We start from the raw sequence: 51,006 nt of genomic DNA on the forward strand, positions 1-51,006 counted from the left end.
GGCCTTGGGCTGGCGGGCAGTGACCGCATCCGCACCTTGAACCAGGACATTGCCGACGTCCTGTTCACCGATGCCTCCGATGCTCCGCAGCGCCTGGGTGCCGAAACCTCCGCCATTTACGACAATCTCAAGTGGGCACTCGAAGTGAAGCGGTCGCTCGACAACGGGCTCGACGCCACCCTGCGTGATTTGCAAGCCCATCGCCGCGAAATCAAGTCATTGCCGGATACCGGCGTGCCAGGAGAGCTGCGCCGCGAACTCGCCGAAGACCTGGGAACCCTGTCTGAGCGCTCGGGTAAGGAGGACTTCTATAAGCACACGGCCGACTTCAATTCGCAGCTTACACATCTGAAGGGCCGCGTGCGCGATGCGGTCATCACGCTCTCGGATCAGCAAAAACTGCGCTTGAAGGAAGGTGTCGAGGATCTGCAGCGCATCCCCGAGTGGGAAGAGCTCACCCAGGAGGAGCGCGGGAACGCGGTGAATCAGCTTGACGGGCTCGCTCTGGCGACCACTCAGGATCTGGCCGGACTCAAGAAACTACTGGCCCGCGACTACGACATCAACAGCACCCTCGACGATTTGAAGCGCTCAATCCAACGTCAGGGCCAGGAACGCCTGCGTCAGCGCATAGAAGAAGAACGTGCCGAAACTGGTGAACAAGGCCCAGCCAAACTTACCAAGTCGATTACCGTGCCAGTAAAGATAACCTCGGCGGCAGACATTGATGCACTGATCCAGCAACTCAATGAAATCAAAGTGCAGCTTGGCTTCTACGCCGAGATTGAGGTGTCTTTGCTTGTCAGTGAACAATCAAGAGCAGGTGGGGACTAAATGATGGAAATCACACAAGAACCCAGGCAGCACATCGAGCACATTGCAGAAGAAACCCTGCCCCAGCTCGACAGCATCGCTACTGCAGCAAAGAACAAACTACACGACAAGTGGGCGTTGGGCGCCGACACCCTGGCAAGCATCAATACGATGACCTCCAGCTCAGCTGTGCAGCAGCTAGATCAAATCAGTCAGGCAAATCGCGAAAGCTACCAGGTCTTAACTGTCGAGCCAGCAATCGCCCGCATCGTGGTGATGGATGAGGAAGGCGAAGAACATACCTATTACATCTGTCGAACCACACCAATTTCTGGCTTTCAGAATCTGGCCAGTTACCGCGCCCCGGTTGGTCGTCTGGCCTCTTTGGCGATTGGGGCTGAATTCACCCTGCCCAATGGCACCGTTGTCGAGGTCTTGGAGCGTGCCCAACTCCGGCCCACCGCACTGGCAGACGGCTGGGATTCGCGCGATACCGTGGTGGAAGCCGAGCATTTTGGCCCACTCACCATCGAGTCGCTGCGAGCGCTACTGACTGAGGTTGCCGGAGAAGAAGTCACCGAAGACCTTTTGGGTCAACTGCTGGCCGAAGAAACCGTCAAGGCCAACATCATCGACGGCGTGCGCCGCAGCGTGATCACCAAGATGGGGCTGCGCGATCAGCCCGTTCTGGACCAATACCAGGATGAGATTTTTCGACTTCCCCTCGACAAGCGCTTGCTGATTCTTGGCCCGCCCGGCACTGGTAAGACGACAACCTTGATCCGCCGCCTTGGCCAGAAGCTCGACACCGCTTTCTTGGAAGAAGGCGAACAACGTTTGGTTGAGATGGTGGCCACTGCCCAGGGCGTCGCGCACGCCAACAGCTGGCTGATGTTCACGCCCACTGAATTGCTCAAGCAGTACCTCAAGGAGGCCTTTGCTCGTGAAGGCGTTCCCGCATCCGATCTGCGCATCAGAACCTGGCAGGACTATCGGCGCGAGCTGGCCAGGAACGCTTTCGGTGTCCTCAGAACCGCATCGGGTGGTGGCACTTTTGTCCTGAAAGACAGCCTGCCAAGCCTGAGCGCAGGGGCGCTGGATCGCCCGATTCAGTGGTTCGACGATTTCAACACATGGCAGCGCAACGCCTACGTGCAAGAGCTGCATGAAGCGGCCAACATGCTCCGCGAAGCCAAGGTGCCAGAAGTCCAGAGCTTGGGCGAGCGGCTGCACCACATCCTTACGCAAGCGGGCGATGGCGCGTTGGCGTCCACCTTCGGATCGCTGGCAGCTGAGCTCCCCAAGGTCCAGGCGCTCGTCGCCAGCCTGAAGGAAGCCTCTGACGGCAAGATCAAGGCAGCGCTCAACCTCCAGCTGAATCGCAATCGAGCGTTCCTGGATGAGTTGGCGCGCTTCATCGACGGCCTGCAGCAAGCCCAGATCGCCGACGCCGACGAACAAGACGAGCTTGATGCCGATGAGGAAGAAGACACCACGGCACCGCGCACCGGTCGTGCCGCCGCGCTCAACGCCTACATGCAAGCCGTGCGTGCCCAGGCTCGGGCTGCAGCCTCAAAGCGCGCGGTCAGCAAGTCATCGCGCAACGGCAAAATCATCGAGTGGCTGGCCGATCGCGGCCTGACGGAAGCCGACCGCGCCGATGTGGGTGCAAGTCTGCTGGTGCAGACCAACGCGCGCCGCTTCGTGAACCCGGTCAAGCGCTATCTCGACGGCATTCCGAAGCGCTACCGCGCGTTCCGGCGCGATCGCCAGCAAGCCGAGAACTGGTATCGCAACGAAGGCTTCGAAGCCCGCGATATCCATCCGCTCGAACTGGATATTGTGCTGCTCGCCATCCTGCGGGCTGCAGGCGACCTGATCAGCCGGCCCAATGTTCTGCGCGATATCGACAGCCCTGCTTGGTCTGCACTCCAGCCGATCCTGGGCCATTGCCGCAACCAGGTCTTGGTGGATGAGGCGACCGACTTTTCGCCTATCCAACTGGCCTGCATGGCCGCCCTGGCGCATCCACGGCTGCGCTCGTTCTTTGCCTGCGGCGACTTCAACCAGCGCCTGACCACCTGGGGTGCGCGATCCGCCGAAGAAATGAAGTGGGTCTTTGCCGACTTCGACATCAAGGAGATCACCGTCTCCTACCGGCAAAGCAAGCAACTGAACGATCTCGCTCGCGCCATGATTCATGCCGTCGGCGGCACCGAGCAGAACGTCAGCTTGCCCGCGCATGTGGACAGTGGCGGCGTAGCGCCCGCGCTCCTGGAGCACGCCACAGACACAGCAATCGTTGTCAGTTGGCTGGCAGACCGCATCCGAGAGATTGAGCGTTTCGTCGGCCAGCTGCCGTCCACCGCCATCTTTGTGAATGCCGAGGACGACGTGGCACCAGTGGCTGAGGCGCTGAACGAAGCCCTGTCCGAACACAACATCCAGGTCATTGCCTGCCGCGAGGGTCAGGCGGTGGGTCAGGAAAGCAACGTGCGCGTCTTCGACATCCAGCACATCAAGGGCCTGGAGTTCGAAGCGGTGTTCTTCGTGGGCATTGACCAGCTCGCCGCACTGCATCCAGCGCTCTTCGACAAATACCTGTACGTGGGCACCACGCGTGCGGCCACTTACCTGGGCGTGACCTGCAACGGCGCCTTGCCACCCGCCATCGAGAGCCTGCGCGCTCACTTTGGCCAGGATTGGCAAGCGCCCGGTTCGCTACAAGCGGTCACAGAACAATAGGAATCGATTGATGGCCTTCGACCAAACAACAAGAAACCGCCTACAGCGCTTCGTCAACGACGCGCGGCGTGTGCTGGAAGAGGAATTCACCCGCCAGCTGCAGAACGACTACGGCATGGACCCGAATGCGGGATCTGTCGCCGAGCTTGCCAGTCTGCGCCATATCAACGACGCCCAGCGCGAAACCGCCCGCATCCTGCGCGACACGCTGGCGCACTACACCGCCAGTGGCGACATGAACGCCATGCAGGGGCTGGATCGCATCGTGCGCGAACAGGCCTTCACCGTGCTTAACCGCCTGGCGGCGCTGCGTATGGCGGAAGCGCGTGGCCTGTTGGTCGAATCAGTCGGCAACGGCTTTCAGGCTAAGGGCTTTCAGCTCTACGTGCGCCTGGCTGGCACCGGCCTGGGCGAAACCGGCGATGCCTACCGCGTGTATTTGTTCAGCGTGTTCGATGAACTTGCGCAAGACCTGCCGGGCCTGTTCGACCGCTACTCACCGCAGGGCCGCCTGTTCCCGCGCGAGGCCGCGCTGCTGCAAGTGCTGAACCTGATCAACGATGCCGACATCGCCCCGCTGTGGAGCGAGGATGAAACCATCGGCTGGATCTACCAGTACTTCAACTCCAAGGAAGAGCGCAAGGCGATGCGCGATGCCAGTCAGGCACCGCGCAACAGCCGAGAACTGGCGGTACGCAACCAGTTCTTCACGCCGCGCTATGTGGTCGAGTTTCTGGTGGACAACACGCTCGGGCGTCTCTGGTTCAACGCCACGGGCGGGGCCACCGGCCTGCGCGATCGCTGCCAATACTTGCTGGTGAAACCGGACGAAACGCCACAAGTCTCCACCAAGCTGCGCGACCCGCGCACACTGAAGCTGCTGGACCCGGCCTGCGGCTCCATGCACTTCGGCCTGTATGCCTTCGACCTGTTCGCCGAGATCTACCGCGAAGCCTGGACCTGGGAGAAAGAACACGGCCCCGGCTCGTTGGATGTCTCGACCCAGCCCCAGGCTGCATTCAAGCCACTGAGCCAGACCTACGAGGACGAGGCGGCATTTCTGCGCGACGTGCCGCGTCTGATCATCGAACACAACATCTATGGCGTGGACATCGACCCGCGCGCCGCGCAGATCGCTTCGTTGGCGCTGTGGCTGCGGGCGCAGCGTGCCTGGCACGATGCAGGCGTCAAGGCAAAAGACCGCCCTTTGATTGGGCGCGGCCATGTGGTCGCCGCCATTGCGCCACCGGCAGAGCGTGAGTTGCGGCAGCAGTTTGCGGCTAACCTCGATAAGCGCGATGCAGAGCTGTTCGAGAAGACCCTGCAACTGCTGAAGGGCCTGCCGGAGTTGGGCGTGCTGCTCCAGGTTGAGCGCGAGTTGCCTCACTTGATTCGCCAGGTCTATGTGGGCAAAGGCACCGGCCTGTTTGCTGCGCAGGAGCAGGAGAACTGGCAGCAGGCAGAGGCACGGCTGCGTGATGCGCTCACCGAATTCGCCCAGGCCGCCAAGTCAACGTATCAGGGACGCCTTTTTGCACAAGATGCCCTGCAAGGTCTCCGGCTCATTGACTTGTGCCGCGAAGTGTTTGATGTGGTGGTAATGAATCCGCCGTTTGGCGCACTGGCTGCCAACACAAAGAACCAGCTCGCCAAAGCCTACCCGCGCAGCAAGAACGACCTGCTGGCCATCATGGTCGAGCGTGGCCTGGAACTGCTGCGCTCTGGAGGGCGCATTGGCGCCATTACATCGCGCACTTGCTTCTTCCTCTCTAGTTTTCAGAAGTGGCGGGAGGGTGTGGTGCTGGGCGTTGCCCGCCCCGAAGTGATGGCCGACCTTGGGCTTGGAGTAATGGACGATGCAATGGTCGAGGCTGCTGCCTATGTATTGGAGAAACAGGCATGACAATCTTTCTACGCCTGCTAGCGGACAAAGATAAAGCCACTAATTTGCTGGTCAGTTGCAGCGCCTTGCGTACAGGACAGAGTGATGCGCGGTCATTTCAGGTGGCGCCGGAATCGTTCCGGGCAGTACCGGGCTCGCCATTCGCTTATTGGGTGAGCGGAGAGGTACGTGAAAAGTTCAGCCAATTTGACAGATTTGAGTGTGATGGCCGGTTCGTAAAACACGGGCTTACGACTGGAAACGACGATCGTTTCCTGCGGGCATGGTGGGAATCTATGAACCCTGATGGGTGGTTGCCGTTTGCAAAAGGCGGCAGTCATTCACCTTACTATGCGGACCAACAGCTCCTCCTGAATTGGGTGGATGAAGGGGTCGAGTTGCGGGCTGGCTATCAAACAAAGGCGATCGCTGGCACACGGCTTGACGGTAATGAGTATTTCGGTCGCAAGGGGTTGACGTGGCCGCTGCGATCGCGAAGCTTTTCACCTCAAGCACTGGCGAGCGCAAGTAGCTTTTCAGCCCGTGGATACTGCGCATTCTTCCCAGAGGGAGATGAATTGACGGCGCTGGCGTTATTTAATAGTCAAGCCTTTGATTATCTCTTTAAGGTTGCTCTAGGTCGCTTTGGGTTCCCCGAGTTTATCGTCGGTATTTTGCAGTTGCTTCCCTGGCCCTCGATTGGAGATGCACAATCATCTCAGCTGGCAAGATTGTCGTGCCGCGCCTGGTCCCTCAAGCGCACATTGGACACCATCGAAGAGACCTCTCATGCGTTTGCGCTGCCTGCCGCGCTGCGCTCTCGCCTGGGCGATTACGACCCGCCCGCTATTGAAGCAGAGCTTGCTCGCATTCAGGCTGAGATCGACGCCATCGCCTTCGACCTCTACGGCTTTTCCGAAACCGACCGCACCGCCGTACAGGCCAGCCAGGGGGCGGCGAGCGCAGCGGACGAACTCCCCGACGAGGAGGCCGACGACGAAGACCGCGTAGCGCCGGTCGACCACACGGCGGGCCTGTTAAGTTGGACTGTCGGCGTGGCATTTGGCCGTTTCGACTGGCGCTTGGCCATCGGCGAGCGCGCCGCACCTGCCGAGCCGGAACCCTTCGAGCCACTGCCTGCCAAGAGCCCAGGCATGCTGCCGGGCGGGGCCGCGCCCTTCCATGTGCACGAAGGCATCCTGGTGGACGACCAAGGGCACCCGCATGACCTCGCGCGTCTGGTGGAGGAGGTATTGGCTCGCGTGGATATCGCGGTGCCGGAAGACGTGCGTCGCTGGCTGCAACGGGATTTCTTTGCTTTCCACCTGCAGCGCTACTCCAAGAGCCGCCGCAAAGCGCCCATCTACTGGCCGCTGACCACCACCTCCGGCAGCTACACGCTGTGGGTCTATTACCCCAGTCTCACCAGTCAGACGCTGTACACCGCCATCAACGACTTCGTCGAACCCAAGCTTAAACAAGTCGGCGCTGACGTGACGGCGCTGCGCAACAAAGGTTCGGCCCGCACGCGCGACGACGAAAAGCAGTTCGAGGCCCTGCAAGCCTTCGAGCTGGAGTTGATCGAGCTGCGCGACACCCTGCTCAAGCTCGCGCCCACCTACAAGCCAAACCACGACGACGGCGTGCAGATCAGTGCCGCGCGATTGTGGCAGTTGTTCCGCCACAAGCCCTGGCAGAAGGTGCTCAAAGACACCTGGGCCAAGCTGGAAAAGGGCGATTACGACTGGGCGCACCTGGCGATGAACTACTGGCCCGAGCGCGTGCGTGAGAAGTGCAAAACCGATAAGAGCCTGGCCATCGCGCACGGGCTGGAGGATTTGTACATCGAGCTCGAGGCAGCGCCGAAGAAGGCACGCAAGAAGAAGGCTGGGGGCGACGAATGATCAGTAGTGTTCAGGATTACCCAGTCAGCCACTATTTCAACCCGGATGCTGCGCAGCGGTTCTTTATCCCAAAGTATCAGCGCGAGTACGTGTGGAAACCGAGGGACTGGGAGGCGCTGTTCAATGATCTGGAGGATTCCCCAAAGGGGCATTTCCTGGGCTCGATCATCTGCGTGAACAACCAGAAGGATTCGATGGCGGGAGGACGTCTGGAGCTGATCGATGGTCAGCAGCGTTTCACCACGATCAGCCTGCTGTTCTGCGCGCTCTACGACCGGCTGAAGGCCCATCCTGACCCGGATGACGACTTCAATGTTGAGATGGTAAACCTCAAGAACCGGCTCTTTATCAAGTCGACCAATCAGTGGCGCTTTGAGCCCAGCGAACAGGCACAGAATAAGGCCGACTTCCAGAAGGTACTGAGTGACCTCTTCCCGAAGCTAGTCTCCGCGCCCAAGGGCCTGAGCTATTTCGGCAATCGCCGTATCGCCAAAGCGTATAGCTATTTCCGCGAGCGCCTGCAGCCGCTGAGTATAGAGCAAGCATTGGAGCTTCTGGATAAGCTGAAGGCGGCAATCCTGGTCAAGATCGAGGTACCCAGCCACTCGGATGCCTTCGTGCTTTTCGAGACGATCAACAACCGTGGCATTCCACTCTCCGCCATCGACATAATCAAGAACAACCTGCTAGCCGAATTGGACAAGCGTCCCGATTACGGCATCGACCGGGCGTTTGACGAGTGGAAAGACCTGATTGACCTGTTGCCCGACCCGGCTGTTCAGGAGCGCTTTCTGCGCCAGCTGTACAACATGTTCAAGTACCTCAAGCGGGTCGAGGTCAAAGGCTGCACCCGCGCCACGCGCTCGAACCTGATCACCATCTACGACACCCTGCTGCGCAAGCGTCCGGTCTGGCTGTTCGGTGCGCTTCAGGCCAAGGGAAAAACCTACTCGGCACTGCTCAACCCCGCCGTGGCACGAGGGAACTGGGGCGAAGCTGCCGCAGCAGCCTTGCAAGACCTGCAACGCCTGGGGGCCGCGCCGGCTTACGCATTCTTGCTGTGGGCCAGCCAGGTGGCGCAGAGCCAGAAATGGACTGAGGGTGATGCAGTGAGCCGTCTGGCCACTTTGCTCACCAAGTGGTTCTTTTGGCGCAACCTCACCGATATGCCACCCACCCGCGAACTCGACCCGATGTTCATGGAACTGGTCGGCCACTTGCTGACGCAGATTCGCAGTGACGAGATCACGACGCTGGAAGGCTTCATCCAGCAAACCAGTGATTGGTTGCTGGCACGAGCAGCCCCGCAGGATGTTTGCGAGTCGCGCTTCAAGGGCGATGTGTACCTTGAGAACTACGAGGCCACGCGGTTCATGCTGTGCAAGCTGGAGGAGACGCACCAAACCCGGGAAAACAAACGCGACCTATGGGCGCACGACGCCAATGATCGCCCCGTATTCACCGTCGAACACATCCTGCCGAAGACCGAGAACCTGGGACCGGGGTGGGTGACGATGCTCGAAGGGGATCAGAATGGCACTGCGGCTGCCATTCGCGAGCGCTGTGCTCACCAGCTCGGCAACCTGACCCTGAGTGGCTACAACTCCAAGCTCGGCACGATGGAATTCTTGAAAAAGCGGGATCGCAAGAACGACCAGGGCGATTTCATTGGCTACCGCAATGGCTTGTACCTGAATGCGGACTTAGCCAGCCGCGATGATTGGAACGAGGCCGCCATTACGGCGCGAACAGACAAGATGCTCAAGGAGGTGATGTCCATCCTGAGCCTGCGGGGGGACAAATGACGATTGCGGAATTCATTCGAGAAAGCGTGCTGCGGCCGCGCCTGAAGCAAGCTGGCGCCTTGGTGGTTTACGACGCCGACAAGCGTTACCGCGAGCAGTGTTTCGATCTGGCGGCCGACAAGGTCCGGGTGGTGGATGCGTCTGAGAGCAGCATCGAAAGCCGTGAGGCAGCGTTACTGGCACTGCGCGAGGTGGGGCAACCCAAAGCACCGCTGGAAGGTGTGTTGATCTATGTGCCTGCCAAGCGCCCCGAAACCGACGAGCAGAAGCAGGCTGATCCATTCGCCCTGTACGCAGAATGCGGTGCGGTGTTCCCGCAAGACGATGGCGACGAGTATCTGAGCCTGTGCCTGCGCGCCAGGCCGGATCACGCGACCGAGATTCGGCAGGTGTTTGCCACTTCTCCCTCTGGGCCGACCTTTGCAGTGATCGATGCCATTGGCGGCGGTGTGAGCTGGCCCCAGTTGCGAGCCACGTTGCGGGTGGAGTCGGGTCGCGAGATTCTGGCCGCACTGCTGGCCCCGAGTATCAGCCAATCCGAAGCGCTCAAGGGACAGGAAGGCTGGGTGCAAGAGGCGCGTGATTTCCTCCGAGCCACCTTGGGCCTGAGCGTGAAGACGCGCGGCAAGACCTGGTCTGCCCTGGCGGATGAACTGTGGCGCTATGTGCTGTTCAGCGAGTTCGTGTTTGATTTGCCGGTGGCACTGCCGGAGACCCTGAAGGGTGTGCCACACGCACCGATGGAAGCCAGACCCATCGTCGAGGATGTGTGCGACCGTCTGCGCAGCGATCCGAAGGCACGCGCGGCGTACATCGAGCGCGCCGAGGCCATTGAGGCGGAACTCAATCTGAGCGATCTATGTGGGGCGATTGAAGACCTGGGCGAGCGCGACACCTTTCCCTTCGAGGAGCGGACCTTCCTGCGCACTGCGATCAAGGGCATTGTCAGCGGCGACACCGATGCCACGCGCCGTGTGCTGACCCGCCATAAGAGCTCGGTATGGCTCGGCAAGGGCGAAAGCCAGGCCCAGTGGGAGTTGGTGCGGTCTGGCTTGAGCCTGGTTGAGGCCTGCGACGATTTTGAGCGCCAGCTGCCGGATCACGCCCGTTCGCAAGCGGAGCTGATCGACTTCTACCTGGGTAGCCTACGCGAGGCAGATCGCTTGCAACGCGAGTTTGAGCAAGCGGCGGGCGACTTCCTTGACCCGCATGGCCTGATGCATGAAGTGATCAGTCAGGCCCGCGCCCGCTATAGGCGTCTGGCGGAAAAGGTTCAGGGCGTGTTTGTGAAGCACGTCGAGACTACGGGATGGCCGCCGACTGGGCGACTGGCCAACGCCGATGCCTTTGATCGCCTTGTGGCAGATCGCCTCAAGGAAAGCGGGCGCAAGGTGGCCTACCTGATGGTGGACGCCCTGCGTTACGAGTTGGGCGTGGCCCTCGAAAAGCTGCTGGCGGAAGACGGTCCCGTCGAGCTGCAAGCGGCCTATGCGCAGTTGCCGACCATCACCCTAGTGGGCATGGCGAGCTTGCTGCCGGGCGCTCGCACGGGGCTGACCTTGTCGCTGGAGAATGATTCCCTGGTGCCTAAGCTGGCGGGCGCGCCGGTGAGCAACGTCCCGCAACGCATGGGTGTGCTGGCCAAGCGGTATGGCGATCGGTTCGCGGAATTGCCGCTGAATGACTTTGTTCGCGGTAAGCCGAAGATTGCCGAAACCGTCGACCTGCTGGTGCTGCGCTCTACGGAAATCGATAGCCAACTGGAAAGCAACCCGGAAACGACGCTGGGCCTGATCCCAGGCACGCTCAAGCTGATCCGCGTGGCACTGCATAAGCTTCGTGGCATGGGCTTCAAAGAGGCGGTGATCGTCACCGACCACGGCTTCTTCCTCAATGCGCAAGCGGAAGCTGGTGATGTGTGCGTGAAACCGCAAGGGAAATGGCCGGTGAATGCCCATGACCGCATGATGCTGGGCGACGGCACAGCAGATGGTCACAGCCTGGTGGTCAGTGCAGAGAAGGTCGGTATTCGCGGTGATTTCACCCAAGTGGCACTACCGCGCAGCATGGCTCCTTATCGCTCAGGGCACCTGTACTTCCACGGCGGCGCATCCCTGGCCGAGGCCGTTGTGCCGGTGCTGGTGGCCAGGCTGGATACCGCCGCCCATGCGGAATTGCGCAAGGTGGTGGTGGAGCTGAGCTACAAGAACGGCGCCAAACGAATCACTACGCGATTGCCGGTCATCGAAGTGATACTGGTGGCCGACGACATGTTCTCGCAAGACATGAACGTGGAGATCTTGCTGGAAGCGCAAGACAGCAAGGGCAATGTGGTGGGAGAGCCACGCCCAGGCGGCGACGTGAACCCCGCGACCAGAACCGTGACCCTGATGCCAGGCCAGCGCAAGCAGATTGCGCTGCGGATGGATGATGAGTTCAGAGGCAAGTTCGCAGTCAAAGCGCTGAACCCGACGACTCTGGCGGCCTACAGCAATCTGGCGCTTGAAACCGACTATACGGAATGAGCCCTATGGACGAACTCGACCAAAAATTAAACGCCACATTCGACGGCAAGGTACTTCGTAAGGACCTGCTGCATCGGATCAAGAAAGGCACCAACGTCCCGACGTTCGTCCTGGAGTTCCTGCTTGCCAAATATTGCGCCAGCAATGACCAGGCAGAGATGGACGCCGGCATGGAGGCCGTGCTTTCGTCGCTACAGGAGAACTATGTGCGGCCGGATGAGGCCAATGCGGCGCAGTCCAAGGTGGCCACCAAGGGCAAGCATCGGTTCATCGACAAGGTCCACGTTCGCTACGTCGAGAAGGAAAAGCGCCACTGGGCATCGCTGGAAAACTTCAACTCGCAACGCATCGCGATCGGCGAGAAGTTCTACCGCGACAACGACAGGCTGCTGGAAGGCGGCATTTGGGCCGAAGTCACCCTGGCGCACAACGACATCGATGAAGACGACTACGCGTTCTCCATCGAGGACTTGCGACCGATCCAACTGACGCGATTCGATTTTGAGCGGTATGCAGAGGGGCGCGGGGCGTTCACGCGTGACGAGTGGCTAGCGGCGGTTTTGCGCTCTGTGGGGCTAGAGCCCAGCAAGCTCTCGAAGCGCGTGCAGATGCACTTTATCGCCAGGTTGGCTGCGCTGGTGGAGCCCAACTACAACTACATCGAGCTGGGGCCACGCGGCACCGGCAAGTCTTACTTCTTCAGCGAGTTTTCGCCCTATGCCACCTTGATCTCGGGCGGCCAGGCGACCAAGGCCACGCTGTTCTACAACAACGCGCGCCGCAAGGTGGGGCTGGTCGGCTTCTGGGATACGGTCGCGTTTGATGAAGTCGGCGGCATCAAGGTGCGTGACCCTGACACCATCCAGATCATGAAGGACTTCATGGCCAACGGGCGCTTCTCGCGCGGGGCCGAAGTCATCGCCGATGCCAGCCTGAGCTTTGTTGGCAACATCGATGTGTCGGTGCAGCAGGTGGTCAATTCGAACGAGCACGACCTGTTTCAGCCCTTACCCCCGGAACTCGACCTGGCCGTGATGGACCGCTTCGCCGCGTACATACCAGGCTGGGAGATGCCCAAGAACAGCAGCGAGTTCTTGACCAGCAATTACGGGTTCATCACTGATTACTTGGCCGAGGCCTTCCACTACCAGTTCAAGCACACGAATCGGTATGAGGAAGTAAGCAAGCGCATTCGGCTCGGCAAATCCATCGAGGGGCGTGATGAGAAAGGTATCAAGAAGACCGTCTGTGCGTTCTTGAAGGTGCTGCACCCCAACGGGCCGCCGACGGATGAGGAGTTCGAGGAATACGTGGCCTATGCCACGGAGTGCCGCCGCCGCGTCAAGGAGCAGATGAACAAGCGCAAACCAGACGACGAGTTTGCGAGGATCAACCTGTCCTACTTCAAGGCCAGTGGCGAGGAAGTGGTGGTTTTCTGCCCGGAATCGAAGGATGCGCCCGCAACGCAAGAACCAGCGCGTCGTCGTCTGAACCAGACTGATGTGCAGCCTGCTGAAGCAGTCGAAGTGCAGCCTGTCCCCCACCCAGCGTCTGCTGCGGCAGTGGTATCCCCAGCTGCGCCGATACAGGCTGCTCCAGCCCCAACGGGGGTTGCTCCGTCATCGGTCGAGCTCAAGGAACAGCACTTCACTATCCTCTATGGCGATACCGGGTACAGCTATGAGTCGATCATGGGTCCCTACTTGCAAGGCGCAAAGGCCGTCGTCATTGAAGATCCGTATATTCGGCTGCAACACCAGATCCAGAACTTCGTGCGTTTCTGCGAGACCGTTTTGAAGGCTGGTACCGTGAAGAAGATCAGCCTGATCACCGGCTACGACGACAAGACGCAGTTGTCCGACATCGCTGAGAAACTCGATGAGTTGAAGCAGAGCCTGCTGGAATTGGATGTCGAACTGGAGGTGAAGCTCAACCCGAATATCCATGACCGCGAAATCCGTCTGGATAACGGCTGGGTCATCAAGATCGGGCGAGGACTGGACTTCTACCAGAAGCCTGGAGGTTGGTTCGAGGTGGGTGCCACCGACCTCAGCTTGCGAAAATGTTTAGAAACGAAGGTAGACATATTTCAGCAAGGCTGAACAACCTTCAATCCTCCCCCCTCAATTCCGGCCAAATCTGCCACCAGTCATCCGGGCGCAATTGCTTCCGGGTGACTTCCCCCCCTGTCAGTTCCTCGATCTCCACACACCGGATAATCGGTATCGGCCGCTGGCCGATGGCCCAGCTGTGGATGACCTGCGGCGGAAGGCCCAGGCGTCTGGCCAACGCAGTGACGCCTCCCGCGAACTCACAGGCGGCACGAACAGGTTGAAAATCCGGCATATGCTTCTATATCCATGTTAACAGTATGGATTATAAGATTCTTTTGATATATCAATATGAAGACTAATCCTGGCAGCCGCATGGCATTACCTGGCAGCAGGGTAAAAATGATCATTAAACCGTAACAAGGCATCCCCGCTCTTGCGATCCGACGAATGCGCGATCAGGGCCACAGCCCGTGATCTCCCTATGGACCAGCTCCGACAAGCTTGAACCCCATAGGTTCAAAACTGACACAGCAATATACAAATTATCCTGTCAAAACGGGGCCTTGCATAGGGTAATCAGCTACCCTTTTCGAGCCTATCAGGCATCTCAGCCAGCGTAAATAAAAGGGTCAAATAGGGTATTGACACGACCAAGCATTTTGCTGAAAATACCCCCAAGCTGATCACATCAGCCCGGCTCTTTAACAAAAAACAATCGATGAATACTGCGCCCTGCCCGATGACGCGGCACGCGATTGCGCAGCAACCTGCAAGGCATCGGGGTTGAAGTAAAACCGATGAAATCCGCTTCGTGCCGTCGGCCCCTCGCGTGGGGCATCAACGACAGCGTGCGGCGGGGACTTCCCCCTTTGCGGGAAGCGCCTGGTTCGCCACAATGGCGTCCAACATCGAGGATGGCGACGTAATCCAAGAACAGAATCCCTGACCTGCTGGCATGCCGGCAGGTCACTTCCGTATTCGGGCACATCATGTTGAATATGCCCGCAGAAAGAGGTAATCGCATGAACGAACCAAGCCGGTCGGAAGCCGACCTTTTCCCCCACCCTGCCCCCGCCGCCAACATCGTTGCCATCACCCGCAAGGAACTGCTCAGCAAGGTTCCGCTGTCTGATCGCACCATCTTCGATATGGAAAAGCGCGGCGAATTCCCGCAGCGCTTCTGCCTGTCCAACCGCGTCGTCGCCTGGGACCTGGCCGAGGTCAACGCTTGGCTGGAATCCCGCAAAAGCACGCGCAACCACCAGATGGACGCGGCCTTGTCGGCACCCCTGCATCGCACGGGCACCTAGCCCAGCCAGGGCCGTGCAAGATCCGGTCGGTGCGCTACGCACCCGCCGGACCCTGCGTCCAGCCATCGATCATATTGGCCCAGTCTTGCAGCATCTCGCGCCGCCCTTCGGCGTATTCGGCTTTGTTGTAGACGCTGCGCACACCGCGCTGCTCGTGGGCCAGGCATTTTTCGATCCAGTCTGAGTTATACCCGGCTTCGTTCAGCAGCGTGCTGGCCGTGCGCCGGAAATCATGGGGCGAAAACTGCGGCAGATCCTGGCCGTCGGCCTGTGCCGATGTCCAGACCAGCTTGGTCACCTGGTTCAAGGTGGCTTTGCTCATGCACACATCCGGGTCATAGCGCCCCGGCAGCACCCAGCGCGACCCGCCCGCGCAGACTTTCATGGCCATCAGGATGTCCAGCGCCTGGCTGCTCAGATACACATTATGCGGATTGCGCCGTTTCATGCGCTCCGCCGGGATGGTCCACAGGGCATCCGTAAAGTTGATCTCATCCCAGGTGGCCTCGATCAGTTCGGATTTGCGCACCATGGTCAGCAACAGCAGCTTGACCGCCAGGCGGATCACGGGCGTAGTCGCCACCCGATTCAGGTATTGATACAGCAACCGGATTTCATCCGGCCCCAGGGATCTTTCCCGCGCCTTGAACCGCGCGATGGATGACGGCGGTACGCCATCGGCCGGGTTGCTGCCTTTGTAGCCCCTGGCCGACGCCCAACGAAACACCAGCATGACGATTTCCCGCGCCAGCACGGCCGTCGCGGGCGCACCCCGCTGCAGGATGGCGTCCGCGCGGCTGCGCACGTCTTCTTCGGTGATCTCGTGCAGCAGCCGATTGGCAAAGTATGGCTTCAGGTCGCGCTCATACAGCGACCGGCGCATGTCGCGGGTGGATTCGGCCATGTCGTGCCCCCGCAACCAGTCCTGCGCCCAGGCACCGAACCGCTTTTCACCCCGCAGCTTGTCTTTGCTGCGGGCCTTTTCCTGGGCGGGCGAGATCCCGGCCGCAATCTTCTGTTTGGCCTCGCGCAGCCGGCTTCTGGCTTCGGCCAGGGTGATGCCGCCTGCTCCATAGCGCCCGAAGGTCAGGGTTTCGCTGCGGCCGTTCAGCCGGTAGTTGTAGCGAAAGGAGATCGCGCCCGTCACGCTCACCGCCACATACAGCCCGTCGCGATCCGCCACCTTGTACTGTTTATCACGCGGCTTCAAATTACGGAGCATGGTATCGGTGAGCATGTCTTTCCTTTTTGAATCAATAACTTGACTAGTGCACCACGAACGTCGGATGGTATCGAAGCTCGACATCAATACCATCTTTTGACGCTCTCATTGATCGCTAAAAAAATGATTGAAATCAAATGGATAGCACATTTCAATACCATCCGAACATCAATCATCAATGGATGGTACCGGGTGCCGCGTCATCATAACGCAGCGTCGATACCCTCAAAAATACCATCCGGAAAACATGCTTGGGCCTGCTAGCACCTGCCAGCCAAAACCAATCAAAAAAATGGAGAGCCGCTAAAACAGGGGCTCTCCATCGTTCTGATGCCAGCTATCGCATCAACACGCCAGGCGGCAAATCATTCCCACTCAATCGTAGCTGGCGGTTTGCTCGACACGTCGTAGGTGACCCGATTGATGCCGCGGACCTCGTTGATGATTCGCGAGGATACCCGCTTCAGCAGCGAATAAGGCAGTTCCGCCCAATCCGCCGTCATGAAGTCGGTCGTCTGCACGGCGCGCAGGGCCACGACATAGTCGTAGGTACGGCCGTCGCCCATCACGCCCACCGACTTCACCGGCAGGAACACGGTAAAGGCCTGGGATGTCAGGTCATACCAGGACTTGCCGGTTTCGGGATCGACGGTGTTGCGCAGCTCGGTGATGAAGATGTCGTCGGCGCGGCGCAGCAGGTCTGCGTATTCGCGCTTGACCTCGCCCAGAATGCGCACGCCCAGGCCGGGGCCGGGGAACGGATGGCGGAACACCATCTCGGGCGGCAGGCCCAGGGCCAGGCCCAGATGGCGGACTTCGTCCTTGAACAGTTCGCGCAGGGGTTCCAGCAGCTTCAGGTTCAGGGTCTCGGGCAGGCCGCCGACATTGTGGTGGGACTTGATGGCAACGGCCTTGCCGGTCTTGGAGGCCGCCGATTCGATGACGTCGGGATAGATGGTGCCCTGGGCCAGCCAGCGAGCGGACTTCAGCTTGCCGGCTTCGGCCTGGAAGACCTCCACGAACTCGCGGCCGATGATCTTGCGCTTGGCTTCGGGATCGGCCACGCCGGCCAGCTTGCCCATGAACTGCTCGCTGGCATCGACGTGGATGACGCGGATGCCCAGGTTCCGGGCCATGGTGTCCATGACCTGCTTGGCCTCGTTCAGGCGCAGCAGGCCGTGGTCGACGAAGACGCAGGTGAGCTGGTCGCCGATGGCCTTGTGGATCAGGGCGGCGGCAACGGAAGAATCGACGCCACCGGACAGGCCCAGGATGACTTCGTCCGAGCCGACCTGCTCGCGGATGCGGGCGACGGCCTCTTGCACGTAGTCGGGCATGTTCCAGTCGCGCGAGCAGCCGCAGATTTCGGTGACGAAGCGTTCCAGAAGCGCCTGGCCCTGCACGGTGTGGGTGACTTCGGGGTGGAACTGCACGGCATAGAAGCCGCGTTCCTCGTCGGCCATGCCGGCGATCTCGCACGAAGGCGTCGAGGCCATGCGCTTGAAGCCGGGCGGCAGGGCCGTGACGCGGTCGCCGTGGCTCATCCAGACCTTCAGCATGCCGTGCCCTTCGGGGGTCTCGAAGTCCTGCAGGCCGGTCAGCAGGCGGGTGTGGCCGTGCGCGCGGACTTCGGCATAGCCGAACTCGCGGTGATCGGAAAATTCGACCTGGCCGCCCAGCTGCAGGGCCATGGACTGCATGCCATAGCAGATGCCGAGCACAGGCACGCCGACCTGGAATACGGCGGCGGGAACTTTCAGCGATTCCTCTTCGTAGGCCGACGCATGGCTGCCCGACAGGATGATGCCCTTCAGACCCTGCGCCAGCTGGGCGCGGATGAAATCGTCGTCCACGTCGCCCGGATGGATTTCGCAATAGACGCCGGTGTCGCGCACGCGGCGGGCGATGAGCTGGGTGACCTGGGAACCGTAGTCCAGGATGAGGATGCGCTGGTGGTGCATGATGGATGGGCGATCGGGAGGTCTGTTCAAGGCGTTAATGTAACCCAGGGATGCCCCGGGTGTCCCGGCACCTTGGTCTCGAACGCGAGAGCCGGTTACATTACAAGCCTCAAGGAGATCGAACCTCATGGCATCCCGCCCCTTTCGTGTTCCCCTGCACCTGGCCGGCCTGTTGGCCCTGGCCGTGGCCATGGGGATCGGCCGTTTCGCATTCACGCCTGTCCTGCCGATGATGCAGGCCGATCTGGGGCTGAGCCTGGCCCAGGGCAGCTGGCTGGCCAGCGCAAACTACCTGGGCTACCTGCTGGGCGCGCTGCTGGTCACGCACCTGAGCTGGCAGCCCGCGGCCCTGCTGCGGCGCGGCCTGTGGCTGGTGGTGCTGATGACGGCCGCGATGGGGCTGGACAACCACTGGCTGGGCTGGCTGGCCTGGCGGCTGCTGGCCGGGGTGGCCAGCGCCTGGGTGCTGATCGGCACGTCTGCCCTGTGCATCGCGCGCCTGAATGCGTCCGGGCAGACGGAGCGCAGCGGCGTGGTGTTCGCAGGAGTGGGCTGCGGCATCGCATTCGCGGGATTGGCCTGCATGGGCCTGACCCTGGTGGGCACGACGGCATCGCATGCCTGGCTCTGGCTGGCGGCAGCGGCATTGGGCGGCTTGCTGGGTGCATCGACGCTCTGGCGCACGGCCGGCACCGCACCCGCCGCCGCCCTGCCCGCCGGTGCTGTCTCCCCGACCTCGGCAGGCGGCACTGCGGCACCGAAGACCATGGCGGCGGACGGCGCGACGGCACACACCGCCCCGCCCCTGCATTGGGGCCTGATCCTGTGCTACGGGGTCTACGGCTTCGGCTACATCCTGCCAGCCACGTTCCTGCCGGCCCAGGCGCGGCTGCTGGTGCCGGACCCGTGGCTGTTCAGCCTGGCCTGGCCGGTCTTCGGCCTGGCAGGCGCGGTGTCCACGGTGGTGGCCAGCCGCCTGACGCGCCGCTACACGCGGCCACAGATCTGGGCGGGCTCCCAGGTGGTGATGGCCGTGGGCGTGCTGGCGCCCGCCGTGTGGCATGCGCTGCCGGCGATTCTGCTGGCCGCCTGTTGCGTGGGCAGCACATTCATGGTGATCACGATGGTCGGGTTGCAGGAAGCCCAGGCAGCGGTCGGCCAGGCCGGTGCCAAGCGCCAGATGGCGGCCATGACGGCCTCGTTCGCCCTGGGGCAGCTGATCGGCCCGATCTTCTTCAGCCTGACGCACGCCTGGTTCGGCGCATCGCTGGAATTCGCCCTGGTGCTGGGCACGCTGGGCCTGCTGGCGGGCGCCATCCCCATCCTGCGGCTGAGCAGCCCCGCCGCCGTCGCCACGCCTGACTGAAGAGCCATGATGCGCCCGCCCGGGCGCATCCTTCAGGCAGCAAGCCGCTGCTGGACCAGCGTGACGAAGATCGCCGCGCCCTGCGCCAGCAGGGTGTCGTCGAAATCGAATTCCGGATGATGGCAGGTCAGGCCGTCATGCCCCAGGAAAAAGTACGCACCCGGGCAATGGTCCAGCAGGTAGGCGAAATCCTCGGACGCCATGAGCGGCGTGACGGGGTCCACGACCTGGCCGGCGCCCAGCACGGCGGCGGCGGCGCGCTTGACGTGCTCCACCGGCCCCGCCTGGTTGACGGTGGGCGGGGAACTGAGCAGGTGGCGGAATTCAACCTCGCAGCCATAGCTGCGCGCCGTGCCATCGCACAGATCCCGCAGGCGGCTCAGCACGAGCGACTGGGCCTCGCGCGACAAGGTGCGCACGGTGCCGCGCAGCACGGCACGATCGGCGATGACGTTGATGGCGCTGCCGGCCTGGAACTGGCAGACGCTGAGCACGGCCGTATCGAAGGGATTGACATTGCGGCTGATGACGGACTGCAGGGACTGCACCAGGGCGGCGCCCGTCACGATGGGATCGTTGGCCCGGTGCGGCATGGCGGCGTGGCTGCCTACCCCGCGGATTTCGATCTCGAACAGGTCGCAGGCCGACAGGATGGCGCCGGTGCGCACGCCGGCCTGCCCCGGGCCGATGCAATTGTTGTTGTGCAGGCCGTAGACCTCGTCGCAGGGGAAATCGCGGAACAGGCCCGCTTCCACCAGGGCCCGGGCCCCGGTCAACGGCTCTTCGGCAGGCTGGAAGATGAAGACGACGCGGCCGGCGAAATCGGGCTTGGCCGCCAGATGGCAGGCGGCGCCCAGCAGGATGGCGGTATGGCCGTCGTGGCCGCAGGCGTGCGCGATCCCGTCGTGGATCGAACGGTGGCCATGGGTGCCTGCGTCGGGCATGGGCAGCGCGTCCATGTCGGCGCGCAGGCCCAGGGTGGGCCCCGTGCCCAGGCGACCATCCAGGACGCCGATCACGCCGGTGCTGCCGCCGTAGCCTTCGTGCACGGCGATGCCCCAGGAACGCAACAGCTCGGCGACGCGTGCCGCAGTGCGGTGTTCCTGGTGCCCCAGCTCGGGATGCCGGTGGAAATCCCGGCGCCAGGCCTGCATGGCCTGGGTCAGGTCGTCGTCGATGTGCGCGGCTGCCGGCACGGCGGTCGCACCTGCGGCGGCCGGACGGGGATCGCTGGCCGCCACGGGATCAGTCCGCCCGGTAGTTGGGGGCTTCCTTGGTGATCTGCACGTCGTGGACGTGTGATTCGCGCACCCCGGCGGCGGTGATCTCGACGAATTCGGCCCGCGCGTGCAGGTCCGGAATCGTGGCGCAGCCGCAATAGCCCATGGACGCCCGGATGCCGCCCACCAGCTGGAAGATGATGGCGATGACGCTGCCCTTGTAGGGAACGCGGGCCTCGATGCCTTCGGGCACCAGCTTGTCGACGTTGTTGTTGGGATCCTGGAAGTAGCGGTCGGCGGAGCCTTCCGCCATGGCGCCCAGGCTGCCCATGCCACGGTAGGACTTGTATGAACGCCCCTGGAACAGCACGACTTCGCCGGGCGCTTCTTCGGTGCCCGCGAACATGCCGCCCATCATGCAGGTGGACGCCCCCGCGGCCAGGGCCTTGGCGACGTCGCCGGAATAGCGGATGCCGCCATCGGCGATCAGCGGCACGCCCGTGCCTTCCAGGGCCTGGGCCACGTCGGCGATCGCGGTGATCTGCGGCACGCCCACGCCGGCCACGATGCGGGTGGTGCAGATGGAGCCCGGGCCGATGCCGACCTTGACCGCATCGGCGCCGGCCTCGACCAGCGCACGCGCGGCGGCGGCAGTGGCGATGTTGCCGCCGATGACCTGTATGTTGGGATAGTGCTTCTTGACCCAGGTGACGCGCTCGACCACGCCGGCCGAATGGCCGTGGGCGGTGTCGACCACGATCACGTCCACGCCGGCGGCGGCGAGCTTTTCGACGCGCTCGTCGGTGCCTTCACCCACGCCGACGGCGGCGCCGACGCGCAGCTGGCCCTGGGCGTCCTTGCTGGCCAGGGGATGCTCGGTGTTCTTGACGATGTCCTTGACCGTGGCCAGGCCGCGCAGCTGGAACTTGTCGTTCACGATCAGCACGCGTTCCAGGCGATGGCGGTGCATCAGCGCCTGGGCTTCTTCCAGGGTGGCGCCCTCTTTCAGGGTGACCAGGCGTTCCTGCGGCGTCATGACTTCGCGCAGGGACACGTCCAGGCGGTCCTCGAAACGCAGGTCGCGGTTGGTGACGATGCCCACCAGCTTGCCGCCCTCGACGACCGGAAGGCCGGAGATGCCGTGCTGGCGTTGCAGTTCGATGGCGTCGCGCACCTTCATCGTGGGCGTGACGGTGACCGGATCGATGACGATGCCGAATTCGTGGCGCTTGACACGCGCGACTTCTCGCGCCTGCTCGTCGGCGCTGAGATTCTTGTGCACGATGCCGATCCCGCCTTCCTGGGCCATGGCGATGGCCAGGCGCGATTCGGTCACGGTATCCATGGCGGCGGACACGAGCGGGATGTTGAGCTGGATGCCCCGGGTCAGCTGCGTGGTCAGGCGCGTGTCGCGCGGCAGAACCTGGGAATAGGCCGGGACCAGAAGGACGTCGTCAAAGGTCAGGGCTTTCTTGATCAGACGCATGGATGAACTCCGCACAAAGATCGATTATACCGTCTCGCGAAAGGCGATGCCCCGCATCCCATGGCCTACCCCATCCAGACCCGGGCATTGCGGAACATCCGCATCCACGGTGTGAAGCCGCCGTGCACGGTGTCGTCCCCGCCCTGGTCGGCCGTCCCCCAGCGTTCGGGACGCCAGGACATCATGACGTTGCGGGTGACGCGTTCGGGATGCGGCATCATGATGGTGTAGCGGCCATCGGCCGTGGTGACCGCCGTCAGGCCTGCCGGGCTGCCGTTGGGGTTGGCCGGATAGCGCTCCGTGCGGGCGCCCCGGTTGTCGACGAAAGCCATGGCGCCGGCCACCCGGGCGGCATCACCCTGGCGGCTGAAATCGGCAAAGCCTTCGCCATGCGCAACGGCAATGGGTACGCGTGCCCCGGCCATGCCGGCGAAGAAGATGGACGGCGAATCCAGGACCTCGACCAGCGACAGGCGTGCCTCGTATTTTTCCGACACGTTGCGCGTGAAGCGCGGCCAGGCGTCCGCCCCCGGGATGAAGTCGGCCAGCGCCGCCATCATCTGGCAGCCGTTGCACACGCCCAGCGCGAAGCTGTCGGGCCGGGCGAAAAAGGCGCCGAACTGGTCGGCGAGCGCCGCGTTGAAACGGATGGTGCGCGCCCAGCCCTCGCCCGCGCCGAGCACGTCGCCGTAGCTGAAACCGCCCACGGCCACCAGGCCGCTCATGCCATCCAGACGGATGCGCCCGGACAGCAGGTCGGTCATGTGCACGTCCACGGCCTCGAACCCCGCGGTGTCGAAGGCCCAGGCCATTTCCACCTGGCTGTTGCAGCCCTGTTCGCGCAGAATGGCCACGCGCGGCCGCGCGCCGGTTGCGATGAAAGGGGCCGCCACATCGGCCTGGGGATCGAAATCCACCTTCGGCGACAGGCCCGGATCCTCGGCATCGAGCCAGGTATCGTATTCGGCCTGGGCGCAGGCGGGATGGTCGCGCCGCGCCATGATGCGCCGCGTCGTCTCGCTCCAGACCTGGCCCAGCTCGCCCAGCGGACGCTGGTAGATGGCAGTTCCGTCGCGGAACACCTGCAGTTCCCGGCGCGCATTGGGCATGCCCACCACGTAGGTGCAGTTGGACAGGCCCGCCTGGCGCAGGTGGCGCAACACATCGTCGCGGTGGGCGCGAGGCACCTGCAGCAGCCAGCCCGCCTCTTCGTTGAACAGGGCCGCCAGATTGCGCTCATGGTGCTGCACGGCCACCTGGTCGGCGCGGATCTTGTAATCGCCGGCATCGGCCGTGTGCGGATCGATGGTCAGCATGTCCAGGTTCAGGGATACGCCCAGGCGTCCGGCGAAGGCCATCTCGGCCGCCGCCGCCAGCAGGCCGCCGTCGGAACGGTCGTGGCATGCCAGGATCCAGCCCTTGGCCGCCAGCTCGCGCAGCGCCAGGAAGGCCGCACGCAGCAAGCCTGCATCACGCAGGTCGGGGGTTTCCGTGCCGATGGCGCCATAGGCGTGGGCAAGCACCGACCCGCCCAGGCGCTGGCGCCCTTCGCTCAGGTCGATCAGCAGCAGCACGGAGCCTTCGGCCGCGTCGCGCAGCTGCGGCGTCAGGGTGGCGCGCACGTCGGCCACCGGCGCGAAGGCCGTGACCACCAGGGACACCGGCGACACGACCTGCTGTTCGCCCGCTTCGTCGCGCCAGACCGTGCGCATGGACAGGGAATCCTTGCCCACGGGAATCGACAGCCCCAGGCTCTGGCACCAGTCGCTGACGGCGGACACGGTATCGAACAGGGCCGCATCCTGGCCGGCGGCGCCGCAGGCGGCCATCCAGTTGGCGGACAGCTTGACGTCTTCCAGACGGGCGACGCCGGCGGCGGCAAGATTCGTCAGGGCCTCGGCCACGGCCATGCGGCCGGACGCGGCGGGATCGAGGACCGCGATGGGGCTGCGTTCGCCCATGGCCATGGCTTCGCCGGCCACGCCCTCGTGGTCGCGCAGGGTGACGGCGCAATCGGCCACCGGCGTCTGCCAGGGACCGACCATCTGATCGCGGGCGGTCAGGCCGCCCACGGTGCGGTCGCCGATGGTGATCAGGAAGGATTTGTTGGCCACGGTGGGATGGCGCAGCACCCGCTCGATGGCCTCGGGCAGTTCGATGCCGCTGAGATCCAGCGGGTCGCCGGCCACGGCGGCGCGCTCGGCATTGCGCTGCATGCGCGGCGGCTTGCCCAGGATCACATCCACCGGCACGTCCACGGGCCGCAGGCCGGCAGGCGCGATCTCGCCTGCCGGGCGGTCCAGGCCCGGCAGGCCCTCGCCCAGGGTGACGCGCAGGCGGCGTTCCTCGGTGGCGACGCCGACCACGGCGTAGGGGCAGCGCTCGCGGTCGGCGATGCGTGCGAAACGGTCCAGGTCGCCCGGCAGGATGGCCAGGACATAGCGCTCCTGGGATTCGTTGCTCCAGATCTCGGCGGGCGACAGGCCGGATTCTTCCAGCGGCACGCGCTGCAGTTCGAATTCCGCGCCGCGGCCGGCGTCGTTGACCAGTTCGGGGAAGGCATTGGACAGGCCGCCCGCCCCGACGTCGTGGATGGCCAGGATGGGATTGGACTCGCCCTGCTGCCAGCAGCGGTCGATGACTTCCTGGGCGCGGCGCTGCATTTCGGGGTTGCCGCGCTGCACCGAATCGAAATCGAGCTCGGCCTGATTGCTGCCCGCTCCCATGCTGGAAGCCGCGCCGCCGCCCATGCCGATGCGCATGCCCGGCCCGCCCAGCTGCACCAGCAGCGCGCCCGGCGGCAACGGGTCTTTGTGCGTGAGCCGCGAGTCGATCTGCCCCAGGCCGCCCGCCAGCATGATGGGCTTGTGATAGCCCCAGCGCGTGCCGCCGGCCTGCTGCTCGAAGCTGCGGAAGTAGCCGAGCAGGTTCGGCCGGCCGAATTCATTGTTGAACGCGGCCCCGCCGATGGGGCCTTCGATCATGATGTCCAGCGGCGTGGCGATGCGCCCCGGCGCGCCGCCCGCATCTTCCCAGGGCTCGACGGCGTCGTCGACGCGCAGGTTCGACACGGTGAAGCCGGTCAGGCCCGCCTTGGGCTTGGAACCGCGCCCGGTCGCGCCTTCGTCGCGGATCTCGCCGCCCGCACCCGTCGCCGCGCCGGGAAAGGGCGCGATGGCGGTGGGGTGGTTGTGGGTCTCGACCTTCATCAGTGTGTGGGCCACGATGTCGTGGCGCCGATAGACGGTGTCTTCGGCTCCGCCCGCATGGAAGACCCGCGCCGGGCCGCCGGCCATGATGGCGGCATTGTCCGAATAGGCGACGATCGTGCCTTCGGGCTGCGCGGCATGCGTGGCGCGGATCATGTCGAACAGCGTATGCGCCTGGGCCTGGCCGTCGATCGTCCAGTGGGCGTTGAAGATCTTGTGGCGGCAGTGTTCGCTGTTGGCTTGCGCGAACATCATCAGTTCGACGTCGGTGGGATCCCGGCCCAGGTCGCGGTAGGCGCGCAGCAGGTAATCGATCTCGTCGTCCGACAGCGCCAGGCCCAGGTCCGCATTGCAGGATTCCAGGGCGGCGCGGCCTTCGGCCAGCACCGGCACGGCCCGGACGGGTCGGCCTTCCAGGGATGCGAACAGCGCCTGTCCGTCGAAGTCGTCCGCCACCACGGTCTCGGTCATGCGGTCGTGCAGGCAATCGGCCACGGCGGCCAGCTGGTCCGCATCCAGCGTGCGCGCGCCCAGCAGGCCACGTTCGGGCACGACGGTATAGCGCACCCCGCGTTCGATGCGGCGGACCTGCGGCAGGCCGCAATGCCGGGCGATGTCGGTCGCCTTGCTGGCCCAGGGAGAAATCGTGCCCAGGCGCGGGATCACCAGGAAACGTGCCGCATGGCGCCCGGCCGCGTCGCCGTCGGCAGCCCGGCCGTCGTCCAGCAGCGCCCGCAGGCGCGCCTGCCCTGCTTCATCCAGGTCGCCGTCGACGCCGACGAAATGGCAGGCCTGCGCCCGGATGTCGGCCACCGGCAGGTTCCGGGCCGCCAGGGTACGCAGCAGGCGTTCCCGGCGGAAGTCGGACAAGGCGGATGAACCGGGAATGATCAGTACGGTAGTCACGGCGAAGCGGCTCGGGGGCGTGGAAAACCGTCTATTTTAGCCGCCTTGGGGCGTCTCGGACGCGGGAGCCGCTCACGGGTCCGGATAGCGGATTTCCAGGATGTCGAGTTCCTCGATCCCCGAGGGCGTGCGCAGGGTCACGGTGTCGCCCTCGCGGGCCTTGATCAGGGCCCGGGCCACGGGCGAGACCCAGCTGATCTTGCCTGCCAGCGGTTCGGCCTCGTCCACGCCGACGATGGTGACGGTGAACTCCTCGCCCTTGCTGTCGCAGTAGCTGACGGTGGCGCCGAAGAACACCTGGTCGCGGTTGGGCTGCTGGGCCGGATCGACGACTTCGGCCGATTCCAGGCGGCGCGTCAGGTAGCGGATGCGCCGGTCGATTTCGCGCAGCCGCTTCTTGCCGTACAGGTAGTCGCCATTTTCCGAGCGGTCGCCGTTGGACGCAGCCCACGACACGACGGACACCACCTCGGGGCGCTCGACGTTCATCAGGTGCATCAGCTCCTCGTTCAGCGCCCGGTAGCCGGCCGTTGTCATGTAGTTCTTGGTCCCCGCGGGCAGCGCCCGGGACTCGGGCAGGTCGTCGTCCTCGTCGTGGTCCGATTCCTTGACGAAAGCCTTGTTCATGATGATGCTCCTCAGATCCAATCCCGCCAGACGGGCACCAGGTATTCCGGCAGCGGCGGCACCCGGCCCAGCTCCGCACGGGAAATGCCCGGCGCGTGGAAGTCCGAGCCGCGCGAAGCCTGGAAACCGTAGGCCTGCGCCACGCGGGCATAGCGGTCGCACTGGGCGGGCGTATGCGCGCTGGAAACGACTTCCAGGCCGCTGCCGCCCAGCGCCTTGAATGTATCGAACAACGCGTCGAATTGCTGCGGCGTATAGCGGTAGCGCCCCGGATGGGCGACCACCGCCTTGCCGCCCGCGGCGCGGATCCAGGCGACCGCCGATTCCAGGCTCGGCCAGCGCATCGGCACGAAAGCCCGCTTGCCATCGCCCAGGTAGCGGTCGAAAGCCTGCTGCAGGGATTTGCAATGCCCCTGCTCCAGGAGATGGCGGGCGAAATGGACGCGTCCGATCAGGTCGGGATTGCCCACGTACCGCAGGGCGCCTTCGTAGGCGCCGGCGATGCCGCAGTCCTGCAGGCGCTGCGCGATCTCGCCGGCCCGCGCAAAGCGGTCGCTTCGAATGCCGGCCAGGCCCGCCCGCAAATCGGGCTGTCCGGGGTCGATGTTCAGCCCCAGCACGTGGATCGTGCGTTCGCAGAACGTCACGGAAATTTCCACCCCCGGGATGAATCCCAGGCCGAGCTCGCGGGCGGCGGCGGCGGCCTCGGCCAGGCCGGAGGTCTCGTCGTGGTCGCTCAGCGACCACCAGTCCACGCCTTGCGCATGGGCGCGAGCGGCGACCTGCGCGGGCGGCAGCAGCCCGTCGGAGCAGGAAGAATGGCTGTGCAGGTCGATGTTCAAAGACATGGTTCCGATGCGCGGGGCGCGGTACGGCGCAAGCGCACCGCGCCGGATTCAGGATGAGGAATCAAGCAGGAAGCCGCGCACTGCCGCGATCTGCTCATCGGAACGCAGGGTGGGCGCGTGCCCTACCCCGTCGAATTCCACCAGGCGCGCGCGCGGATTGCGCTCCAGCATCCGCTGCGCGGTTTCCCGCGTCAGGATGTCGGACTGGGCGCCGCGCAGGATCAGGGACGGCATGGGCAGGTGATCCCAGGCCTGCCAGAGCAACGCCTCGGCGGCGGCAGCGGCGGCAGTGGTCTGCAGGGCAAAGGGCTGGGCCAGCCGCAGATCGTAGTGCTTGACCCACTGCCCGTCCCGCTCGATGAACACATGCCGGGTCAGCGCATCCCAGCCGGCGTCGTCATGCGGCCCGAAGCCGGCCGACACGGCCCGGACGTAGTCGACCGCCTGCTCGTAGCGGTCGAAGCGCAGTTCCTGGCCGACGTATGCGCCGATCCGCGCCAGGCCATCGACGTCGAGCGTGGGGCCGATATCGTTGAAGACCATGCGGCCCAGCGGCACGTCGGGTGCCGTGCCCAGGCCCGACACTTCCCTGGGGGGGCGCAAGGCAGGCGACAGCGCTGCCATTCCCGCCAGCCCCAATCCGATCAGCCCGCCCATGGACGTACCGACCCAGTCCAGCCTGGCCGGGCGCAGTCGCGCAATCAGCGTGACCAGGTCGGCGACGTACTGGGGGATCACATAACCCGCCGGATCGATCAGCCAATCCGAACGGCCCCGCCCGACGACATCCGGGCAGACGACACGGTATTCATGGCTCAGCGCCTGCGCCAGCGGGTCGAAATCCCGGCCGGTACGGGTCAGCCCGTGCACGCAGACCAGGACCCGGTCGTTGTCCGGGTCGCCCCATTCCCAGTAGGCCATGCGATGCAGGCCTGCCGGGCTGGCGCAAGCGACGAAATCCAGGCGGGGATCGTCGGCTGTTCGGGGCTGGGCGGCGAGTGAGGCGGAACGCATGGGGAGCACCTGGTCTGGGACGTACTCCTGCATTGTAAACACGAGGGCGCGGGAATCCGCCCGCCCCGCCGCGTCAGACGTGCAGCGCCTGCCCCAGCGCCCGCAGGGCGGCTTCCTGGATTGCCTCGCCCTGGGTCGGGTGAGCATGGATCGTATGGCCGACATCCTCGAGCCGCGCGCCCATTTCGATGGACTGGCCGAAAGCGGCGGCGAATTCCGATACGCCCCGCCCCACGGCCTGCCAGCCCAGGATGAGGTGGTTGTCGCGCCGCGCCACGACCCGCACGAAGCCGTCGGACGATTCCAGCGTCATCGCCCGGCCGTTGGCCGCCAGCGGGAAGGATGCATCGATGGCGTCGATGCCCGCCTGGGCCGCCTGCTGCGGCGACAGGCCCGCCGTGACGACCTCGGGATCCGTGAAGCACACGGCCGGGATCGCCGCCGGCACGAAGCGCCGCGTGTGGCCGGCGATCTGCTCGGCCACGCACTCGCCCTGGGCCATGGCGCGGTGCGCCAGCATGGGCTCGCCCGTAAGGTCGCCGATGGCCCAGACCCCGGTCATGGACGTGCGGCAGCGGTCATCCACACGCACCGCCAGGCCGTCCATGTCGAGCATCAGCGAACTGAGCCCGAAACCCCGGCTGCGGGGCTTGCGGCCGACGGCCACCAGAACCTGCTGCGCGGGCAGGACATCCTCGGTCTTGCCCGACTGGACCCGCAGGCCCTTGCCGTCCTCGGTCAGGCCCAGGACCTGGGTCTGCAGGTGCAGGCCCACGCCCAGGGATTTCAGCGCGGCGTGAACCGGCTTGACCAGATCGGCGTCGTACACGGGCAGGATGCGATCCTGGGCCTCGATCACGTCGACCTTCACGCCGAGCTTGCGATAGACTGTGCCCAGTTCCAGGCCGATGTAGCCTGCGCCGACGATGGCCAGGGACTTCGGCAGTTTCTTGGGCGACAGCGCCTCGGTGGAAGAGATCACCGGGCCGCCGAAAGGCATGAAGGGCAGCGCGGCCGGCTCGGAACCCGTGGCGAGCAGCAGGTGTTCGCAGCGGATGCGCTGCGGAGCGCCGGCCTTGCCCTTGGCCACGGGATCGACGTCCACGGTCTTGCCGTCGACGATGCGCGCCCAGCCCTGGACGACCGTGACCTTGTGCTTCTTCAGCAGCGCGCCCACGCCCATGGTGAGTTTCTTGACGATGCCGTCCTTCCAGGCAACGCTGCGCGCGAGGTCGAGCTCGGGCGACTGCGTGCGAATGCCCAGCGGCGAGTCGCCGGCATAACCCTGCAGGGCATGGAACTGCTCGGCCACGTGGATCAGTGCCTTGGACGGGATGCAGCCGATGTTCAGGCAGGTGCCGCCCAGGGCGGCGCCTTCGACCAGCACGGTGGGAATGCCCAGCTGGCCGGCGCGTATGGCTGCCACGTAGCCGCCCGGGCCGCCGCCGATGATGAGCAAGGTGGTGTTGATGGGATTGGACATGCTGCTTACTCCACGAACAAGAGCGCCGGGCACTCCAGGTAACGCCGGATGCACTGGATGAACTCGGCGGCATGCATGCCGTCGACCACGCGGTGATCGAAGGACGAGGACAGGTTCATGAGCTTGCGCGCCACGACCCGGCCTTCCTGGAACACCGGCCGCTCGACCACGCGGTTGACGCCGACGATGGCGACTTCCGGGTGGTTGATGACCGGCGTGGACACGATGCCTCCGAGCGCGCCCAGGCTGGTCAGGGTGATGGTCGAGCCGGTCAGCTCGTCGCGCGCGGCCTTGCCCTGGCGGGCGGCCTCGGCCAGGCGGGCGACTTCCGCCGCGCAGGACCAGAGATCCAGGGTCTCGGCGTGATGCAGCACCGGCACCATCAGGCCCGACGGCGTCTGCGCCGCCACGCCCAGGTGCACCGCTCCGTACTGGGTGACCACCCCCGCATCGTCGTCGTAGCGAGCGTTGATCTGGGGGAATTCGCGCAGGGCCAGCACCATGGCACGCGCCAGGAACGGCAGCAGGGTCAGCTTGCCGCGCTGGGTGCTGTGCAGTGCATTCAGGCGCGCGCGCAGCGACTCCAGCTCGGTCACGTCGATTTCCTCGACGTAGGTGAAGTGCGGGATGCGGCGCTTGGATTCCTGCATCTTCTGGGCGATCTTGCGCCGCAGGCCGATGACGGGAACCTGCGTCTCTTCGTCGTGGGGGGCGTAGAGCGTGCCGGTGGTGCGGTTCGAGGTCGCGTTGCGGTCGCGCGCCAGCCAGGCATCCAGGTCGCCATGCGTGATCCGGCCCGCGGGGCCCGTACCCGGCACGTACTGCAGGGTGATGCCCAGATCCCAGGCCCGCCGGCGCACGGCCGGCGAGGCCAGCGGACGCTGGCCCTGGGGACGGGATGGCGCGTGCGAGGCCGCGTGCGGAACCGGTGCGCTGCGCACGGCGGCAACATCCGGCACGGCGGGCGTGGGCTCGGGCGCCGACGGAGCCGGCGCACGGCCGGCGGACTCGGGGACGGCGGCGGTTTCTGGCTCGGCGGCCGGCGCAGCGGCGGCCCGGGACGTCGCCCCGACCTGGTGTTCATTGCCCTCGCCCTCGACCTCCAGGCGGATGAGTTCCGAACCCACCGCCATGACGTCGCCGACCTTGCCGCCCAGCGACACGACGCGCCCTTGCACCGGGGACGGCACCTGGACGGTGGCCTTGTCGGTCATGACGTCGGCCAGGACCTGATCCTCGACGACGGCATCGCCCGCCTGGACGTGCCATTCGACCAATTCGACTTCCGCGATGCCTTCGCCGATGTCCGGCATCTTGATGATGTGAATGCCCATTATGCCTCCCGGAACACGCGCTTGAACGCCTCCGCGACCCGCTTGGGGCCGGGGAAATAAGCCCATTCGTGCGAATGGGGATATGGCGTGTCCCACCCCGTGATGCGTTCGATCGGGGCCTCGAGATGATAGAAACAATGCTCCTGGACCAGGGCGCACAGCTCGGCGCCGAAACCGCTGGTGCGGGTGGCCTCGTGCAGCACCACGCAGCGGCCCGTCTTGCGCACGGAGGCCATGATCGTGTCCAGGTCCAGCGGCCACAGGCTGCGCAGGTCGATGATGTCCGCCTCGATGCCGGCCTCGCGCGCGGCGACCTCGGCCACGTACACCATGGTGCCGTAGGTCAGCACGGTCAGTTCCCGGCCTTCGCGGTAGACCGAGGCCGAGTCCAGCGGCACGGTGTAGTAGCCTTCGGGGACGTTCCCCAGCGGATGCTTGGACCAGGGCACGACGGGCTGATCGTGATGGCCGTCGAAGGGGCCGTTGTACAGGCGCTTGGGTTCCAGGAAGATGACCGGGTCGTCGTTCTCGATGGAACTGATCAGCAGGCCCTTGGCATCATAGGGATTGGACGGCATGACGGTGCGCAGGCCGGCCACGTGCGTGAACAGGGCCTCGGGGCTCTGGCTGTGAGTCTGGCCGCCGAAGATCCCGCCGCCGCAGGGCATGCGGATCGTCAGCGGCGCGGTGTAGCCGCCCGCCGAGCGGTAGCGCAGGCGCGCCGCCTCGGAAAATATCTGGTCGGCCGCCGGATAGAAATAGTCGGCGAACTGGATTTCGACCACCGGCCGCAGGCCGTAGGCCCCCATGCCGATGGCCGCCGCGACGATGCCGCTTTCGGAGATCGGCGTATCGAACACGCGCGAGCTGCCGTATTTGGTCTGCAGGCCTTCGGTGCAGCGGAACACGCCGCCGAAATAGCCGACGTCCTCGCCAAAGATGACGATGTTCTCGTCCCGCTCCAGCATGATGTCCATGGCCGAACGCAGGGCCTGGATCATCGTCATGGGACGGGTCTTGGTTTTTTCCTGTGCCATGCTCACACCCCCAGTTCCTGGCGCTGCCGGCGCAGGTGGGCCGGCATGTCCTTGTAGACGTCCTCGAACATGGTCGCCACGCTGCTGGTACGCCCGGTGGCCAGCGTGCCATGGGCCTCGGCCTTCTTCTGGGCGGCGACGACCTCGGCCTCGCAGGCTTTCTGCAGTTCCTGGTGTTCCGGCTCGGACCAGATGCCGCGCAGGATCATGTGCTGCTTCAGCCGCGCGATCGGATCCCCCAGCGGGAACCGCGACCAGTCGTCGGCCGGCCGGTATTTGGACGGATCATCGGAAGTGGAGTGCGGACCGGCCCGGTAGCTGACCCATTCGATCAGCGTGGCGCCGTGGTTGTTGCGCGCGCGTTCGGCCGCCCAGCGGGACACGGCGTGCACGGCCAGGAAGTCGTTGCCGTCGACCCGCAGCGAGGCCAGGTTCGAGCCGATGCCGCGCGCCGCCAGCGTGATGCCTTCGCCGCCCGCCACGGACTGGAAGGTGGAGATCGCCCACTGATTGTTGATCACGTTCAGGATCACCGGCGCCCGGTACACGTGCGCGAACAGCAGCGCCGTCTGGTAGTCGGACTCGGCCGTGGCGCCGTCGCCGATCCAGCCGCAGGCGATGCGGGTGTCGCCCTTGATGGCCGAGGCCATGGCCCAGCCCACCGCCTGGGGCATCTGCGTGCCCAGGTTGCCCGACAGGGTGAAGAAGCCCTTTTCCGGCACCGAGTACAGCACCGGCAGCTGGCGGCCCTTGAGGGGGTCCTGATCGTTGGAGAAGATCTGGCACATCATGTCGAACAGGGGATAGTCCTGCGCGATGAGCAGGCCCTGCTGGCGATAGGACGGGAAATGCATGTCGCCTTCGCGCAGCGCCAGCGACTGGCCGATGGCGATGGCTTCCTCGCCCAGGCACTGCATGTAGAACGAAGTCTTTTTCTGGCGCTGGGCGATGACCATGCGGGCGTCGAAGATGCGCGTCTTGACCATGGCGCGCATGCCGCGGCGCAGCAGTTCGTCGTCTGGCGGGTCTTCGGCCCAGGGCCCCTGGGCATTGCCCTGGTCGTCGAGCACGCGGATCAGCCCGATGGCCAGATCGCGGGTGTCGTAGGGTTCGATGTCGATGGGGGGCTTGCGCGCTGCCCCTGCGGGCTGCAGGCGCAGATAGGAAAAGTCGGTCGCCTGACCGGGACGCCCCGAGGGCTCGGGCACGTAGAACTTCAGAGGTGTCTGTGTCATGGTCGCAAAAATCTTTTGGATTTTTAACAAGCCCGCAGGAGAATCCCCGAATCCCGGATATTCTCGAAAGGACCACAGTCGTCTTGTGGACGGCTGCCGGATCATCGCCGATCCCGCGTGTTCGCGCAAGACCGCGAAAACCACTAGGAAACCCTGAAGAAGTCGAGCGAAAGCGGGTGCTGCGGACCCAGGCGATTCCTACGGGCGCCGCCCATGCCAATAACGACGGGACGACTCCAGGACACTGTACAACGACAGGCCGGCCGCGCGCGAGCGGGCATTTACCCCGCCTTGCAAATCCGTGCGCCACAGGGCCGAACCGACCTTGCGCCAGCGTTCCAGCACGGCGGCGTCCGGATGGCCGTGGCGGTTCCAGGCGCCCGACTGGACAATGACGTGGCGGGCGGCCACGGCCCCGGCGAAGGCGGCCGACGATGAGGTCCGCGACCCATGGTGCGCCGCCACGACCACGTCCGCCGGCGTCAGGCCGCGTTCGACCAGGGCGGCCTCGGCGCGGATCTCGATGTCGCCCGTCAGCAGCAGGCTGTGATGGGCGCCCCGCACCCGCAACACGCAGCTGCCGGCGTTGGCCTCGGTGCCCCGGCGGCGCGTGCGCACGTCCAGCGGCCACAGGAATTCGAATTCGACACCGTCCATGCGCCAGCGGTCGCCGAAACGGCAGGGCACGGCCGCCAGGGGCAAGGGCGTGGCTGCCGCGTCCAGCTTGCGGGTCTCTGCGCGCAGCCATGCCTCCAGATCGAAGGACGCAAACGCCTGCGCCACAGGCACCGCCGCCAGCACGCTGCGCACTCCGCCGGCGTGGTCCAGATCGGCGTGGGACACGACCAGCGCATCCAGGCGGCGCACCCCCAGCGCCTTCAGCGCCGGAACGATGGTGCGGGCGCCCTGGTCCGCATCCCGCGCATGGCGCGCGCCCGCATCGAACAGCAAGGCATGCCGGGCGGTGCGGACCAGCAGCGCACTGCCCTGCCCGACATCCAGCGCATGCAGATCCCATTCGCCTTCGCCGGGCCGCGCCGGCGGCCACAGCAGCATCGGCAGCAACGCCAGCCAGGCCCAGGCACGCCAGGCCCGAGGACCGGACATGCGCAGCCCCACGGTCCCACGGCGGCAGGCTTGCGCCGCCCCATCGCCCCCGCCCGGCCGGCATGGAGTGCTGCGTCCCGGCCAGAGCGCCACCGCCGCTCCGGCCAGTGCCAGCCCATACACCCACGCCGGCCCGGCAGGCACCGGCCAGGCCGGCAAGGCAGCCAGCCATTCCGTGGGCTGCATCATCAGCGCCAGCGCCCCGTGCACCAGCCGAACCAGGCCCGCGGCAACGGGATCCAGGCCCGGCACGAGCGACACGGCGGCCAGCAGCAGCGACATGGGCGTGACCAGCAGCTCGATGACCGGAATGGCGTAGGCATTGGCCAGCGGGGAGACGAGCGAGACTTCGTGGAAGACCCAGGCCAGCAGCGGCGCCAAGGCCCAGGTCACGGCCCACTGCAGGCGCGCGGCCAGCGCCAGGCCGCGTGCCCAGCGATCGCGCCGCCGCACCGGCATCGCGGCGTGGTCACTCGCACTTTCACTCACCCCGCTGCGTTCCTGCGCGTTCGCTCCGACGGCCAGCAGCACGGCCACCGCCAGGAACGAGAGCCAGAATCCGCCCGCCAGCACCGACCAGGGATCGGTCAGCACGACGGCCACGGCCGCCAGCGCCAGCACCCGCGAACCGCTCAGACGCAGTTGCAGGGCCTGGGAGCCCGCCACCACCGCCAGCATCATGAAGGTGCGCCGGGCGGGCACGCCCCACCCTGCCAGCAGGCAGTACAGCCAGGCGACCAGCAGCGCGGCAAGGGCGCCCGCCCGGCGCGCGGGCCAGCGTTCCGCCAGGCAGCGGCCCCGCCAGCGCAGGCGGCGCCACAAGGCCGAGGCCGCCAGCGCGCCGGCACCGGCCAGCATCGTGATGTGGGATCCGCTGATGGAAACCAGGTGGGTGATGCCGGTCCGGTTGAAGACGGTCCAGTCGGCGGCATCCACCCCATCCTGGTCGCCAATGGCCAGCGCCCGCAGCACCGCCCCGTAACGCAGGTCCCGCAAGTGGGGTTCCATGGCCTGGCGCACCGCATGGCGCGCACGGCCGGCGATGACGGACAAGCCGGCCCAATCCTCGTCGCGCAACCACTCCGGCACGCCGCGCACCGTGCCCTGCGCGCGGATGCCCGACGCAAAGGCATGGGCCTCGTAATCGAAGGCATGCAGGTTCTGCGTTGCCCGCACCGGCCGCAGCACCAGCGCCATGCGCCAGACCTGACCCGGGCGCACTTCGGGAAATGGCGGGTCGGGCGGCCGTTCCGGGGCGTATGGACCGCGCCAGCCACCAGCAGGCCAGCGCACCCGGATCCGCGCGGGCACGCCGCCGGGCCGGGCTTCCAGCACCACGGCCTCGAATTCCAGCCGATCCGGCCGCTGCCTGGGCAGGCTGTCCACACGCACCGCGACTCTCGACACCCGGTCCACATTGCCGTCGGCCAGTGTCTGGTCCAGACGCACCTGGGCACACGACACCGCGAAAACGAAACCGGCCCAGGCGGCCAGCAGGCACCACGCCAGGCCGCGCAACAGGCCGGCGATCCGCGCGGGGCGCGCGCGCCGGGCTGTCCAGATTGCCAGCCCCGGCAAGGCGGACGCCAGGGCCAGCGTGCCGCTGTCCGGCAGATCGGCCAGCCGGTGGGCGCCGAGCACGCCGCCCAGCCCCGCCGCCACCATCGCGCGCCCGAGCATGCCTTCCCCCGAAAATAGACCCAGCCGTCAGCTTAGGAGGCGGATGAACCGCCGGCGCACCGGACGCGCATTCCGGCCCGGCCGGAAAACTACGCAGCGGCCGTGTCTTCCAGGACCCGCGCCAACCGGGGCAGCACGCGACAGGCATTGGCGGTGCACTGCCCGATCTGCGCCTTGGCGTCAGTGCCGCGCAATCCGGCCAGCACCCGGGCAATGCCAGCCGTTTCCGCCGGCTCGTTGCGGGCCTTTTCCAGCCGTCCGCCGGGGCCGCGCCCCAGCCACGCAGGCGGAATGTCGGGCGCATCGGTCTCCAGCACCAGGGCGGAGGCCGGCAATTCAGCCGCCAGGCGGCGGATCTGGCGGGCGCGCTCGAAAGTCATGGCCCCGCCCATGCCCAGCGCGAAGCCCTGCTCGATGAACTGTTCCGCCTGCTGGAAACTGCCGTTGAAGGCATGCGCGATGCCCCCGACAGGCGGGCGGCGGCGCAGATGCTTGAGCAGCGTGTCCTGGGACCGGCGCACGTGCAGCAGCACCGGCAGGCCATGGCGTTGCGCCAGATCCAGCTGGCGTGCGTAGAAGTGTTCCTGGCGCTCGCGGAGTTCGGGCGTGCTGGCTTCCTCGACGAAGAAATCGAGGCCGATCTCGCCGATCGCCACCAGCCTGGGATCGCCCCTGGCCGCCGACAGCGCGGCATCCAGCGCGTCCAGGTCTTCTTCGGCGGACCGGCCCACATACAGCGGATGGATGCCCAGCGCATAGCAGGCGCCCGGAACGGCATGCGCCAGGTCCCGCACGACGTCGAAGTTGGCACGCTCCACCGCAGGGATCACGATGCCCCGGACGCCCGCCTGCCGCGCCCGTTCGATCACGGCAGGCCGGTCGGCATCGAATTCGGCCGCGTCCAGATGGCAATGTGTGTCGATCAGCATGAGGGCTCCGTTCGGTCGTCGGCCGCAGGGGGCTGCGGGCGTCCGGGACTGCGGCACGTGCCGTGCCGGCCCTGCCCGGCCAGCCGCGCGTCCGGCCTACCCGGCCTCGCCGGTGTCTTCGGCCAGCTGCCCGGCCTGCATGTGGAAGCGCCGATGCGCCAGGGCCGCCAGGGCCGGATCGTGGGTGACGATGACGAAGGCCGTGCCCAGTTCGCGGTTGATCCGGGCCAGCAGCGCGAACATGGCATCGGCCGTGTGCCGGTCCAGGTTGCCGGTGGGCTCGTCGGCCAGCACACAGGCCGGCTGGGTGACCAGCGCCCGCGCCAAAGCCACGCGCTGGCGCTCGCCGCCCGACAGCTGGCCCGGGAAGTGGGCGGAGCGCGCCGCCAGGCCGACCTGATCCAGCATCGCGGCGGCCTGCTCCCGGGCCTGCGCGCGCGGCAGGCGGCGCACGATCAGGGGCATGGCCACATTGTCCAGCGCGGTGAATTCCGGCAGCAAGTGGTGGAACTGATAGACGAAACCCAGGGCCTGGTTGCGCAGGCGGCTGCGGCGGCGCTCATCCAATCCGTTGGCGGCCTGGCCGGCGATCCACAGCCGGCCCTCGTCCGGTTCCTCCAGCAGGCCCAGCATGTGCAGCAGCGTGCTCTTGCCCGAGCCCGAAGCACCGACGACTGCGACCATTTCGTGGGCATGGACCGACAGGCTGACGTCGCGCAGGACCTCGACCCGCCCGGCCCCCTCGTCGTAGGTCTTGGCCAGGCGCTCGGCGCGCAATACGGCGTCGGGGGCGGCGGGATCAGTCATGGCGCAGCACTCGGGCGGGTTGCAGGCGGGATGCCCGCCAGCTGGGGTACAGCGTGGCCAGCAGGGACAGGACCAGGGACGTTCCACCGATCACGGCGATGTCGCCCAGCTGGGGATTGGACGGCAGCTCGCTGATGAAATAGATCTGCTGTGGCAGGAACTGGATGCCCAGCATGTGCTCGATCCAGGGCACGATGACATCGATGTTGTAGGCCACCAGCGTGCCCAGGGCCACGCCCCCCAGTGTGCCCACCGCGCCGATCAGGGCGCCCTGGATCAGGAAGATGCGCGCGATCTCGGCCGGCGTGGCCCCCAGGGTGCGCAGAATGGCGATGTCGGAACGCTTGTCCTTGACCGCCATCACCAGGGAAGACAGCAGGTTGAAGGCCGCCACCGCCACGATCAGGGTCAGGATGAGGAACATCATCCGCTTCTCGGTCTGCACGGCGGCGAACCAGGTGCGGTTGTTCTGGGTCCAGTCCGAGGCCCGCACTCCCGCCGGCATCCGGCCGAGCAAGGCATGCGCCACCTGGGGGGCGCGCTGCATGTCGGCGATGCGCAGCCGCACGCCGCTCACGCCGCTGTCGCGGAACACCCGGGCGGCGTCCTGCACATCGATGAACACCAGCGAGGCGTCGTACTCGTAATAGCCGGAGGAAAAGATGCCCGATACCGTGAACTGCCGCATGCGGGGCGTGAAACCGGCCGGGGAAATCGACCCCTGGGGCGCCAGCAGCAGAACCGTATCGCCCACCATCAGGCCCAGGGACTGGGCGATCTGGCTGCCCACCACCATGCGGAAGGAACCCGGCTTCAGGCTGTCGAGCGTTCCCGAGGCCATCTGGCCCGCCAGGTCGGATACCTCGGGTTCGATGGCCGGGTCGATGCCGCGCACCTGCACGCCGCTGAGACCTTCTCCACGCGCCAGCATGCCCTGGGCCGCGACGAACGGGGCCGCGCCCCGCACGACCGGATCCTTGCGGGCGGCATCGGCCAGGTCGCGCCAGTGCTCCAGCACCTGCTCGTGGCCCGCGCCCGGCACGTACAGCTCGATGTGCGGCAGCACCGACAGCATGCGGTCGCGCACCTGGGTCTGGAAGCCATTCATCACCGACAGGACGATGATCAGTGCCGCCACCCCCAGACCGATGCCGGCCATGGAGCTGGCCGCCACGAAGGACACGAAGCGATCGCCGCGGCGTCCGCCCCGCCCTGCCCGGGCCAGGCCCGCGTAGCGCGCCCCAATCCACCATTCGTACGCCATGCGTATCGCCATCCTCGTCCGATTGATATCCTACAATTCCGCCATGCACATCGTGATCCCCGGGGCATTGCCCGAACCCGAGGTGGCTGCCGAACTGGCGCCCCACCTGGCGCAACGCGCCCCCACACTCGCCCGCTGGCTGGGCCTCGGCACACCCAGGCACGCGGCCTGTCCGGCCTCGGAAACCTGGTGCACGCCGCTGGAACACTGGCTGCTTCACGCAAGCGGATTCACGCCGGCACAAGACGAGCATATTAGCGCAGGTCTGGGACCACTGCGCCTGCCCGCCCCGGACGACGAACCCGTCTGGCTGGCCGAACTGATCCACATGGCGCCCTCGCGCGATGGCGCAGCCCTGCTGCCGGCGGACACGCTGTCGATCGAACCAGGGCAGTCCGCCGCCCTGCTGGAAGCGGCTCGCGACCTGATCGACGACAGCGGCATCGGATTGACGCCCGAAACTCCCGACACCTGGCGGGTGCACTGGCCCGGGCCCATGCGCCTGGCCTGCGCCAGCCCGGCGCTCGTTGCCGTCAGCGCCGTCAACGACTGGTGGCCGCAGGATCCGGCGGCGCGCCCCTGGCGGCGCCTGGTCAACGGCCTGCAGATGGCCTGGCACGACCATCCGGTCAATCTGCAACGCCAGCGCGACGGGCTCGCCCCGATCAACAGCCTGTGGCTGTACGGCGGTGCGCGCCGCAGCCAGCTGGGGCGGCCGCTGCCCGACGATCTGCGCATCGAGACCGCGCTGCAGGCCCCGGCGGTCGCCCAGGACTGGGGCGGCTGGATCGAGGCATTGGCCGGCCTCGAGCAACGCTGCTTCGCGCCCCTGGCCGGCGCCGCACCCACGCTGGTGCTGACCGGACGCGAGCGCACGGTGGAACTGGATACGCGTGCGGGCTGGCTGCGGCGCCTGCGCCCGCTCGACTGGAGGCGCTGGTGGTGCAGCCGCTGATCCTCGCACGCACCGCCGATCCCGCCCGGACGCAGGCCCTGATGGCGGCAGGCGTGCACCCCCTGCTGGCCCGCCTGTGGGCCGCCCGGGGGCTGGAACAGGCCGGTCCCACCGAATGGGCCGCGCTGATCCCCCCCTCCCGGCTCAGCCACGTGGACCGCGCCGGCGCGCTGCTGGCCGATGCCATCCAGGACGGACGGCGGCTGCTGATCGTGGCCGACTACGATTGCGACGGCGCCACAGCCTGCGCCGTGGCCGTGCGTGCGCTGCGCGAGATGGGCGCGCAGGTCGGCTTCCTGGTGCCCAACCGCTTCGAGACCGGCTATGGCCTGTCTCCCGCCGTGGTCGAACTGGCCTGCCGCCACCCGGCCGGCAAGCCGGATCTGCTGGTGACGGTGGACAACGGGATCGCCAGCATCGAAGGCGTGGCAGCCGCACGTGCCGCCGGCATCGACGTCATCGTCACCGACCACCACCTGCCCGGGCCCGAGCTGCCCGACGCACTGGCCATCGTCAATCCGAACCAGTCCGGCTGCGGCTTTCCCTCCAAGCACCTGGCGGGCGTGGGGGTGATCTTCTACGTCATGCTCGCCCTGCGGGCCGCGCTGCGGGCGCGTGGCGCCCTGCCCCCCAGGGGCGGCCCGAAACTCGAGTCCTATGCCGATCTGGTGGCCCTGGGCACGGTGGCCGACGTGGTGCGCCTGGACGCCAACAACCGGCTGCTGGTCGGCCAGGGGCTGCGGCGCATCCGTCAGGGCAGGATGCAGGCCGGGCTGGCCGCCCTGTTCGAAGTTGCCGGCCGCGACCCAGCCCGGGCCGGCACGGACGACCTGGGCTTCGCCCTGGGGCCGCGCATCAACGCCGCCGGCCGCATGGCCGACATGAGCCTGGGCATCCACTGCCTGCTGGAAGACGACCCCGGCCGCGCCCTGGAACTGGCGCGCGCGCTGGACGAGATCAACCGCGAGCGCCGCGCCAGGGAAACCGTCATGCGCGACGAAGCACTGGCCCACCTCGACGCACAGGCCCAGGCCCGCGCCGCAAGCGTCTGCGTCTGGCAGCCGGGCTGGCATCCCGGGGTGATCGGCCTGGTCGCCTCGCGCCTGAAGGAAACCTACTGGCGCCCCGCCCTGGCCTTCGCGCCCGGCGACGACGGCACCCTGCGCGGCTCGGGCCGCTCGATCCCGGAAATCCACCTGCGCGATGCGCTGGACCTGGTCAGCAAGCGGCTGCCTGATGCCATCGTGCAGTTCGGCGGCCACGCCATGGCGGCCGGCCTGACGCTCAGGACGGCCGCTTTCGATGCCTTCGCGGTGCAGTTCGATGCCGCGGTGCGCACCCTGGGCGGACGCGAATCCTTCGAGCCGCGGCTGGACACCGATGGGCCGCTGGAACCGGACTACCTGACCGTGGAGACGGCCTGCCTGCTGGCCGATCAGGTCTGGGGCGCCGGATTTCCGCCGCCGCTGTTCCGGGACCGTTTCCGCGTGCTGCACCAGCGCCTGCTGAAAGACAAGCACCTGAAGCTGTTCCTGGAGCGGGACGGCCTGCGCCTGGACGCCATCTGGTTCAACCACGCCGACCCCTTGCCCGACACCATCGAGGCCGTCTACCGGCTGGACTGCAACACCTGGGGAGGCCGCAGCACCGTGCAGCTGCTGATCGAGGACGCCCGGGGCGCTGCCTGAAGGCAGCCGGGCAAGGCAGAACGCGACAACGGCTGCGTCACCCGGCCCACGGCGGCGTACGGTCCGCGGCAGCCCTGGCGCGCGCCGGCCATGCAGCCAGCAACAGCCCCGCCAGGGCCAGGCCAAAAGCCAGGGCCTGGGAAGCGCCAAAAGGCTCCCCCAGCATCCACACCCCGATGCAGGCGGACCCGACCGGCAGCATCGCGGTGAATACCCCGGCGTGCGAGGCCGGCACCCGGCGCAGGCCCGTCATCCACAGCCAGATCGTCCAGCTGGACGCCAGCCCATAGAACAGCAACAGCCCCCATACCGGCCAGGACACTGCCTCGAAATCGAAATGCCAGGCGGTCCAGGCGCCCGCCGGCAGCATCAGCGCGAACCCCCACAGGTTCATCAGGGCGCTGATGCGCCGCGACGACAGGACATCCGTCAGACGCTTGCCGATCACGGCATAGCAGGCTTCGCACAGGACCGCACAACCCAGCAGCACGTAGCCCAACCCGCGATCGCCGCCGGCGCCATCCGCCGGGATTCCCCCGGTTCCGGGCCGCGCCAGGGCCAGGAGCGCGATGCCGGATACCGCGCAGAGAATGGCGGCCAGGACCCGGGGGCGGATCGTCTCGCGCAGCACCACGCGGCTGAGCACCGCGATGGCGGCCGGAATGGCCGACATGACGACGCCGGCCGCCACCGCACCGCTGTAGCTGACACCCAGCACCATGAAGACCGTAAACAGGAAGCTGCCGATGAAGGCCTCCAGGAACACCAGCAGGCGCACGCGCAGGGTGGGTGCGGGCTCGGAGGCCGGCCGGCGCAGCCAGTGCAGCATGCCGGCGCCGCCGATGCCGAAACGCAGCCAGCCCAGCAGGAACACCGGGAACACGGCGACCAGCGGTTTGCTCAGGGCCACGCAGGCGCCGACGACGAACATGCTGGCCGCCAGGCTGCCATAGGACAGCAGCGGCACCTCGCGGTCCGATGCGCTCATGTGCGCGGCTGCCGTGACGACAGGATGATGCCTCCGATGATCAGGGCAAAGGCCAGCGCGTGAAAGAGCCGGGGGCTTTCGCCCAGCAGCGCCAGGGACAGCAGCGCCGCGATCAGCGGTGTCAGGTTGTTGAAGAAACCGGCGAGCGTCGGCCCGACGCGCTGCACCCCCGCGCCCCAGCAGCGGAAGGCGATGACCGCCGGCCCCACCGCGACGAAGGCGACGGTGAGCGCCAGGGGCCAGCCCCAGTCGATCCGCCAGTCCGTCAGCCCCCATTCGAGCGCGGCGAAGAGCCCGGACCAGGCCACGCCGTAGACCACCTGTCCCAACAGGAAGCCGGCCCAGTGTGATCGTACCGGCGCATCGGCCGGCACCCGGGTCAGTTGCCAGCTGTAGAAAGCCCAGAGGATGGTGGCCAGCACCATCAGCAGGTCGCCGGCGACGAAATGCAGCGCCAGGAGCTTGCCCCAATCGCCCTGGGACAACACCACGGCCACCCCGGCCAGCGACAGCGCCGACCCCGCGACCTGGGCCGGCCGGATCGGCGCGCCGTGGAACACCCGGCCCACGATCAGCATCCAGACAGGCATGCTGGCCGCCACCAGCGTCACGTTCACCGGCGTCGAAGTATGCAAGGCCAGGTACTGCAGCGAGTTGTAGAGCCCCACCCCCAGCAGCCCCAGCACGGCATAGCGCCGCCATTCGCGCCAGACGGCGCTGCCGGCGCACAGCACGCCGTAGCCCAGGGGCAGGAGCAGCAGCAGGGCCAGCGCCCAACGCAGGAAATTCAGGGTCAGGGGCGGCACCATCTGGGACACCGCGCGGCCGACGACGGCGTTGCCCGCCCACATCATGGGCGGAATCAGCAGCAAGGCCACCGTGCCGGTGCTCAAACGTTCATTCATCGCGGGTCGCAAAACAGAAGGTGAGCAGGAATTCTAACCGCACCGCGAAGATCACCCCGGATGGCCGCGAAAACAGTGCACCTCCGGTTCTTGACATAAGATGCTTCAAGCTTTATCATATAAGTACTTGATAATCAGCGGTTTTCAATTCTGGCGATATTTCTTGCCAGTCTATGCGGCAATTGCCCGCTGTCCCTTCGGGGGCCTCGCGCCCCTGCCCGGATTCGATCGCCCTTGCGACCCCACCCGCATGCAGCGCCATGAAAGCGATGCATGTCCGCTGATTTTTTGTCCCCCTCACCGGAGCGCACCACGATGGCCAAAGAAGAACTGCTCGAAATGCATGGATCCGTGACGGAAGTCCTGCCCGATTCCCGTTTCCGCGTGACGCTGGACAATGGACACCCCGTCATCGCCTATACCGGCGGCAAGATGCGCAAGCACCATATCCGCATCCTGGCCGGCGACCAGGTCACCCTGGAAATGTCCCCCTACGACCTCACCAAGGGCCGCATCACCTTCCGTCACCTGAACCGCAGCGCGGGAAGCGCACCCGCTCCCCGCCGCCGCTCGCACTGAGCGCCACGCCGCCTTCCCCCGGCGCAGCTACCTCCGGCCAGGCACCGGCCTGCGGATGGTGCCGCCGCCGTGCCGGCCCACGCCCCATGCCGGGCGCTCAGTGGCAGTCCGGCACCGTCTGATCCAGATAGACCTCGAATGCAATGTCCCGGGCCTGCCGGCGCGCCAGTTCGCGCAGCCGCTCCGGCGACGTGGCCTGGCGCACGGCGGCCTTGCGGGGCGCAGACAGGTCTTCGCGCGTGAGACGCACCAGTTCCGCTTTCCGATAGGGTGCCAGCTGGGCCGAAAATTTCTTCCATTCGGGGAAAATCAGCAGCTGTCTCAGGAAATCCTCGTCCTGCACGGCGGCGTCGCATTGCCCGATCCGCAGAGCCAGCAGGGCATCGGTTGCCGAGGCATAGATCTGCTCGATGGCGCCGAAACGCGCCGTCAGTTCACCGGATACGCGGCCGTCGGCGCTCAGGCACACGGTCCGGCCGCTCAGTTCGGACCAGGCATGGATGTCGGTATCGGTCCGCATGATCGCCATGGGGCTGGCCGACCAGGACAGCGCCGCGGCATGCACGCCTGGCGGCAATGCGGCGCCTTCGCCCGGCAACACCCCCACCCAGGCGTCCAGCACGCCATCGGCGATCTGCTGCGCGGCCTGCCCGGGTGCCGCAGCCTGAAGGGGCGCACTGCCCTGTCCCTGTTGCCCTGCCAGGACCTCGATGCGGGCCGTGGTCCGGACCTTGGCCCCGGGAGCCTGTGGCGCGGGCACTTCCGCCACGCCCAGGACCCAGCCATCGCCGGCAGCGGGCACCGGCGCGGTTTCCTCGGCCGCCGCACGACCGGCCTGGGGCAGGACGATCGCCCCGGCCGCCAGCCACGCCAGCAGGCCGCTCCGGAACAATGAATGCGCAGAATCCTTCATGGCTTGGCATGCCCCGGCCATGGCCGGGCCTCACACGTATTGATAGCGCAGCACCTTGCGCTTGATGTTTTCCAGGAACACCTGGTCGATCAGCGTGGCCAGGATGGCGATGGTCAGGATGTTGGCCATCACGCCCACCATGTCCGCGGTCTCGCCCGCGTAGGCCAGCGAACGGCCCAGCCCCTGGCCGAAGCCGATCAGCATTTCGGCCGAGATCAGCGCGCGCCAGGCGTTGCCGAAGGCCAGCTGGGCGCCGGTGATCAGTTCCGGCATGACGGCGGGCAGATAGACGCGCCGCAGCATGTCCCAGGGATTGGCGCCCATGACCCGCGCTGCCGACACATGTGTCTGCAGGACGCTTTCGGTCGCGTTCATGACCGACAGGGCAGCCGGAAAGAACGCCGCCAGGGCGATCACCACGATGATGGGCACGTTGCCGAACCCCATCAGGATCAGGAACAGCGGCACCCAGGCGATCGACGGGATCGACTGCAGCACGATGATCGCGGATTTCAGCACCTCGCGGAAGAACACCAGCAGCCCCCCCGCCAGGCCGAAGCCGATGCCGAACAGCAGGGCGAAACCGTAACCCACGCCCAGCCGCCCCATGCTGCCGGCCAGGATGGCGCGGAACTCGGCGGTCTGGATGTCGTGCCACACGCGAACCAGCACCTTGGGCACGCCGGGCATCAGGAAGTCCGGCAGTGTCCAGGCGGCCATCTGCCAGAACAGCAGGATGGCGGCGATGGCGATCAGCATGGCCAGCTTGCGTGCGGCCGGAGAGAGGCGTCGTTTTTTGCTCATGGATTCCAGACAAGGCATGGCCGGGCATCAGGGAAACCCTGCCCGGCCATCGGTGTGTTTCAGACGGGGGTGCCATTATCGCACCCGTCCGCCTCGCGCATCACAACTTGCGAGCCTGCTGCCAATCCAGGTCGACGATGGACTTCACATCGTAGGGCTTTCCGTCCTGGGTCTTCAGGGCTCCCTGGGCCTGCATGATGTCGGCGATTTCCTGCATCCGCGTCAGATCCTGCGGCGTCAGCGCGGCGCTGAAGGTCTGGGTCTGGATCGCCTTGCTGATGACCTGCTCGCGCGGCACATCGCCGTGTTCCAGGGTCTTCAGGGTCGGCTCGGCGATGAAGTAGTCGGCGATCAGCTTGGCGGCCTCGTCCGGCTTCTGCTGCAGCAGGTTGATGGCCTCACGCTGGGCATCCAGAGACTTCCAGACCAGGTCCTTCTTGTTCTTCAGGGTCTCACCCGAAGTGATCGTCACCATGCAGGGGAAGGGCCAGACTTCGCCGATCTCGTAGATCTGCTTCACCGGCGCGATCAACTGGGCAATGCTCGCTTGCGGCTCGAACAGGAAAGCCGCATCCACGCGCTTGCCGACCAGGGACTGCACGGCCACCTGCGGGCTCACGCCCAGGATGGACACATCCTCGGGCACCAGGCCGGCGTTCTTGAGCACCACGCCGCGCAGCACCGTATCGGCCGTGCTGCCCTCTTTCTGCGAGGCCAGGGTATGCCCCTTCAGGCCAGCCACGTCCTTGATGCCCGCGTCTTCGCGCACCACCAGCGCATGGAAGCCGCGCTGCGCGCCGCCGACGACCTTCAGGTCCGCGCCGCGCGAGGACCAGGAAGCCGCATTGGTGAAGCCCAGCACGCCGGTGTCGAGCTGCCCGCCGACGATGGCCTTGATCAGGTCGGTGCCCGACTTGAACTCGACCAGTTGCACGTCCAGCCCCTGCTTTTCATAGAACTTGCCCTCGTAGGCAGCGATGGCCTGGGCGTCGTCCATGACGCGGATGTAGCCGACCTTGAAGGGCTCGGCGGCCTGCACCTGGGACGCCATCGTCAGCGCGGCCAGGAGGGGAATCAGAAAACGGCTGGGTTTCATGCTACGAGTTCCTCGGGAATGGATTGAGAATGTTCGGTGTCGTCGACAATGCCCAGCAGGCCCAGGATTTCCCGGCGCATGGCGGCGAAGTTCGACAGGTCGTGTGTCTTGACGGTATCCGACAGATGGAATTCCTTCAGCACGCGCGACGGCCGGGCGCTGAAGACCAGGATGCGGTCGGCCAGGAACAGCGCCTCGTCGACGTCGTGGGTCACCAGCAGCACCGTGGGCCGGGTCTCGCGGATCAGGGTGCGCAGGGCATCCTGCAGGGTCATGCGGGTCAGCGCGTCCAGCGCGCCAAAGGGCTCGTCCAGCAGCAGCACTTCGGGATGCGTGATGAAGGCGCGCGCCAGGGCGCAACGTTGGCGCATGCCACCCGATACCTGGTGCGGAAAATAATCCTCGAAGCCCTTGAGCCGGACCTTGTCGAGCCACACACGCGCCTGCTGCTGCGCCTCGGCCTTGCCGACCTTCTGCAGCTCCAGGGCCATCGCCACGTTCTGGACCAGGGTCAGCCAGGGGTACAGCGCATTTTCCTGGAACATCAGCATGCGGCTGGGATCGGGCTTGCGCACCGGCTGGCCGTCGGCCAGCACCTGGCCCGCGGACGGTTTTTCCAGCCCCGCGGCCATATGCAGCAGGGTGGATTTGCCGCACCCTGACGGCCCCACCAGGGCCACCAGCTCGCCCGGTGCGATATCGCGCTCGAAGCGCTCGACCACCCGCAGGTCGCCGAAGCGCTTTTCAACCTGCCTGAAGGATAGATTCATACGTCAAACGGCCCGGAATGAAATCGGTTCAATGATGTTCAATACTTTAACGATCCCCCTTAATGAGCAACAACGATTCGTTCACCATTTCTTTATTTCTTATAGAAATATGGATTCAATGGAACGAAGCCGGACGGAAGCGCTACGATAGGGCGTCCCCACTCCGGAATACCCATGTCCAGCCCATCTTCCCCGGATCCGATCGTCCGGCTGCAGGCCGTTCATGCCGAAACCCGCCGGCTGCTACAACCCCTTGCCGGCGGCGCCATGGCGCCAGCCACGCTTCCCGCCTGGATCGGCGGGCCGGCACGCATCGCTCACGACATCCTGGAACAGCGCCTGTTTCCCGCGCTGATCGAATCCATGGCGGGGTCGGACGCCGTGTGCCTGAAGGGCATGACCGCCGGCCTGGCCCGGGACCGCGCCGACCTGGACCGGCGCTGGCGCCAGGCCGTGCTCCCCGCACTCGGCGACAACCCGGCCGGATCCGCGCTCGCCGCCTGGGCCAGCGACTATCTGGCCTGGCTGGCGCGCGCCGACGAGGAACTGCTGCCCATGGCGGCCCGCCTGCTGGACGACGCATCACTGGACGAATTGGCCGCCGGCTGCGCATCGCTCGATGGCGGCGCCTGAAGCGGCCACACTGAAACCCGGCGCACGGCAGGGCCATTTCTAGTGGTTTGCCCCTGTCGACGCAGCTGCCGATTCCTGCCTATACTCCGCACGTTCAACTGCCTGTCAGTCAGCAGGCTGTCAGTTCGACGCCATGGACTTTCCCGCATGGCGCGCCTCGACCTCGGAGACCCCTCAATGAAATTCGCGACCACCCGCATCGCCGCCGCCGTCGGCCTGACCCTGACCCTGGGTCTCGCCGCCGCCACTGCCCACGCCGCCCCCATCGTCATCAAGTTCAGCCACGTCGTGGCCGAATCCACCCCCAAGGGCCAGGGTGCGCTCAAGTTCAAGGAGTTGGCCGAGGCCGCCCTGCCCGGCAAGGTCGAAGTCCAGGTGTTCCCCAACTCGCAGCTCTTCGGCGACGGCAAGGAAATGGAAGCCCTGCTGCTGGGCGACGTGCAGATCATCGCCCCGTCCCTGGCCAAGTTCGACCGCTACACCAAGAAGATTCAGATCTTCGACCTGCCCTTCATGTTCGACGACATGGATGCGCTCGACCGCTTCCAGTCCAGCCCCAAGGGCCAGGAACTGCTGGATTCGATGAAGTCCAAGGGCATCAAGGGCCTGGCCTACTGGCACAACGGCCTCAAGCAGCTGTCCACCAACAAGGACAAGCTCACCCGCCCCGAAGACGTCAAGGGCCTGAAATTCCGCATCCAGTCCTCCGACGTGCTGGAGGCCCAGTTCCGCCAGCTGGGCGCCAACCCGCAGAAGCTGGCCTTCTCCGAGGTCTACCAGGCGCTGCAGACCGGTGTGGTCGACGGGGCCGAAAATCCCTGGTCCAACATCTATTCGCAGAAATTCCACGAAGTCCAGAAGACCATCGCGGTCACCAACCACGGCGCCCTGGACTACATGGTGATCACCAATTCCGGCTGGTGGGACGGCCTGCCCGAAGACATCCGCGCGGGGCTGCAGAAGGCCATGGCGGGCGCCACCGAGCACGCCAACAAGCTGGCCGCCGAGATCAACGACCGCGACCGCCAGCGCATCGCCGACGCCGGCAAGGCCAAGATCCAGACCCTGTCCAAGGAAGACGTCGCCGCCTGGCGCACCGCCATGCAACCCGTCTGGAAGAAGTTCGAAGACCAGATCGGCAAGGACATCATCGACGCCGCCAGCGCATCGAACCAGCAATAAGGCGCCGGGTTCACTCCCTCGCCCGATCACGGCCGCTTCGCAGCGGCCGTTTCTCATCCTGAGCAGGAGATCCTCCCATGCTGAAAAAATGGCTGGAACACATCGAGGAGGGCCTGATTGCCTTTCTCCTGGCGGCCATGACCGTCGTGACCTTCGCCCAGGTCGTGGCCCGCTACGTCTTCAACTACAGCTTCGTGTGGGCGCTGGAGCTGACGATGTACTTCTTCGGTGCCCTGATCTTTCTGGGCATCTCCTACGGCGTGCGCGTGGGCGCACACATCGGGGTCGATGCGTTCGTGCGCATCCTGCCCGCACGCGCCGCCCACAAGCTGGCCATCCTCAGCACGCTGCTGTGCATCCTGTACGCGGCCATCGTCGTCTACGGCGCCTGGATCTACGTCGACAAGATCCACACCATCGGCATCATGGCCCAGGACCTGCCCATCCCGCAGTGGGTGCCGCGCGTCGTGCTGCCCCTGGGCTACGCGCTGCTGATCTGGCGCCTGGGCGAGGTCCTGTGGAACCTGCTGCGCGGCGGCCACGCCTCGCTGCTGGGCGACGAAGTCGCCGACGCCATGAAACTGCTCGGCGATGACGATTCCAAGGGAGACGCAGCATGACCACCACCGCGCTGTTCATTCTGCTGTTTGTCTTCATGTTCATGGGCATGCCCGTGGCCGTGGCCCTGGGCCTGTCCTCGCTGCTGACCATCATGGCCTT

General features: G+C 65.8%; 38 protein-coding genes (1 of these 38 only partly in view). 15 read left to right on the forward strand and 23 right to left on the reverse strand.

Going from position 1 to position 51,006, the window contains the following annotated elements; genetic code table 11:
- The 7 genes in view from brxC to brxL are tightly spaced (at most 10 nt apart) and all read left to right on the forward strand, a layout consistent with a single transcriptional unit that may run on beyond the window.
- Positions 1-834: the 3' end of a BREX system P-loop protein BrxC gene (gene brxC, locus ABD022_RS09015; protein WP_343821028.1), read on the forward strand. Its footprint begins 2,808 nt before the window's first position; the window shows 834 of its 3,642 coding nt (coding positions 2,809-3,642); its start codon lies beyond the left edge, outside the window; the stop codon is at positions 832-834.
- On the forward strand, positions 835-3,558 hold the full coding sequence (locus ABD022_RS09020) for an ATP-binding domain-containing protein (protein ID WP_343821029.1): 2,724 nt from the start codon (positions 835-837) through the stop codon (positions 3,556-3,558).
- A gap of 10 nt (positions 3,559-3,568) precedes the next feature.
- Positions 3,569-5,461: an Eco57I restriction-modification methylase domain-containing protein gene (locus tag ABD022_RS09025; RefSeq protein WP_343821031.1), complete on the forward strand. Its 1,893-nt coding sequence runs from the start codon at positions 3,569-3,571 to the stop codon at positions 5,459-5,461.
- Entirely contained in the window at positions 5,458-7,344 is a 1,887-nt protein-coding gene (locus ABD022_RS09030) for a BREX-1 system adenine-specific DNA-methyltransferase PglX (RefSeq protein WP_343821033.1), read from the forward strand. Before ABD022_RS09025 ends, ABD022_RS09030 begins: the two co-directional genes overlap by 4 nt.
- The gene (locus ABD022_RS09035) at positions 7,341-9,149 is read left to right on the forward strand and encodes a DUF262 domain-containing protein (protein ID WP_343821034.1); all 1,809 of its coding nucleotides are present in this window, start codon (positions 7,341-7,343) and stop codon (positions 9,147-9,149) included. Before ABD022_RS09030 ends, ABD022_RS09035 begins: the two co-directional genes overlap by 4 nt.
- Positions 9,146-11,674 (forward strand): PglZ domain-containing protein, encoded by a 2,529-nt coding sequence (locus tag ABD022_RS09040; RefSeq protein WP_343821036.1) that lies wholly within the window; start codon positions 9,146-9,148, stop codon positions 11,672-11,674. Before ABD022_RS09035 ends, ABD022_RS09040 begins: the two co-directional genes overlap by 4 nt.
- 5 nt (positions 11,675-11,679) lie before the next feature.
- Positions 11,680-13,776 (forward strand): BREX system Lon protease-like protein BrxL, encoded by a 2,097-nt coding sequence (brxL, locus tag ABD022_RS09045; RefSeq protein WP_343821037.1) that lies wholly within the window; start codon positions 11,680-11,682, stop codon positions 13,774-13,776.
- A gap of 7 nt (positions 13,777-13,783) precedes the next feature.
- Here the strand turns inward: brxL and ABD022_RS09050 are convergent, their stop codons facing one another.
- Positions 13,784-14,020 (reverse strand): transcriptional regulator, encoded by a 237-nt coding sequence (locus ABD022_RS09050; RefSeq protein ID WP_343821038.1) that lies wholly within the window; start codon positions 14,018-14,020, stop codon positions 13,784-13,786.
- A 730-nt stretch (positions 14,021-14,750) separates the two neighbouring features.
- Here ABD022_RS09050 and ABD022_RS09055 point away from each other — a divergent pair.
- A complete protein-coding gene (locus tag ABD022_RS09055) occupies positions 14,751-15,038 on the forward strand; it encodes a helix-turn-helix transcriptional regulator (protein ID WP_343821040.1) in 288 nt (95 codons plus the stop codon).
- Positions 15,039-15,072: 34 nt separating this feature from the next.
- On the opposite strand, the gene ABD022_RS09060 is transcribed toward ABD022_RS09055, so the two are convergent.
- On the reverse strand, positions 15,073-16,275 hold the full coding sequence (locus ABD022_RS09060) for a tyrosine-type recombinase/integrase (RefSeq protein ID WP_343821042.1): 1,203 nt from the start codon (positions 16,273-16,275) through the stop codon (positions 15,073-15,075).
- A gap of 350 nt (positions 16,276-16,625) precedes the next feature.
- Positions 16,626-18,221, reverse strand: a complete 1,596-nt coding sequence (gene guaA / locus ABD022_RS09065; protein ID WP_343821066.1) for a glutamine-hydrolyzing GMP synthase — start codon at positions 18,219-18,221, stop codon at positions 16,626-16,628.
- A gap of 127 nt (positions 18,222-18,348) precedes the next feature.
- Here guaA and ABD022_RS09070 point away from each other — a divergent pair, with 127 nt between their 5' ends.
- A complete protein-coding gene (locus tag ABD022_RS09070) occupies positions 18,349-19,587 on the forward strand; it encodes a YbfB/YjiJ family MFS transporter (protein WP_325125211.1) in 1,239 nt (412 codons plus the stop codon).
- Positions 19,588-19,619: 32 nt separating this feature from the next.
- Here ABD022_RS09070 and ABD022_RS09075 read toward each other — a convergent pair whose 3' ends face one another.
- The 14 genes from ABD022_RS09075 to ABD022_RS09140 form a co-directional block, all read right to left on the reverse strand.
- A complete protein-coding gene (locus ABD022_RS09075) occupies positions 19,620-20,828 on the reverse strand; it encodes a M20 aminoacylase family protein (protein ID WP_325125210.1) in 1,209 nt (402 codons plus the stop codon).
- Between the two features lie 4 nt (positions 20,829-20,832).
- Positions 20,833-22,293 (reverse strand): IMP dehydrogenase, encoded by a 1,461-nt coding sequence (guaB, locus tag ABD022_RS09080; RefSeq protein WP_343821045.1) that lies wholly within the window; start codon positions 22,291-22,293, stop codon positions 20,833-20,835.
- 65 nt (positions 22,294-22,358) lie between these two features.
- The gene (purL, locus tag ABD022_RS09085; RefSeq protein ID WP_343821046.1) at positions 22,359-26,408 is read right to left on the reverse strand and encodes a phosphoribosylformylglycinamidine synthase; all 4,050 of its coding nucleotides are present in this window, start codon (positions 26,406-26,408) and stop codon (positions 22,359-22,361) included.
- Between the two features lie 72 nt (positions 26,409-26,480).
- Positions 26,481-27,035 carry a transcription elongation factor GreB gene (gene greB, locus ABD022_RS09090; protein ID WP_325125204.1) on the reverse strand — a complete coding sequence of 185 codons (555 nt, stop codon included), beginning with the start codon at positions 27,033-27,035 and terminating at the stop codon, positions 26,481-26,483.
- A gap of 11 nt (positions 27,036-27,046) precedes the next feature.
- A complete protein-coding gene (locus ABD022_RS09095) occupies positions 27,047-27,883 on the reverse strand; it encodes a PHP domain-containing protein (RefSeq protein WP_343821047.1) in 837 nt (278 codons plus the stop codon).
- A gap of 48 nt (positions 27,884-27,931) precedes the next feature.
- Complete coding sequence (locus ABD022_RS09100) at positions 27,932-28,897, reverse strand: alpha/beta fold hydrolase (RefSeq protein ID WP_325125202.1); 966 nt, start codon at positions 28,895-28,897, stop codon at positions 27,932-27,934.
- Positions 28,898-28,970: 73 nt separating this feature from the next.
- Positions 28,971-30,380 (reverse strand): dihydrolipoyl dehydrogenase, encoded by a 1,410-nt coding sequence (lpdA, locus tag ABD022_RS09105; RefSeq protein ID WP_343821048.1) that lies wholly within the window; start codon positions 30,378-30,380, stop codon positions 28,971-28,973.
- Positions 30,381-30,385: 5 nt separating this feature from the next.
- Positions 30,386-31,714 carry a dihydrolipoamide acetyltransferase family protein gene (locus ABD022_RS09110; RefSeq protein ID WP_325125199.1) on the reverse strand — a complete coding sequence of 443 codons (1,329 nt, stop codon included), beginning with the start codon at positions 31,712-31,714 and terminating at the stop codon, positions 30,386-30,388.
- Positions 31,714-32,751: an alpha-ketoacid dehydrogenase subunit beta gene (locus ABD022_RS09115; protein WP_325125197.1), complete on the reverse strand. Its 1,038-nt coding sequence runs from the start codon at positions 32,749-32,751 to the stop codon at positions 31,714-31,716. The genes ABD022_RS09110 and ABD022_RS09115 overlap by 1 nt, the downstream gene beginning before the upstream one ends.
- A 2-nt stretch (positions 32,752-32,753) precedes the next feature.
- Positions 32,754-33,986 (reverse strand): 3-methyl-2-oxobutanoate dehydrogenase (2-methylpropanoyl-transferring) subunit alpha, encoded by a 1,233-nt coding sequence (locus ABD022_RS09120; RefSeq protein ID WP_343821050.1) that lies wholly within the window; start codon positions 33,984-33,986, stop codon positions 32,754-32,756.
- A gap of 198 nt (positions 33,987-34,184) precedes the next feature.
- The gene (locus ABD022_RS09125) at positions 34,185-36,773 is read right to left on the reverse strand and encodes a ComEC/Rec2 family competence protein (RefSeq protein WP_343821051.1); all 2,589 of its coding nucleotides are present in this window, start codon (positions 36,771-36,773) and stop codon (positions 34,185-34,187) included.
- Between the two features lie 89 nt (positions 36,774-36,862).
- Positions 36,863-37,702 (reverse strand): TatD family hydrolase, encoded by an 840-nt coding sequence (locus ABD022_RS09130; RefSeq protein ID WP_343821053.1) that lies wholly within the window; start codon positions 37,700-37,702, stop codon positions 36,863-36,865.
- Positions 37,703-37,798: 96 nt separating this feature from the next.
- Complete coding sequence (locus ABD022_RS09135; protein ID WP_325125188.1) at positions 37,799-38,509, reverse strand: ABC transporter ATP-binding protein; 711 nt, start codon at positions 38,507-38,509, stop codon at positions 37,799-37,801.
- The gene (locus tag ABD022_RS09140) at positions 38,502-39,773 is read right to left on the reverse strand and encodes a lipoprotein-releasing ABC transporter permease subunit (protein WP_325125186.1); all 1,272 of its coding nucleotides are present in this window, start codon (positions 39,771-39,773) and stop codon (positions 38,502-38,504) included. Before ABD022_RS09140 ends, ABD022_RS09135 begins: the two co-directional genes overlap by 8 nt.
- A 43-nt stretch (positions 39,774-39,816) precedes the next feature.
- On the opposite strand from ABD022_RS09140, the gene ABD022_RS09145 reads away from it, so the two are divergent.
- Positions 39,817-40,728 carry a hypothetical protein gene (locus tag ABD022_RS09145; RefSeq protein ID WP_343821056.1) on the forward strand — a complete coding sequence of 304 codons (912 nt, stop codon included), beginning with the start codon at positions 39,817-39,819 and terminating at the stop codon, positions 40,726-40,728.
- Positions 40,713-42,416, forward strand: coding sequence for a single-stranded-DNA-specific exonuclease RecJ (recJ, locus tag ABD022_RS09150; RefSeq protein ID WP_325125182.1), 1,704 nt, complete (start codon positions 40,713-40,715; stop codon positions 42,414-42,416). The genes ABD022_RS09145 and recJ overlap by 16 nt, the downstream gene beginning before the upstream one ends.
- Before the next feature lie 37 nt (positions 42,417-42,453).
- Here the strand turns inward: recJ and ABD022_RS09155 are convergent, their stop codons facing one another.
- Positions 42,454-43,404, reverse strand: a complete 951-nt coding sequence (locus tag ABD022_RS09155; RefSeq protein WP_343821058.1) for a DMT family transporter — start codon at positions 43,402-43,404, stop codon at positions 42,454-42,456.
- A complete protein-coding gene (locus ABD022_RS09160) occupies positions 43,401-44,309 on the reverse strand; it encodes a DMT family transporter (RefSeq protein WP_325125178.1) in 909 nt (302 codons plus the stop codon). The genes ABD022_RS09155 and ABD022_RS09160 overlap by 4 nt, the downstream gene beginning before the upstream one ends.
- 315 nt (positions 44,310-44,624) lie before the next feature.
- Here ABD022_RS09160 and infA point away from each other — a divergent pair, with 315 nt between their 5' ends.
- The gene (gene infA / locus ABD022_RS09165) at positions 44,625-44,888 is read left to right on the forward strand and encodes a translation initiation factor IF-1 (RefSeq protein WP_325125176.1); all 264 of its coding nucleotides are present in this window, start codon (positions 44,625-44,627) and stop codon (positions 44,886-44,888) included.
- A gap of 97 nt (positions 44,889-44,985) precedes the next feature.
- Here infA and ABD022_RS09170 read toward each other — a convergent pair whose 3' ends face one another.
- The 4 genes from ABD022_RS09170 to ABD022_RS09185 form a co-directional block, all read right to left on the reverse strand.
- Positions 44,986-45,801, reverse strand: a complete 816-nt coding sequence (locus ABD022_RS09170; protein WP_343821060.1) for a type 2 periplasmic-binding domain-containing protein — start codon at positions 45,799-45,801, stop codon at positions 44,986-44,988.
- A gap of 30 nt (positions 45,802-45,831) precedes the next feature.
- Positions 45,832-46,560: an ABC transporter permease gene (locus ABD022_RS09175; RefSeq protein WP_414647444.1), complete on the reverse strand. Its 729-nt coding sequence runs from the start codon at positions 46,558-46,560 to the stop codon at positions 45,832-45,834.
- 145 nt (positions 46,561-46,705) lie between these two features.
- Positions 46,706-47,701: an ABC transporter substrate-binding protein gene (locus ABD022_RS09180; protein ID WP_325125170.1), complete on the reverse strand. Its 996-nt coding sequence runs from the start codon at positions 47,699-47,701 to the stop codon at positions 46,706-46,708.
- Positions 47,698-48,471 carry an ABC transporter ATP-binding protein gene (locus ABD022_RS09185; protein WP_325125168.1) on the reverse strand — a complete coding sequence of 258 codons (774 nt, stop codon included), beginning with the start codon at positions 48,469-48,471 and terminating at the stop codon, positions 47,698-47,700. Before ABD022_RS09185 ends, ABD022_RS09180 begins: the two co-directional genes overlap by 4 nt.
- A 174-nt stretch (positions 48,472-48,645) precedes the next feature.
- On the opposite strand from ABD022_RS09185, the gene ABD022_RS09190 reads away from it, so the two are divergent.
- From ABD022_RS09190 to ABD022_RS09200, 3 genes are all read left to right on the forward strand, one after another.
- Positions 48,646-49,104, forward strand: coding sequence for a hypothetical protein (locus ABD022_RS09190; RefSeq protein ID WP_325125166.1), 459 nt, complete (start codon positions 48,646-48,648; stop codon positions 49,102-49,104).
- A 177-nt stretch (positions 49,105-49,281) separates the two neighbouring features.
- A complete protein-coding gene (locus ABD022_RS09195; protein WP_343821062.1) occupies positions 49,282-50,286 on the forward strand; it encodes a TRAP transporter substrate-binding protein in 1,005 nt (334 codons plus the stop codon).
- A gap of 77 nt (positions 50,287-50,363) precedes the next feature.
- Complete coding sequence (locus tag ABD022_RS09200; RefSeq protein ID WP_343821063.1) at positions 50,364-50,906, forward strand: TRAP transporter small permease; 543 nt, start codon at positions 50,364-50,366, stop codon at positions 50,904-50,906.
- Positions 50,907-51,006 lie beyond the last annotated feature (100 nt).

The organism is Castellaniella daejeonensis (assembly GCF_039523555.1).
Lineage (GTDB): Bacteria > Pseudomonadota > Gammaproteobacteria > Burkholderiales > Burkholderiaceae_B > Castellaniella > Castellaniella daejeonensis.

Bases quoted from the DNA above. Each gene is read 5' to 3' on its own strand.
- ABD022_RS09020 (WP_343821029.1), top strand. From the start codon at position 835: ATGATGGAAATCACACAAGAACCCAGGCAGCACATCGAGCACATTGCA.
- ABD022_RS09025 (WP_343821031.1), top strand. From the start codon at position 3,569: ATGGCCTTCGACCAAACAACAAGAAACCGCCTACAGCGCTTCGTCAAC.
- ABD022_RS09030 (WP_343821033.1), top strand. From the start codon at position 5,458: ATGACAATCTTTCTACGCCTGCTAGCGGACAAAGATAAAGCCACTAAT.
- ABD022_RS09035 (WP_343821034.1), top strand. From the start codon at position 7,341: ATGATCAGTAGTGTTCAGGATTACCCAGTCAGCCACTATTTCAACCCG.
- ABD022_RS09040 (WP_343821036.1), top strand. From the start codon at position 9,146: ATGACGATTGCGGAATTCATTCGAGAAAGCGTGCTGCGGCCGCGCCTG.
- brxL (WP_343821037.1), top strand. From the start codon at position 11,680: ATGGACGAACTCGACCAAAAATTAAACGCCACATTCGACGGCAAGGTA.
- ABD022_RS09050 (WP_343821038.1), bottom strand. From the start codon at position 14,020: ATGCCGGATTTTCAACCTGTTCGTGCCGCCTGTGAGTTCGCGGGAGGC.
- ABD022_RS09055 (WP_343821040.1), top strand. From the start codon at position 14,751: ATGAACGAACCAAGCCGGTCGGAAGCCGACCTTTTCCCCCACCCTGCC.
- ABD022_RS09060 (WP_343821042.1), bottom strand. From the start codon at position 16,275: ATGCTCACCGATACCATGCTCCGTAATTTGAAGCCGCGTGATAAACAG.
- guaA (WP_343821066.1), bottom strand. From the start codon at position 18,221: ATGCACCACCAGCGCATCCTCATCCTGGACTACGGTTCCCAGGTCACC.
- ABD022_RS09070 (WP_325125211.1), top strand. From the start codon at position 18,349: ATGGCATCCCGCCCCTTTCGTGTTCCCCTGCACCTGGCCGGCCTGTTG.
- guaB (WP_343821045.1), bottom strand. From the start codon at position 22,293: ATGCGTCTGATCAAGAAAGCCCTGACCTTTGACGACGTCCTTCTGGTC.
- greB (WP_325125204.1), bottom strand. From the start codon at position 27,035: ATGAACAAGGCTTTCGTCAAGGAATCGGACCACGACGAGGACGACGAC.
- ABD022_RS09095 (WP_343821047.1), bottom strand. From the start codon at position 27,883: ATGTCTTTGAACATCGACCTGCACAGCCATTCTTCCTGCTCCGACGGG.
- ABD022_RS09100 (WP_325125202.1), bottom strand. From the start codon at position 28,897: ATGCGTTCCGCCTCACTCGCCGCCCAGCCCCGAACAGCCGACGATCCC.
- lpdA (WP_343821048.1), bottom strand. From the start codon at position 30,380: ATGTCCAATCCCATCAACACCACCTTGCTCATCATCGGCGGCGGCCCG.
- ABD022_RS09110 (WP_325125199.1), bottom strand. From the start codon at position 31,714: ATGGGCATTCACATCATCAAGATGCCGGACATCGGCGAAGGCATCGCG.
- ABD022_RS09115 (WP_325125197.1), bottom strand. From the start codon at position 32,751: ATGGCACAGGAAAAAACCAAGACCCGTCCCATGACGATGATCCAGGCC.
- ABD022_RS09120 (WP_343821050.1), bottom strand. From the start codon at position 33,986: ATGACACAGACACCTCTGAAGTTCTACGTGCCCGAGCCCTCGGGGCGT.
- ABD022_RS09125 (WP_343821051.1), bottom strand. From the start codon at position 36,773: ATGCTCGGGCGCGCGATGGTGGCGGCGGGGCTGGGCGGCGTGCTCGGC.
- ABD022_RS09130 (WP_343821053.1), bottom strand. From the start codon at position 37,702: ATGCTGATCGACACACATTGCCATCTGGACGCGGCCGAATTCGATGCC.
- ABD022_RS09135 (WP_325125188.1), bottom strand. From the start codon at position 38,509: ATGACTGATCCCGCCGCCCCCGACGCCGTATTGCGCGCCGAGCGCCTG.
- ABD022_RS09140 (WP_325125186.1), bottom strand. From the start codon at position 39,773: ATGGCGTACGAATGGTGGATTGGGGCGCGCTACGCGGGCCTGGCCCGG.
- ABD022_RS09145 (WP_343821056.1), top strand. From the start codon at position 39,817: ATGCACATCGTGATCCCCGGGGCATTGCCCGAACCCGAGGTGGCTGCC.
- ABD022_RS09155 (WP_343821058.1), bottom strand. From the start codon at position 43,404: ATGAGCGCATCGGACCGCGAGGTGCCGCTGCTGTCCTATGGCAGCCTG.
- ABD022_RS09160 (WP_325125178.1), bottom strand. From the start codon at position 44,309: ATGAATGAACGTTTGAGCACCGGCACGGTGGCCTTGCTGCTGATTCCG.
- infA (WP_325125176.1), top strand. From the start codon at position 44,625: ATGGCCAAAGAAGAACTGCTCGAAATGCATGGATCCGTGACGGAAGTC.
- ABD022_RS09170 (WP_343821060.1), bottom strand. From the start codon at position 45,801: ATGAAGGATTCTGCGCATTCATTGTTCCGGAGCGGCCTGCTGGCGTGG.
- ABD022_RS09175 (WP_414647444.1), bottom strand. From the start codon at position 46,560: ATGCTGATCGCCATCGCCGCCATCCTGCTGTTCTGGCAGATGGCCGCC.
- ABD022_RS09180 (WP_325125170.1), bottom strand. From the start codon at position 47,701: ATGAAACCCAGCCGTTTTCTGATTCCCCTCCTGGCCGCGCTGACGATG.
- ABD022_RS09185 (WP_325125168.1), bottom strand. From the start codon at position 48,471: ATGAATCTATCCTTCAGGCAGGTTGAAAAGCGCTTCGGCGACCTGCGG.
- ABD022_RS09190 (WP_325125166.1), top strand. From the start codon at position 48,646: ATGTCCAGCCCATCTTCCCCGGATCCGATCGTCCGGCTGCAGGCCGTT.
- ABD022_RS09195 (WP_343821062.1), top strand. From the start codon at position 49,282: ATGAAATTCGCGACCACCCGCATCGCCGCCGCCGTCGGCCTGACCCTG.
- ABD022_RS09200 (WP_343821063.1), top strand. From the start codon at position 50,364: ATGCTGAAAAAATGGCTGGAACACATCGAGGAGGGCCTGATTGCCTTT.